Source organism: Pseudomonas corni, from assembly GCF_057128765.1.
Window position 1 is genome coordinate 1 of sequence record NZ_JBSKHW010000022.1, and the last position, 57671, is coordinate 57671.

Consider the following 57671-nt stretch of genomic DNA (forward strand, 5'->3'; position numbering starts at 1 on the left):
CTTGATTAACAAGAAGTTTTCCGTTTCGTCTGCGCCGGAAGTGGGGCGAATTATAGACAGATCCTGAGGGCCGTCAATAGTTAATTCGAACTTTCTTCGAAAGCTAGTGTAATGCGGCCGAATGCCTTCTTACCCGCCTGACACACATGGGTAGCGCCCAGCTTGAATGCGAACCCGCGATCAGCCACCTCACCATCTATACGCACACTGCCCGACGCCAACAGATCACGCGCAACGGCTGAGTTCTTGACCAAGCCAGCTTTATTAAGCACCGCTGCTATTGGCATATCTTCAGACGCAGTCAAAGTGATCTCAGGCAAATCGTCTGGCAGCTCGCCGTCCTTCATACGATTACCCGCGGCGCGGTGAGCAGAAGCTGCAGCCTCTTCACCATGGAAGCGGGCCACGATCTCTTCAGCCAGTTTGATTTTGATATCACGCGGATTCGCGCCAGCTTCGCAATCGGCCCTGAAACCGGCAATCTCTTCCATAGAGCGGAAACTGAGCAGTTCAAAATACCGCCACATCAAAGCATCAGGGATCGAGACAAGCTTGCCGTACATAATGCCGGGCGCCTCCTGAATCCCTACATAGTTGCCCAAGGACTTGGACATCTTCTTCACACCGTCCAAGCCTTCCAGCAGAGGCATGGTCAGTACGCACTGCGCTTCCTGACCGTACGCACGCTGAAGCTCACGCCCCATTAACAGATTGAATTTCTGATCCGTGCCGCCCAGCTCGACATCCGCCCTCAAAGCAACGGAGTCGTACCCCTGGACCAATGGGTAAAGGAATTCATGAATTGCGATGGATTGGTTCGACTTATAACGCTTGTCGAAGTCATCGCGCTCTAGCATGCGGGCTACTGTGTACTGAGAAGACAGACGGATGAAATCGGCTGGACTCAACTGATCCATCCAGGTGGAGTTAAACGCCACCTCGGTTTTGGCGGGGTCAAGGATTTTGAATACTTGAGCCTTGTACGTCTCGGCATAATCCAGAACCTGCTCGCGAGTCAGCGGGGGGCGCGTTGCGCTCTTGCCGCTTGGATCACCGATCATTCCGGTAAAATCACCAATCAGAAAGATGACCTGATGCCCGAGATCCTGGAATTGCCGTAGCTTATTAATAAGCACGGTATGGCCCAGATGAAGATCGGGCGCCGTTGGATCGAACCCAGCCTTGATGCGCAGTGGCTGACCACGCTTGAGCTTTGTGACCAACTCGGACTCGACGAGGAGTTCATCTGCGCCACGCTTGATCAGCGCTAGCTGTTCTTCAACCGACTTCATAAAAGCCCCGCAATGCCTTAATTCAAAGGGGAGCAACCATACAAGATCAGCACCCAATTACAAGATCTGCCCACAGAACGCCAGCGAATTGGAAACTGATGCATCCGCAGGGTTGCCTCGAGCAGGTTTTGGTTATATTTTATACAGTTATTTCATCTTCATCATGTCATTCATCTTTTCCATTTCATCTCTTCATCTATTTAAAGTCAAAAATAACCTATGAACGACACCCCGCCTAAAGCGCCCCCGCTTTATCCGAAGACCCACCTGCTGGCTGCGAGCGGCATTGCAGCGCTGTTGAGCCTGGCTCTTCTGGTATTTCCTTCCAGCGACGTGGAAGCGAAACGAACCAATATCAACCTGGACCTAGAAACTCCGGCCGATCAATTCACTTCAGAACAAGACGTTCAAGAACAGCCCCAAGCCACAGAGTCGCCAGAAGCTTCACCTTTCGCTCAGATCGAAGAAGGTACGAACGAGCCTGAGGCAACTGCAACAGTCGAGCCCGAAAAGCCGAAGAACGCGCCTGCCGTCGCTCAGAAAGCCGCTACCCACAAAGAGGTAGTCGTTTCGAAAGGCGATACCCTTTCCACGCTCTTCGCGAAAGTAGGATTGCCAGCTACTGCCGTTCACGAGGTCATGACCAGCGACAAGCAGGCCAAGCAATTCAGCCAACTGAAGAACGGCCAGATACTGCAGTTTGAGCTTTCCCCGGAAGGCAATCTCAAGCAACTGCATAGCAAGCTGAACGACATGGAAAGCATCAGCCTTTCCCGTACGGACAAGGGCTACATCTTTAGCCGTGACGTCAGCAAACCTAACGTGCGGACCGCCTACGTCCATGGCGTGATCAACAGCTCGTTATCTTTGTCAGCCCAACGCGCCGGCCTGTCCCACAGCATGACCATGGACATGGCGAAAATCTTCGGCTACGACGTCGACTTTGCGCAGGACATCCGCAAGGGCGATGAGTTTGACGTTATCTATGAACAGAAAGTAGTCAGCGGCAAAACCGTCAGCACTGGCAATATCCTGTCAGCGCGCTTCACCAACCGTGGCAAGACCTACTCCGCCGTCCGCTACACTAACAAGCAAGGCAACACCAATTACTACACTGCTGACGGCAACAGCATGCGTAAGGCGTTCATTCGCACCCCGGTAGATTTCGCGCGCATCAGTTCGATGTTTTCCATGGGCCGCAAGCACCCGATCCTCAACAAGATCCGCGCCCACAAAGGCGTCGACTACGCAGCTCCTCGCGGCACGCCGATCAAGGCCACCGGTGATGGCAAAGTCATACTCGCTGGCCGCCGCGGCGGCTACGGCAACACTGTAATCATTCAGCATGGCGACACTTATCGCACGCTGTATGGACATATGCAGGGCTTCGCCAAGGGCGTACAAACCGGAAGCAGCGTCAGACAAGGCCAAGTGATCGGCTATATTGGTACAACCGGTCTGTCGACAGGGCCCCATTTACATTACGAATTCCAGGTAAACGGCGTTCACGTTGACCCTCTGGGCCAAAAGCTGCCGATGGCAGATCCTATCGCCAAATCCGAAAAACAGCGGTTCATGCAAGAGAGCCAACCGTTAATGGCCCGCATGGACCAGGAAAAGGCCACCATGCTGGCCTCGAGTAAGCGCTGACCTATGACTCTATATGTAGGTGTAATGTCTGGAAGCAGCCTTGATGGGCTCGACTTCGCTCTTGTAGAGCAGGATGACCGACCGCGTTTGCTCGGCACCTACTACATTCCCATGCCCGATGATCTGCGCGCCGAGCTGCTTGGCCTGTGCGCCAGTGGCCCGGACGAACTGGCCCGAGCTGGCATCGCCGAGCAGAAGTGGGTGCATCTGGCCGCGCAAGGCGTACTGGCCTTGCTGGACCAACAGAATGTCTCCGCAGGCGAGATTCGAGCTATTGGCAGCCACGGCCAAACGATTCGTCATGAGCCCGCGCGCGGTTTTACGGTTCAGATCGGCAACCCTGCACTATTGGCAGAATTAACCGGCATTACTGTAGTCAGCGATTTCCGCAAGCGTGATATCGCGGCTGGCGGTCAAGGCGCGCCGCTGGTACCAGCCTTTCATGAAGCCTTGTTTGATGACAACAAGGACTATCGCGCAGTCCTTAACATCGGCGGCTTTAGTAATCTGAGCCTGATTGAAATCGACAAACCGGTATCTGGATTCGACTCCGGCCCAGGCAACGTTTTGCTCGATGCCTGGATTCAGGCTCAGCGAGGCCACAGTTACGATAAAGACGGCGGTTGGGCAGCCAGTGGGCAAGTTGATGCTGCTCTGCTGAAATCGTTACTCAGTGACCAGTTCTTCCAGACCCGAGGCCCAAAAAGCACCGGGCGCGAAGTGTTCAACCTGAACTGGGTTCGCCATCATCTGTTCCAGCTGCCAACGATTAAGCCAGAAGACGTTCAAGCCACACTGCTCGAAGTGACCGCTTTGAGCATTACTGAGTCCCTGCAATCGGCACAGGCCCAGACCAAGGAATTGCTGGTGTGTGGTGGCGGCGCTCACAACAAGGCATTGATGGATCGTCTGGCCGCCCTGCTACCAGAGACCAGAGTCACCAGCACCGCTGAGTTTGGCGTCGATCCTGACTGGGTTGAGGCAATGGCATTTGCCTGGCTGGCGCATTGCGCACTTGAGGGCGTGCCGGCTAACCGCCCAAGCGTGACAGGCGCCAAAGGCCTGCGAGTATTGGGCGCAATCTACCCGGCTTAAACCGGGTACAGCAAAACGCCGCGCAATTGCGCGGCGTTTTCGTTTGTAGCTGTTGGCGATCAGATCGAGAACGACGACCCACAACCACACGTGGTTGCCGCATTCGGGTTCTTGATAATGAAGCGCGAACCTTCCAGCCCTTCCTGATAATCCACCTCAGCACCCGCCAGGTACTGGAAGCTCATCGGATCAACAACCAGACTCACGCCTTCGCGCTCGACAATCGTGTCATCGTCGGCCACGTCTTCATCGAATGTGAAACCGTATTGGAAACCTGAACAACCACCGCCTGTCACGAACACACGTAACTTAAGGCGATCATTGCCCTCTTCATCGACCAGGGTTTTCACCTTGTGCGCGGCACCGTGGGTGAATTCCAGAGCGGTAGGCGTGAAAGATTCGACGCTCATGCTAAATTTCTCCCGGCGTTAAGCCGTCATAATGCGTAATGACGCGCATTATCCGCTTCTCCTAGAAAATTGGTCAACTATTCTGACAGCGGCCACAAGCTTCAAGCGATAAGCTGCAAGATGACTTCATACTCACCTGGCTCTTAACTTGCGGCTTGAAGCTAACCCCTTTGCGCCGCCGTTACGGCAACATCCCCGCATGGGACAGGCCCAGACGCTCGTTCAGCTCGAACATGATATTCATGTTCTGCACCGCCTGGCCTGACGCGCCCTTGACCAGATTGTCGATAACCGACAACACCACCACCAGATCACCATCCTGTGGGCGATGCACGGCAATGCGGCATACGTTCGCGCCGCGCACGCTGCGGGTTTCCGGATGGCTACCTGCTGGCATCACATCCACAAACGGCTCGTTGGCATAGCGTTTTTCGAACAGAGCCTGCAGATCGACGGACTTGTCGACAACAGTGGAATACAACGTAGCGTGAATACCACGAATCATCGGTACCAGATGCGGAACAAACGTGAGTCCTACATCGCCACCGGCGGCGCGACGCAGGCCTTGGCTGATTTCCGGGAGATGACGATGGCCTTTGACAGCGTAGGCCTTGAAGCTTTCGCTGGCTTCGGCAAACAACGAACCGACGTTCAAACCACGACCTGCGCCGCTCACACCAGACTTACAGTCAGCGATCAAGTGCGTCGGATCGGCCAGGCCCGCCTCAAGCAATGGCAGAAAGCCAAGTTGAGCTGCAGTCGGGTAGCAGCCAGGTACAGCAATCAGGCGTGCGCCTCGGATTTTTTCGCGATTGACTTCCGGTAGACCGTAGACCGCTTCGTTCAGCAATTCCGGTGCGCCATGGGGTTGGTTGTACCACTTGGCCCATTCGACCGGGTCCTGCAACCGGAAGTCGGCGGAGAGGTCGATGACCTTGGTGCCGGCCTCCAGCAGTTCGCCTGCCAGTGCGTGAGCCACACCGTGCGGAGTGGCGAAAAACACCACGTCGCAGGCGCCAAGGACCTTCACGTCTGGCACGCTGAACGACAGACCGTCGTAGTGACCTCGCAGGTTTGGATACATGTCAGCGACAGGCAAGCCTGCCTCGGAGCGCGAAGTGATTGCGACCACTTCTGCCTCTGGGTGCTGCGCGAGAAGACGCAGCAACTCGACGCCGGTGTAACCCGTGCCGCCGACGATACCGACCTTGACCATGACCTGCCCCTTAACGACCCAACTGGAAAGCCCTCGATAATATGGGCGTAGCGCCTTCGGAACAACCGCGAACGTGACGTATGGGCGCTCATGCCACTACTATTTGGCTAACCGTGAACCTGGATAACTAAGAAAATGCTCTATCTGTGGATTAAAGCGCTGCACATTGTCTCGATGGTCTGCTGGTTTGCAGCCCTCTTCTATCTCCCACGCCTGTTCGTGTACCACTCAATGAGCGAAGACGCCGTCAGCCGTGAACGGTTCTGCACGATGGAGCGCAAGTTGTATCGGGGCATCATGGGCCCAGCGATGATTGCGACACTCGTCTTCGGCATCTGGCTGGTAATTCTAGCCCCCGGTTTCATGTCCCAAGCGTGGCTGCACGCCAAACTGACCTTGGTGGTCTTGCTGATCGGCTATCACCATGTCTGCGGCGCCCAAGTCAAACGCTTCGCTCGCGGGGAAAACGGTCGCAGTCACGTGTTCTATCGCTGGTTCAACGAAGTACCTGTTCTGATATTGCTGGCTATCGTCATTCTGGTGGTCGTTAAGCCGTTCTGATGCCGAGCGTATACCCACGTCGATAATCCCAGACAAGGAAGCCGAGTATGGCGGAACACTTCAAGATCGTTTTCGAGGGCCAGTTGCGCGACGGGGTAGGCCTTCAGACCGCGAAGCTAAATCTGGCTCAGCTGTTCAAATCCGATGTCGCATCGATTGAGCGGCTTTTCAGTGGCAGGCCGGTGACCGTCAAGCGCGGTCTGACCCACGACGACGCCGAGCGGTATTTGAAAGCCCTGAACGACGCAGGGGTGGACGCGCGAATAGAGCCTGAAGCTGCCGTTGCCCTGAGCCTGGAGGAAGTGGAGGAGCCGCACGCTCAACGCCCGGCCTTCGATGCAGCGGCGACTTCCCCCTATGCTCCACCCCGATCTGCCGTTACTCAGACTTGGCCTGAGGTCGGTGAACTGAATGTCTTCACTGTTCAAGGACGTATCGGACGCTTGCGTTACCTGGCGTGGAGCATGGTGCTGATGTTCGTCGCGCTGATCATGTTCGCCGTGTGTATGACGCTCATGAGCATGTCACTGATCACCGGCGGACTGTTCGGCGCCGTGGCCACCGTCGTCTTCCTCGTCGTCAGTATTCAGATCGGAGCCCAACGCCTGCACGACGCAGGCTGGTCCGCATGGTTGCTGCTGCTCAATCTGGTGCCTTTCGTGGGGAGCGTGTTTCCGTTTCTGATGATGGCGGTGCCGGGCAATACGGGCCCCAACCAATATGGTGCGCCCCAGCCGCCGAACAGCAAAGGGGTGAAAATTCTTGCGGCACTGTGGGTGCCTGCGATGATCATTATTGTTGTCGGTGTGCTCATGGGTGGACTTCAGACGTTCAAAGATGAAGTCGAGATAACCACCAGCGAATATGAACAGACATTACCTTACGATGACGACACCGACGCCGCGCAATCGGAAGATCCTTCCAGCGCCGCTGACTCTTCCGACGAAGAGGATCAATGACACCTTGGCGGAAAGGAAGCCGCCTGAGTACGAGCAACACACTCTTTGGAGAAATGCATGACCCGTTACGCCCTGATAACAGGTGCTTCCAGCGGCATTGGCCTGGCAATGGCCGAAGCGCTGGCACGCCGGGGTCGCAGTCTGATTCTGGTGGCACGCCATCGAGACGTGCTCGAAACCATCGCACTTGAGCTCACTCAGCGCTTTGGCGTCGAGGTCCTGTTTCGTGCCTGCGACCTCGGCGAGCCATTGCGGCTCTCAGGTTTCCTGCTGGAACTGGAAGATGGCGAGCGCAAGATCGATCTGCTGGTCAACTGCGCCGGCATCGGTAACAGCGGACCTTTTCTTGCGCAGGAGTGGGCGCAGGAACAGGACCTGCTCGATCTCAACGTTCTGGCCCTCACGCGTCTTTGTCATACCGTCGGTAATTTGATGGCGGTTCAGGGCGGAGGCCAGATTCTGAATGTCGCTTCGATCATGGGATTCGTGCCCGGACCATGGATGAGCACTTACTCAGCCAGCAAAGCTTATGTGCTGCACTTCTCCGAAGGGCTGCGCGAAGAACTGAAAAAGACCGGTGTGAAGATTTCCGTGCTGTGCCCCGGACCGACCCGTACGGGGTTTTTCCGCACAGCGCAGCTTGAGACTGACAAATTCACCAGCGACAAGACAATGACCGCCGAAGAGGTCGCGCTGTATACGGTTCGCGCATTGGATAAAAACCGTGCGGTGATTATTCCCGGTTGGCGTAACAAGCTGATCACCAGCGCTCCAAAATTCGGCACGCGCTGGATGAGCCGCAAAATCTGGGGCTCAATGATCAAATCCAGAATCACACCCTGAGCCATCGAGAAACGACTGGGCGCATTCCCAAGCGCTCAGTACACTCGGGCCCAATCAGCAACTGAAAAGGGAGCAAAAAACTGTGGAGACGCTGTTCACCAAGATCATCAACCGGGAGATTCCAGCGAAGATCATCTACGAAGATGACCAAGTGCTGGCCTTTCACGACATCGCCCCGCAAGCGCCGGTACATTTTCTGGTCATCCCGAAAAAGCCAATCCGTACGCTCAACGATGTCACCGAAGAAGACAAACCCCTGCTCGGTCATATCCTCTTCACGGCTCAACGATTGGCCAAAGAGCTGGGCTGTGAAGACGGTTTTCGCGTCGCCATGAACACCAATGAGAAAGGTGGCCAGACCGTCTATCACATTCACATGCACGTGCTGGGCAAACGCCAGATGACCTGGCCGCCGGGCTGATTTGCGATTTCAACGACTTACAGCTGCCGAGGCCCTATCACCGGCCTCGCCTGGCTTCTACCGTTCAAGTCGCGCCCCCGCGATTGCGGTAGACTGGCCCCCAAGATTTATCCGGAGGTGCCCATGGCTACCGAACGTCACTACTCCCCTATCGACCGCTTTCTTCTGCAGGCCGACGCCGCGATGAAAACGCTGCTGCCGTCCAGCGCCCATGCTCATCGTCCTTCCCCGGCCATTGTCCAGCCAGATACCAAACTGAGTGATGTCGACAACAAACACGTCGCAGGCCTCATGCGGATCAATCACACCGGCGAAGTCTGCGCACAGGCGCTTTATCAGGGCCAGGCGCTGACCGCCAAGCTGCCACAGGTGCGCAAGGCGATGGAGCATGCGGCAGAAGAAGAGATTGACCATTTGGTCTGGTGCGAACAGCGCATTCACCAACTGGGCAGCCACACCAGCGTGTTGAATCCGCTTTTTTACGGCATGTCATTCGGGATTGGCGCCGTTGCTGGATTGATCAGCGATAAAGTCAGCCTCGGGTTCGTGGCGGCTACCGAACATCAGGTGTGCAAACACTTGAACGAGCATCTGGTGAAGCTGCCCGTCGAGGACAAAAAGTCCCGCGCGATTCTTGAACAAATGCATACCGACGAGGCGCAGCACGCAGAAAGCGCGCTTGAGGCGGGCGGCTTTCAGTTTCCCGCACCGGTAAGGTTCGGGATGAGTGTGCTGGCCAAGGTCATGACAAAGAGCACGTATCGAATCTGATCCTTGCTCGCAAAAGAAAGGCGCCTCCAGGGCGCCTTTTTTCTGCTTGGCTGATCAGCCCAGCTCTACTATTTCGTAGTCATGAGTGATTTCGACCCCGGCATTACCCAGCATGATCGATGCCGAGCAGTATTTTTCTGCTGACAACTCGATCGCACGCTTGACCTGCGGCTCTTTCAAACCACGGCCCTTGACCACGAAATGCAGGTGGATCTTGGTGAAGACCTTCGGGTCTTCGGTCGCGCGTTCCGCTTCCAGAAACGCTTCGCAGCTTTCAATCGGCTGACGGGCCTTCTTCAAAATGCTGACGACATCAAAATTGCTGCAGCCGCCCAGTCCGATCAACACCATCTCCATTGGCCGTGCGCCCAGATTACGACCGCCACTTTCCGGCGCTCCGTCCATCACCACCACATGACCGCTGCCAGATTCACCAAGAAACATGGCTTCACCCGCCCATTGGATGCGTGCCTTCATCGCCACCACTCCACTGTTTAAAAATGGCGGCCAGCTTAGCACAGGGACTTGCTGGCACTGGATGCGACTGAAATGTCGGTTAGCGACAAGAATGTAGGAAATATCCGAAAAAAACTTCAAATGCCGCACTAGAGCTGCGGTAAATCAGAAATACTGCCGATACCACTAAGAATGCCTCAGGGCGCAGTTTTTTACGGGATGCAGCCATGGTTGCCGTGAGCCTCACAGCGAAACCGAAATTAATCGACAAGCTTCTCCCTTACGCGCAAAAACGCCGGTGTGCAGCCAAAAGCACCATCATCGCTGCCGGTGAGCACTCCGAATCGCTTTACCTGATTATTAAGGGTTCAGTAACGATTTTGATTGAGGACAACGAAGGCCACGAGATGATTGTTGCCTACCTCAATACGGGTGATTTTTTCGGCGAGCTGGGACTTTTCCAGGCCCCTAGTACCGATCCCCAGCGCAGCGCCTGGGTCCGAGCCAAGGCCGAGTGCGAAATTGCCGAGATCAGCTACACCAAATTCCGCGAACTGAGCCTGCACGACCCTGAACTGATGTACGCCATTGGCGGGCAGATGGCGGAACGCTTGCGCAATACCACGCGCAAAGTAGGTGATCTGGCGTTCCTCGACGTAACCGGCCGAGTCGCCCGCAGCCTACTGGAGCTGTGCAAGCAACCTGACGCAATGACTCATCCTGACGGCATGCAGATCAAGATCACTCGCCAGGAAATCGGGCGCATCGTTGGTTGTTCTCGGGAGATGGTAGGACGCGTCCTGAAATCGCTGCAGGAGCAAAACCTGGTGCATGTCAGAGGCAAAACAATGGTGATTTTCGGTACGCGCTGACTAGGTGCGCTCAATACTCGGTTACGGCGCACCAAGTAAACGAGCGTAGCTATCGCTCAACCGAGTCAGGAACTCTGGTGCCTCGAAAACCTCATGCAGAGCAATGTGGCTGTGCGCACGGCAACGCTGTTCCAACTCGCACATCTCATTGAAGCGATTGACGGCGTTGACCATCTCCATACGCTCATCATCCAGCAGCATCGCGCCGTGAGCCAAGACCACAGGCCGTTTTCCGCCTTGGCTCTGGCGCCAGCGTTGCGCAGTGCCGACCATTTTGCGGCCATCAAGATTGACGTTGAAACGGCCGTCGCAGAACGCGCCTTCGACTTCACCGAGTGAGGCCCTACCCCCAAGCTCGGTCAGGGCATCAAGAATCGGCTGACACAAACGCAAATAGGCTTTTTCGATGCGGTCTTTGTCCAGATCGGACGAGGGCTGTACATACACCAGCGCGATGTTCACCGTGGACGGCGATTGCGGCACCGGCTCGCCACCGCTTTCGCGCAGCAGCACAGGCCAACCGAGTTCGGACAGTGTTTCACTGGCTTCAACAAAACCATCGAGACGACTGAGCCGTCGCGGCATCACCAACGCCCGATCATTCGGTCGCCAAAACAACATTCCCCACTCAGACTCACCTGCGCAGACCGAGGCCAGCAAATCCTGCTCGGCCTTGAGGCCTGCTTCGGTGCAGATGTCGATGATCTGAGCGGGCATGGTGATTTTCCTTATCAGAGTACGTCTGTAGGAGCCAACTTGTTAGCGAAGCGATTATAGGTACGTACCCGCCAAGACGCTTCGCGAACAAGTTCGCTCCTACAGAAGGTCGGGCGCCTTTAATCCAGCGACTGGGATTTGATCGGCACACCTTTCTCAGGGAAGAACAAACGCTGCAGCTCCACCCCAGGATTCTCGGCCCGCATGAACGTCTCGCCCACCAGGAACGCGTACACGTCGCTGATCTCCATCAACTCGACATCCGCACGGTTCAAAATGCCGCTCTCTGTAACCACCAAACGGTCACGAGGGATGCGCGGCAGCAGGTCAAGGGTGTTTTCCAGGCTGACTTCGAAGGTGTGCAAATTACGGTTGTTGACGCCGATCAAGGGCGTGTCCAAGGTTTTCAGCGCGCGCTCGAGTTCGTCGCCATCGTGGACTTCGACCAACACGTCCAGCCCGACGTCCTTGGCAACGGAAGCCAGCTCGGCCATTTTCACGTCATCCAGAGCGGAAACGATCAGCAGGATGCAGTCGGCACCCAGCGCGCGGGATTCGATGATCTGGTAAGGATCGATCATGAAATCTTTGCGGATCACCGGCAGCGAACAGGCCGAGCGCGCTTCCTTAAGGTAAGCGTCAGCGCCCTGAAAGAAATCGATGTCCGTCAGCACGGACAAACAGGTCGCCCCACCCGCCTCGTAGCTCTTGGCAATCTCTGCGGGCTGGAAATGCTCACGAATCACGCCTTTGCTCGGTGAAGCTTTTTTGATTTCGGCGATGACGGCCGGTTGCTTTCGCTTGGCCTGCTCGATCAAGGCTTTGGCAAAACCGCGAGGCGCGTCGGCCATGGCAATCAGGCTTTGCAGGTCGGAGACGCTGACACGGGCGCGGCGCTCGGCGATTTCTTCTGCCTTGCGCGCCAGGATTTTTTCCAGAACCGTTGGAACACTCATCCTTCATTCTCCTGCTTGAATACCGCGGTAAAGGCACCCAACTCTTCCAGTTTTTCCCGAGCAAGCCCGGTGTGCAAAGCATCGTGTGCCAATGCCACACCCTCTTTGAGCGTATACGCATGATCGGCGGCGTAAAGCGCAGCGCCTGCATTGAGCACGATCATTTCAGCGGCTTTCTGGCCGTTTTCGGTTTTGCGACGCCCCAACGCATCTCGAATCAACTCCAGCGACTGCGCCGGGCTTTCCACTACCAGGCCAAAAAGGCTTTGGCTCTTGATGCCCAAGTCTTCCGGCTGTACCCAGTACTCGGTCACTTCGCCGTTTTTAAGCTCGGCAACGAAGGTCGGCGCGGCGAGGCTGAATTCGTCCAGGCCATCCTGGGAATGCACGACCAACACGTGCTTGCTGCCCATGCGCAATAGCACTTCGGCCAGCGGCCGGCAAAGTGCCTGACTGAACACGCCGACCACCTGATGCTTGACGCCAGCGGGGTTGGTCAGCGGGCCAAGCATGTTGAACAGCGTGCGCAGGCCCAGCTCTTTGCGAGGCCCCGCAGCATGTTTCATTGCACCATGATGGGATTGCGCAAACATAAAGCCAATGCCGACGCTGTCGATGCAGCGTGCCACTTGCACAGGGGTCAAATTCAAATACACGCCAGCCGCTTCCAGCAAGTCAGCGCTGCCGCTCTTGCCTGAAACTGCCCGGTTGCCGTGCTTGGCAACGGTGCAACCGGCCGCTGCAATGACGAATGCTGAAGCCGTGGAGACGTTGAAAATATTGGCGCCGTCGCCGCCGGTGCCGACGATATCAACTACGCCGTCGAGGGTTTTCAGTTCAACCTTGTCAGCCAGCTCGCGCATGACCGAGACCGCGCCGACGATCTCGTCGATGCTTTCGCTCTTCATGCGCATCCCCATGAGGAACGCGCCGATCTGCGCCTGGGTGCATTGGCCGGTCATGATTTCGCGCATGACGTCGCTCATTTCTTCCGTACTCAAATCCAGTTGATTAACAACCCGGCCCAGCGCGGTTTTGATATCGATAGCCATCTGCGTGTCCTTAACCCTGACGGGTGCCGCCGGTTTGCTTGAGGAAGTTGGCGAACAGCTCATGGCCCTGCTCGGAAAGAATCGACTCGGGGTGAAACTGCACGCCCTCGACGTTTAGGGTCTTGTGACGCAGACCCATGATCTCATCGACCGAGCCGTCTTCGAGCTGAGTCCACGCGGTCATTTCCAGGCAGTCCGGCAAGGTTTCGCGCTTGACCACCAGTGAGTGGTAACGCGTGACGGTCAACGGATGCTTCAGGCCTTCGAACACGCCCTGGTCTTCGTGGACCAGATCGCTGGTCTTGCCGTGCATTACCTGACGAGCCCGGACTACATCACCGCCAAACGCCTGGCCGATTGATTGATGGCCGAGGCAGACGCCCAACACCGGGAGTTTGCCGGCGAAGTGCTTGATGACGTCCAGCGAAACGCCAGCTTCGTTTGGGGTGCAGGGGCCGGGGGATACGACAATGCGCTCAGGGTTGAGCGCTTCGATTTCGGCGAGGGTCAGTTCGTCATTGCGGATCACTTTAACGTCGGCGCCCAGTTCGCCCAGGTACTGCACGACGTTATAGGTAAAAGAGTCGTAGTTATCGATCATCAGCAGCATGTGTGCTCAACCTTTTGAATGTCTGACTTCAAACGTTGCCTTCCGCGTTTTGTACTCGCAGATGTGCCCGCCATTGTGGTCGCCGAAGTCTTTAGGGCGAGGCGGTCAAACCGGAGTTTTCAGAAGGCATATCAATACAGGTCCGGCATGGCCGGCAGGGAAATAGTCAGGCGCGCCAACGCCAGCGGGCGTGAGCCTTGATAACGCGCATCAAGAGTTTGCTGACAATAGACACAGGAGAGGTCTCATTCGTACGTTGCGGCACAGTAGCGTACCGACGCAGGCCATGCAATATCGCAGTGCCCGGATGGCTGACCCCACAGGGCATTTAGCTGATTTTCACCACAGATGCGTTGCAGTTCGGCGTCTTTTATACAGCGCAGAATCTTTGTCCGAACGGACAGGACGACTGGCGTCCCCGGAGGCGGCTGCTACCTTGTCGTACGGATTCAACATAAAAAGAAAGGAATTCACGATGCTCAAACCTCTGTCATTGCCGTTCGCGGCCTGTTTGCTCACGCTCGCCTGTTCCTCAGCAGTGGCAGCTTCCTCCCCCTACTCAACGATGGTGGTGTTCGGTGACAGCCTTGCAGACGCCGGGCAATTCCCCGATGCGGGCGGTCCGCAAGGGGCGACGCTTCGCTTCACCAATCGGACCGGTCCTACGTATCAAAACGGCAGTGGTGAAAGCTACGGACTGAATTCATCCACGTTGCTGGGCGGCATGCTGGGCGTTGCGCCTGGGGATTTGGCTGCCTCCACGTCGCCCGTTCGTCAGGCGCTTGGCTTATCCGATGGCAACAACTGGGCAGTAGGTGGCGATAGAACGGACCAAATTCTTGAGGCCATTACCACGCAGTCTCAGGTTGCCAATACCAGCAGCACCGGCGTTGAAACCGTGTTCCGTGAAAAGCCCGGCTATCTGGTGGTGAATAACTTCAAGGCCGACCCAAACGCGTTGTATTACCTGACTGGCGGGGGTAACGACTTTCTCCAGGGCCGGGTTCTCAGTCCGGGCCAGGCAGTCGCCGCAGCCAACAATCTGGCCAACGGGGCTCAGGTTTTACAGCAAGCTGGCGCGCGCTACATCATGGTCTGGATGCTGCCGGACATCGGCCAAACGCCAGCCGTATCTGGCACGCCGTTGCAGGTGCCATCGACGTTGCTCAGTGGCGTGTTCAATCAGCAGTTGATTGCACGGCTTAGCCGGATCGATGCCGAGATCATCCCGCTCAACGTTCCGGGCCTGATTCGCGATGTGCTGGCCGAGCCCGCGCGTTACGGGCTCGCGGCCAACCAAAACCTGGTGAGCACCTGCTTCAGCGGCAACAGCTGCACGCAGAACACCGCCTTTGGTATCGACAGCGCCACACCGGATCCCACCAAACTGCTGTTCAACGATGGCGTTCACCCGGCCGTCGCCGGGCAACGCCTGATCGCTGACTACGGCTACTCGATTCTGTCGGCGCCTTGGGAGATAACCCTTCTGCCGGAAATGGCTACCGCCACGTTGCGCGCGCAGCAGGATGAATTACGCAGCCAGTGGCTGGCGGACTGGGGTAATTGGCAGAACGTAGGTGAATGGCGCGCCATCGTCGCTGGCGGCGGTCAGAAAGTGGATTTCGATGCCCAGAGCAACTCCGCCGACGCCGACGGTCACGGCTACAACGTCACGGTCGGCGGCAGCTATCGATTTGCCGAAGACTGGCGCGCAGGGCTGGTGGCAGGTGCTTATCGGCAGACCTTGGAAGCCGGCCCCAAGGATTCGGACTACAAACTCAATAGCTACATAGCCACCGCTTTTGTGCAGTTTCAGGCCAACCATTGGTGGGCAGACCTAGCAGCGTCCGGCGGCAAACAGGACTACGACAATCTGAAGCGCAAATTTGCGCTAGGCGTCAGCGAAGGCGCGGAAAAAGGCGATACCGATGGCAATCTCTGGGCACTGAGTGGACGTCTCGGGTTTGATATCGCACAAATCAACAGCCGATGGCATCTGTCGCCGTTCATCAGCGCCGATTACGCGCACGTCCATGTGGACGGCTATTCGGAAAGAGGCACGCGTTCGACGGCGTTGTCATTCGATGATCAAACACGTCGGTCAAAACGGCTGGGGGCGGGCGTCCAAGGCAAGTTTGATATCACACCGAGCACTCAAGTGTTCGGCGAGTTTGCCCATGAGCGCGAGTTCGATAACGACCAGCAGGACGTGACGATTGCGCTGAACAGCGTGCCGGGGATTGATTTCAATCTGGAGGGGTATGAACCGCAGCGCAGTTTGAATCGCGCAAGCCTGGGGATAAGTCAGCGCCTGATGCAGGATTTGACCCTGCGGGCGGGATACAACTGGCGCAAGAATGATGATGTGACGCAGCAAGGGGTCAATCTGGCGGTGAGTCTGGATTTTTGATCCGAGTTACTTTGCTTGCCCGCGAATTGGGGGGTGTCAGTTCAGAGATCGCGTCGGCTCAATAGGCTGCCTTTGTAGGAGCGCGCTTGCCCGCGACTGCAGTTGATGTGCAACGAATTTGTCGTCTGACACCACACATTTCGCGGGCAAGCGCGCTCCGACAGTTGACCGGCTAAAGCTCCGGAGTTTGCTCCGCGAGCGCCACCGCGCGGAACATGGCGCGGCGTTTGTTCAGGGTTTCTTCCCACTCAAGCACAGGCACCGAGTCAGCAACAATGCCGCCACCGGCCTGAACGTGCAGCTCGCCGTCCTTGATCACCGCGGTACGAATCGCGATCGCGGTGTCCATGTTGCCGTTCCACGCCAGATAACCCACCGCCCCGCCGTAGACGCCGCGTTTGACGGGTTCCAGTTCGTCGATGATTTCCATCGCGCGAATCTTCGGCGCACCGGACAACGTACCCGCCGGCAGAATCGCTCGCAGCGCATCCATCGCCGTCAGCCCGCTTTTCAGCTGGCCAGTGACGTTGGACACGATGTGCATCACGTTGGAATAACGCTCGATGACCATCTTCTCGGTGAGCTTCACCGATCCGATTTCCGACACCCGCCCGGTGTCATTCCGGCCCAGGTCGATCAGCATCAGGTGCTCGGCGATTTCCTTGTCGTCCGACAGCAGATCCACTTCCAGCGCGTAGTCTTCTTCTTCGGTGGCTCCACGCGGGCGAGTGCCAGCAATCGGGCGCACCGTGATCAGATTGTCTTCAACGCGCACCAATACTTCTGGTGAACTGCCGACAACGTGGAAATCGCCGAAATTGAAGAAGTACATGTAGGGCGTCGGGTTAAAGCAGCGCAGGGCGCGGTACAGGTCAATCGGCGCGGCCTTGAAGTCGATGGACATGCGCTGCGACGGCACGACCTGCATGCAGTCACCGGCGAGGATGTATTCCTTGATCGTATCGACGGCTTTTTCGTAGTCGTTCTGGGTGAAGCTTGAACGGAACACCGGATCAGCCGCCTGCGGACGGGTAAGGTCCAGGCCACGACGGGGCGTGATTGGCTGACGCAGCTTCTCCATCAGCGCTTCCAGCCGCGCCAGGCCGCCTTCGTAAGCATCGGTTTGCGCCGGATCGACCAACACAATCGCGTGCATCTTGCCGGCGAGGTTATCGAACACCACCACGGCATCGGACACCATCAGCAGGATGTCCGGCACGCCCAGCGGGTCAGGGTTGGGGCAGGCGCCAAGGCGTTTTTCCACATAACGCACGCAGTCGTAACCGAAGTAACCGACCAGCCCGCCATTGAAACGCGGCAGACCGGGAATGGTCGGGACGTTGTAACGCGCCTTGAACTCCTCGACGAAGGCCAGCGGATCTTCGGATTCGAGGCTTTCGATTTCAATGCCGTCGTGGGTCACGCTGATGTGGTGCTCGTGCGCGCGCATCACCGTGCGGCATGGCAAACCGATCATCGAGTAACGGCCCCACTTTTCGCCGCCTTGCACCGACTCCAGCAGATAGGAATTTGGCTCGTCGGCGAGTTTCAGATAGATCGACAGCGGGGTGTCGAAGTCAGCCAGGGTTTCGTAGGCAAGCGGAATGCGGTTGTAGCCTTCAGCGGCCAAACGCAGGAATTCTTCGCGGATCATGATCAGCCTCGTGGTGTGAGGGTAAAACGGTCAGGTGTGCAAACGTGCCGGGCGTCCGGCCAGAATCAAGTCAGGCGCGCCAACGCCAGCGGGCCAAGGCCTTCATGACTTTCATCCAGAGCTTGCGAGTGACCACCACGATGGAATCTCTAAAGGAGGGGGATTGAACGTGGGGCAACGTTATCTCAGCGCCCGGTTCTAAGCAACCAGTGGACCAACCGGGAATCAGCTTGCGCAAATCGTCGATCACCAGCGCCGGCATTTCTTCGTCGATCGGGCGGCCGTGATTGTAGCCGTAGCTCAACGCCACACACGCTACACCGGCGGCTTTGGCCGCCAGGACGTCGTTGCGCGAGTCACCAACGAACAGTGATTGCGAGCCCGGCGCATTGGCCATTTTCATCACGAAGAACAAGGCAGCTGGATCAGGCTTTTGTTGTGGCAGCGTGTCGCCACCGACTATCCAGCGGAAAAACCGCCCCAATTTCATTTCGTCCAACAGCGGCGCGACAAAGCGCTCCGGCTTGTTGGTGATCAGGGCCATTTCTACGCCCCGCTTTTGCAGCCACTTCAAGGTTTCGCGCACGCCGGGGTAAACCTTGGTCAGCGCGTGGCTCTCGCTGTAAGCCTCCATGAAGATCGCCAGCGCCTCCTCCGTTTCAGCTTCATCAACGCCCGAGTGATCTATATCGTTGGCCAGCGCGCGGCGTACCAGCACACGCACGCCGTTGCCGATCCAGTCTCGTACCCGCTCAATGCCGGCGGGCGGACGACCGAGTTCGAGCAGGGTTTTATCCACAGCCGCCGCCAGGTCGGGCACCGAGTCAACCAATGTGCCATCCAGATCGAACATGATCAGTTTGGGCAGGCGGCCCGGAAACAGCTGCTCGAAGCCACTCATGCGCGGGATAACGCCAGTTCGGCTCGCATTTTATCGATGACCTCTTTGTAGTCGGGCGCATTGAAGATAGCTGAGCCCGCCACAAACGTATCGGCGCCAGCGGCAGCGATTTCACGGATATTGTTGACGTTCACGCCGCCGTCGATTTCCAGGCGGATGTCGTAACCGGAGCCATCAATCAACGCGCGGGCTTCGCGCAGCTTGTTGATTGTGCCGGGGATAAATTTCTGGCCGCCAAAGCCTGGGTTGACGCTCATGAGCAGGATCATGTCGACCTTGTCCATGACGTATTCGAGCAGGTTCAGCGGGGTCGCCGGGTTGAACACCAGCCCGGCCTTGCAACCGCCTTCGCGGATCAATTGCAGGGAGCGGTCGATGTGCTGGGTCGCTTCCGGGTGGAAGGTGATGTAGGTGGCACCGGCTTCGATGAAGTCGCCAATGACGCGATCTACCGGGCTGACCATCAAATGCACGTCGATGGGTGCTGTGATGCCGTATTTACGCAGCGCCGAACAGACCATCGGACCGATGGTCAGGTTGGGTACGTAGTGGTTGTCCATGACGTCGAAATGGACATTGTCTGCCCCTGCGGCAAGGACGTTGTCGACTTCCTGGCCCAGGCGGGCGAAGTCAGCGGAAAGAATCGACGGAGCAATAACGAAGGGCTGCATGACGCACCTTTTTTGAGCGAAATCACGGTGGCGCGCATTGTACTCCAAGGGATTGGAATGGGGTTGGGTGGCGGATGAATGCTGTTTTTGATCCTGAACCCTCTGGACAATCAAAGACCCTTTCGCCGGCAAGCGCGCTCCTGCAGCAGAACGCGCTCATCTGTAGGAGCGAATTTATTCGCGAGACGTAAAACCGGACACACCCCGTCAGACGCCTCGCCAACAAGTTGGCTCCTACAGATCAATCGACCAACGCCTCTTCCTCTACCCGCTTGGCCTTGACCACAGGCTTGGCGTCGGCCGCCTTCAAGTCCTTGCTGAACGTTCCGTCGTTCTCGCCTTTGAAAAAGTTCTTGCCGTAGATCAACAGGCACAGCACCACACCAATGGCGAAGGCCCAGCTCGCGCCCTTGATCGCCAGCACCGCACCGATCACCCCTGCGATGCCAAGGTCCCGCTGGCTGCGTGCTTCGAGAATTCCGAGCCGCACGCTGACATAACCCTGAATCAGCAACGTCAGCGACAGTGCCACCCCCAGAATCGGTTGCACCAGTGTCACCACCGGCAGCAACAACAAACCGGTGTTGGTCCCCCAACGAAATGAACCGACCCCGCCGATGATCGACTTCATGGCCTTCGGTCCACCCTTGAAACGCTCGATAACCACCACCAGCATCGCCGCCCATTTCGGACCGCACATGGCGACGTCCGGACCAAAGATGCTCATGAACGCATTGCGCGCGCCGAAGATCAGGTGCGCGCGGTCCGGGTTGTAATCGACCACTTCATCGGTACGGACTTTTTCCGCTTCATCGAGCAGCGATTTCGCACTCAACACGTCGCCAAAGACGATGATGTAGACCGCCAGCATGGTCGGCAGCGCCGAGATGAACATCGACAACGGCGGCATGCCAAGACCGAACACCGTGTAGTTGCTCCACAGCCCGGCGAAATCCGGCTTGCTGATCCCCCACTGGATGGTCGGCCATGGGGCCTCGCCAAACAGCGGCGCAATGACCACTGCGAGCAGGATGATCGGCAATATCCCCAGTTTCGCGAAATTCCACCAGAAGCGGTTGCGCTGTTTCAGCTCGTTGAAGTGCTGGGAGAAGATCAAATAGAACGCCAGACCGACCGCGATCGAGATGGTCCAGGGCAGCACGTTAAACTTGCCGCCGACCTGAAACACTGCAATCACAGCACTCAACCCAGCGCCAACGATGATCCCCGACTTGATCGCGGGCGGCACGTATTCGACCACCTTCTTCGCCATGCCGGTCGCCCCCAGCGCAATCGAAAACACCCCGAGCATCAGCTGAAACGCAATCAAGGCGTGGACACGCTCCGGCCCCATCGGAAACTGCGCGCAGTAGGCCATCAATAGAGGAACAGCCGGCGTGATCCAGCCCGGCACGGTCGGGTCGCCTAGCAGATGGTGCGTGAGATACAACAGACCGTTGAGCATCACCACTGCCAATGCGACTTCAAACGGCATGCCCAGCAGTTCAGTCATCAACGGGATGGCTGCCAGATCCACGGCACACATCAACAGGCCCTGAAGGTAGTCCGGCATCTCGAATTTGTAATGAATGAACGGCAGTCGCACCTTGAACGGGCCGACAGGGATGTACGGGCTTTCGCGCCCCGCTTGTGGGAGGTCGGACATTGAATGCACCTGTTTTATTTGTTTTGTAATGGCAAACGCCCGGCCTCGTAGGCCGAGCGGTGTGGCATGTGGGGTGATTAATCAATAAGCGGCGCGGTAGATTTTCTCGATGTCGGCGGCAGTCAACTTACGCGGGTTGTTGCGCATCAGGCGGTCGATCTTGCTCGCCTCCTCCGCCATGGCCGGGATCGCATCTTCCGGGACATCGAAGCTGCGCATACCGGAGGGGATGTCCACTGCAACGCACAGGTCCGTCATCGCCTGCACCGCCTGATCGGCAGCGTCCTTGTCGCTCAAATGCGCCGTACGCACGCCCATCGCTTCGGCGATATCGCGGAAGCGTTCGACGCAGGCCATCTTGTTCCAGGCCATGACATACGGCAGCAACAAGGCATTGCTGACGCCGTGAGCAATATTGAAACGCCCGCCCAACGGGTACGCCAGCGCATGCACCGCGCCTACGCCTGCGTTACCGAATGCCATGCCGGCCATCAAACTGGCCGTGGCCATGTCTTCGCGGGCTTGCAGGTTCGACGGGTTGGCGTAGGCCTTGGGCAGCGCCTTGGCGATGAGCTTGATGGCGCCTAGTGCGATGGCGTCGGTGATCGGCGAGGCATTGACCGACAAGTAGGACTCGATGGCATGCACCAGCGCATCGACACCACTGGCGGCGGTCACGCTGCGCGGGCAGGTCAGGGTCATGAGCGGGCTGACCAGCGCGACGTCCGGCAGCAGGTAATCGCTGACGATGCCCTTCTTCAATTGCGCTTGTTTGTCCGAGAAGATCGCTACGTTGGTCACTTCCGAACCGGTGCCTGCGGTGGTTGGAATCGCGATCAGCGCAGGGCCTTTGCGCTTGACCAGATCAACACCGAACAGCTCTGTCAGCGGGCCTTCGTGATTGGCAAATGCTGCAACACCTTTGGCGATGTCGATGGCGCTGCCGCCGCCCAGGCCAATCAGGCCGTCGTGGCCACCTTCGCGATAAGCGCGGGTGCAGTCCTCGACGATGGAGATTTCGGGCTCGGGTTTGACTTGGTCGAAGATTCCGTAGCGACGGCCACCCAGTTGCGCGAGCGCAAGGTCGACAGTGCCGGACTTCACCAGAATGGCGTCGGTGACGATCAAGGGGTTCTGGACGTTGAGGCGGGTCAGTTCAGCGGCCAGTTGTTCAATAGCGCCGGCACCGGTAATCAACTTGTTGGCGATTTTGAAGGCACTGATGTTGGAGGCAGAGATACTCATCGGGCTCGTCCTGTATGCGTTGTTTTTAAGGAAGACGTGCCCAATGTGATAGCGAAAGCTGTGCCAAAACGCGCAAAGCCCCGGCTGGCGGGGCTTTGGCGTAAATCCGGGAGCTGGAACGCTGAGTCCTGATTAGCTTTTTGATCGGCTCAAGCCTTACTGATTGAAATCCTAATCAGTGCGCTCCCAGCGTTTCATCTTCTGCACCACCGTTGCCTGACTGACGCCCAGTGCTTTGGCCGCCAAGCGCGTGGTCTTGTGCAGTTGCAACGCGGCGCGAATGGCCGAGCGCTCGGCGTTCTCCAGCACCTTGCGCAGCGGCAGGCGGCTATCGTCGGTGTTCTGCGCATTGAGATTGAGGATTTCTTCGGGCATGTCGAGCGCTTCGATGGTGCCGGTCTGGTTAGTCACCACCAGCCGCTCGACGATATTGATTAGCTCGCGAATGTTGCCGGGCCAGGCGTATTCGCATAACAGGTCCAGCGCTTCGAGGCTCCATTGCACCTGGCGCTCGTAACGAGTGTTGAAGCTGTCGAGGTAGTAATGCAGCAGCGGCGGGATTTCTTCGCTGCGTTCGCGCAAGGCCGGAATGTTGATCGGCACGACGTTGAGGCGATAGAACAGATCGGCGCGAAAGTGCCCTTCCGCCATCCGCTGTTTGAGGTCGTGGTGGGTGGCGCTGATGATGCGCACGTCGACTTCCTTCAGCTCCAGCCCACCGACCGGGATGAAGCGGTTTTCTTCGATGACCTTGAGCAGCTTGACCTGCACCGCCAGCGGCAGATCGCCAATCTCGTCGAGAAACAACGTGCCGTGGTGCGCTAGTTCAAGCAGGCCGCGTTTGCCCTTTGGTCCCGCGCCGGTGAAAGCGCCGGGGGCGTAACCGAACAGTTCGGCTTCGATCAGGTTCTCGGGCAGCGCGCCACAGTTGAGCGCCAGAAACGGCTCTTTGGCGCGAGGGCTGGCGTTATGGATGAATTGCGCGACCAGGGTTTTACCGACACCGGTTTCGCCCTGCAGCAGGACTTTCACCGAGCTGGCGGCGACCTGACGCGCGAGGGCAAACACCCGACCGGAGACTTCCTGATCGGCCATCAACGGTGAATGCAGCAGGTTGTCGCGCTGGCCGGCATGGAGCTTGGCGGTGCTGTTGCGCAGTTGTTTGAGCTGTTGAAGTTCGTCACGTTCGTGCTTCATGCGCAGCAATTCGGTCATGTCGCGCACGGTGCTGACGACGTAACGAATACGGCGCTGCTCATCGAGAATAGGCGTCGCGCTGACCAACAGCTTTTTGCCTTGGCTCAGGCTCTGCATCACCGAAACCGGCTGCCCTTCCTGCAAGACGCGCAGTGAGGCGGACTGAGAGATGACGCCTTCCTTGACCAGTTCCTGCATCGGCCGACCGAGCAGGTCATTGCCGCTCAACCCGGTCAGCCGCTCGTAGGCGTGATTGACCTTGAGTGTCTTGCCGTCGCCATCGGTGATGTAAACGCCATCGTGCAGGGCGTTGAGCAGCTCTTCGAAACTGGCATCGTTGACGTTCACCGCAGGCTCCATGCGTGGGAAGGGTCGCTAAGGAGTGGAGTCTAAACGGTGTAGCCGGCGTTGGACCTGAGAACGATACAAAAGCTGTGGGAGGGAGCTTGCTCGCGATTGCAGTGGGTCAGACTAAACATTCGGCACAGACAGACCATCATCGCGAGCAAGCTCCCTCCCACAAAGACAGGCGATGATCACTCCACTGCCGTGCGCAATTTCTCACTGCGCCCACGCAGCCATTCCAGAGTCAGCAGCAAGACCACCGAAAACAGGATCAATAGCGTCGCGGCGGCAGCAATCGTCGGGCTCAGGTTTTCGCGGATACCGCTGAACATCTGGCGCGGCAACGTCGCTTGCTCGGGACCTGCAAGGAACAGCGTCACCACCACTTCATCGAAGGAGGTCGCAAACGCAAACAGCGCACCGGAGATCACCCCCGGCGCAATCAAAGGCAGTGTCACCCGGCGGAAGGCGGTTACCGGAGAGGCGCCCAGACTCGCTGCCGCGCGCACCAGGTTGTAATTGAAGCCCTGCAGCGTCGCCGACACGGTAATGATCACGAACGGCACGCCCAATACCGCGTGCACCAAAATCAGAGAAATGTAGCTGTTACCCAAACCCAGCGGCGCAAAGAACAGGTAACTGGAAACACCCACGATCACCACCGGGACCACCATCGGTGAAATCACCAGCGCCATTACCAACGACTTGCCTGGGAAGTTGCTGCGCGTCAGACCAATCGCCGCCAGCGTTCCGAAACCCATCGCCAGCACGGTAGCGGCTGGCGCGACGATCAGGCTGTTTTTCAGTGCACGCATCCACTCCGCCGAACCGAAGAAATCCTGATACCAATGCAGCGAGAACCCTTGCAGCGGATAGACCAGGAAACTCCCGGAGTTGAACGACAGCGGAATGATCACCAAAACCGGCAGCACCAGAAACAACAGCACCAGGCCACAGAGAATGCGCAGCGCGTAATACCAGACCCTTTCGATGGGCGAGGTGTAAGGACTCAACATGATGACGCTCCTCAGCTCAATCGCAGGCGGCTGGCGCCGACCAACCAGCTATAAATCAGATACAGCACGACGGTGGCCAGCAGCAGCAAACCGCCCAGTGCCGTGGCCATGCCCCAGTTGATGCTGGTGTTGGTGTAGAACGCCACGAAGTAGCTGACCATTTGATCGTTCGGGCTGCCGAGCAAGGCCGGGGTGATGTAGTAGCCGATCGACAGAATGAACACCAACAGACAACCCGCGCCTATACCGGCGTAGGTTTGCGGGAAGTACACGCGCCAGAAGCTGGCGAACGGATGACAGCCCAGGGAAATGGCGGCCCGCATGTAGGTGGGCGAGATGCCCTTCATGACGCTGTAGATCGGCAGGATCATGAACGGCAGCATGATGTGCACCATCGAGATGTAGACGCCGACCCGGTTGAATACCAGTTCCAGCGGTTTATCGATGATGCCCATGGCCATCAAGGCCCCGTTGATCAGACCACTCGATTGCAGCAGCACGATCCAGGCCGCGACGCGCACCAGAATCGATGTCCAGAACGGCAGCAACACCAGAATCATCAGCAGATTGCTTTGGCGCGATGGGAGGTTCGCCAGCAGGTAAGCCAGTGGGTACGCCAGCAATAGGCAGATCACAGTGATCACCAGGCCCATCCAGAAGGTGCGGGCGAAGATGTCGACGTAGATCGCTTGATCGGGCGTCGCGGGTGCCAGTTCGCCCAGATCATCAATGCGATGATCGACGGCGGCCAGCAGGTAATAGGGGGTGTAGCTCGACGTATTGCGACGGATCGCCTGCCAGTACGCGGGATCACCCCAGCGTTCATCGAGGGATTCCAGCGCTTCTTTATAAGAAGACGGTTCTTCTTTGAATGGCAACGCGCGGGCCGTTTTCGACAACAGACTGCGGTAGCCGGCCAGCTCCATGTTCAAACGCTTGGACAAATCGCCCAGCGTCGAATTCTTGCGGGTTTCAGCCAGGTCCAGGCTCAACGCCTTGTACACCGATTCGCTCGGCAAGCCCTTGCCATCCCACTTCGCCACTTCCACCACGGTCAGCGGCATACCGCCCACCACTTCCGGGTTATTCACGCTCTTGTAGAGCAGCGCGGCGATGGGCACCAGAAACACCAGCAAGAGGAAAATCGCCAACGGCGCGATTAACGCCTGGGCCTTCCAGCGATTGACGCGCTCGGCACGGGCCAGGCGTTGCTTCAAGGTAGGGCTGGCGCCTTCAGTCAGGGGCACGGCGATGGCCATAGCGAACTCCGAAATCTTTAACGAAGGGCGCATTCCCTACAGTAGGGAACGCGCCCGGATCTAACTCAGCTTGACGCGCTTATTTGGCAGCCCAGGAGTTGAAGCGCTGTTCCAGGGTTTCGCCAAAGTCGGCCCAGAACTTCACGTCGATCTGCACCTGATCCTTGATGTTGTCAGGAGTGGTCGGCATGTTTTTCAGGGTGTCCGCGCTTAGCAACGCAACAGCCTGGGTGTTGGCCGGGCCATAAGCGATGTTCTCGGAGTAGGTCTTTTGTTGCTCAGGCGCCAGCGAGAAAGCGATGAACTTCTTGGCTTCTGCCGCGTTTTTCGCGCCCTTCGGAATGGCCCATGCGTCGAAGTCATACACGCCGCCGGTCCACACTACTTTCAGATTGCTTTCTTTCTGCACGGCGGCGATCCGGCCGTTGTAAGCCGAACTCATGACCACGTCGCCAGACTGCAGGTACTGCGGCGGCTGAGCGCCAGCTTCCCACCACTGAATGCTTGGCTTGAGCTTGTCGAGCATCTTGAAAGCGCGGTCCTGGCCTTCTTTGGTGCCCAGCACTTTATAGACGTCTTTGGGCGCAACGCCGTCAGCCATCAGTGCGAATTCCAGGGTGTACTTGGCGCCTTTACGCAGGCCGCGTTTGCCCGGGAATTTCTCGGTGTTCCAGAAATCAGCCCAACCGGTTGGCGCGGATTTCAGCTTGTCGGCGTTGTAGGCCAACACTGTGGACCAGACGAAAAAGCCTACGCCGCAGGTCTGGATGGCGCCCGGGACATAGTTCGCCTTGTCGCCCAGCATGGCCGGATCGAGCTCTTCAAACATGTCTTCGTCGCAGCCGCGCGACAGTTCTGGCGACTCAACTTCCACCAAGTCCCAAGTCACGCTTTTGGTATCGACCATGGCTTTGACTTTGGCCATTTCGCCGTTGTATTCGCCAGCGATGATCTTGCCGCTGCCAGCTTTTTCCCAAGGTGCGTAGAACGCCTTTTCCTGGGCGGTCTTGTTGGCGCCACCGAAGGAAATGACGGTCAGGTCAGCCGCCATGGCCTGCGCTGCGCACATCATGCCCAGCGTGAGGGCGGTGAGTTTCAATGTCTTCAACATGTGTTGTTCTCTCCACGAGCGGTGTTGGTCAAGCGTTAGGGGGCGATGATTTCGCCTCTGTGTGCTTCTTCTTTCTTGCGGGCTGCAACAGGTAAATCAGTGCGCGTCGTGCAACGGGTCAAGCGCCCGAGCGTGCTCGACCTGCCATCCGAGTGGCACCACATCGCCAACGCTCAGCGCCGGGTCGAGTTCCGCGATTGGTTGCTTGACGAAGAAATCAGTCTTGCCTGCCACCTCAAGGCGCACACGCACGTGGTCGCCCAGATAAATGAATTCAGCCACGCGACCGGAGAAACGATTCACACAGCTTTCGCTGCGCCCGTTCAGGTTCACACGTTCAGGACGGATCGACAGCGTGACCGCATCACCGGTCTGACCGACGTTGACCGCCAGCGCCTCGACTTTCTCGCCACGTGCCAGACTGACCACGCAACGGTCGCCATCGTGGCTGAGCAGGGTGCCGTTGATGCGGTTGTTTTCGCCGATGAAGTTGGCGACGAAGGTATTTTTTGGCTCTTCATAGAGCGTGCGCGGGGGAGCGATCTGCTGGATTTCGCCCTGATGAAACACTGCCACGCGATCGGACATGGTCAGCGCTTCGCCCTGATCGTGGGTCACGTAGACCACGGTCACGCCGAGGCGCTGATGGATATGTTTGATCTCCATCTGCATGTGTTCGCGCAGCTGCTTATCGAGGGCGCCGAGGGGTTCGTCCATCAACACCAGTTGCGGCTCGAACACCAACGCGCGGGCCAACGCCACACGTTGTTGCTGGCCGCCGGAGAGTTGAGCGGGATAACGATGGGCGAAGGTGCCGAGCTGAACCATGTCCAGCGCACGCTTGACCTTCTCGGTGACGTCGGTTTTGCTCATGCCGCGTACCGACAGCGGGAACGCCAGGTTCTCGGCAACGGTCATGTGCGGGAACAACGCGTAGTTCTGAAACACCATGCCGATGTCGCGCTTGTGCGGCGGCACGTTGTTGATCGAACGGCCCGCCAGCAGGATGTCGCCAGCCGTCGGGGTTTCGAAGCCTGCGAGCATCATCAGGCTGGTGGTCTTGCCGGAGCCGGATGGCCCGAGCAGGGTGAGAAATTCGCCTTTGCGAATGTCCAGGTTGAGGTCTTTGACGATCAGGGATTCGCCGTCGTAGCTCTTTTGCACACCACGAAAGCTGACCAGAACATCGTTCGCCCCAGCGCTTGCATCGACATTGCTCATTTCCCACACCTTTGCTTAATCAACCGTGGGTTAGAGCCTAGATTAGCCTGCACCCCACGCAAATCGGGGCGCAGGAGAGATTCGCCTAAGGGCGGTGGAAGGTTGGGGGTAGGGATTGCCCTACAGGGATGGCGGGGATGGGTATGGTTTTTATAGAAGATTTCGCGTGACTGGGCGAAAGCTATCGCGGGCAAGCGCGCTCCTACAGGGGCGCACGTTTTTCTGTAGGAGCGCGCTTGCCCGCGATGACGTCAGTACGGACATCCCGGAAGGTCGTTTTCAGGCACGCCCCGCTATCAAACCAACTTATGCTCCATCGCATATTTCACCAGCTCGGCCAGCGAAGTGACTTTCAACTTCTGCATCAACCGCGCCTTGTGCGTGCTGATGGTTTTGCCGCTCAGCGCCAATTGCTGGGCGATGTCGTTGACGTTAGCGCCTTGAGCCAAACGCTCGAACACCGAAAACTCACGCTCTGACAACAACGAGTGCAGCGGGCGGTTATCGGTCAAGCCCACTTCGAACACCATGCGATCAGCAAGGTCCGGATCGATGTAACGCCCGCCGGCAGCCACCCGTCGGATCGCCGTCAGCAGCAGCGCAGGATCACTGTCCTTGGTCGCGTAGCCCGCGGCGCCTACTTTCAAGGCACGGGCGGCCATTTGCGCCTCGTCGTGCATCGACAGCACCAGAATCGCCGGCGGATTGTTCAACGCACGAATCCTCGGTATCGCTTCGAGCCCATTGACGCCGGGCATCGAAATATCCAGCAGCACCACTTCACATTCCACATGGCGCAGGGTTTCGAGCAACTGCTCGCCGTTGCTGGCTTCACCGACCACCAACAGATCCTTGGCCAGACCGATCAGCTGCTTGATACCCTCGCGGACGATGGTGTGGTCTTCAGCGACCAATACACGAATCACTTCACTTGCTCCTGCTCAACCTGATCCAGCGGAATGTAGATGCGCAAGGTTGTGCCCTCCCCCAGCGTGCTGTCCAGTTGCAATCGTCCGCCCATGATCAGCACCCGTTCGCGCATGCCCACCAGACCGAATGACACTGGCCGCTCTGTGCTCTGCTCAAATCCTTGCCCATCGTCGGCAATGGTCATGCACAACACACCGTCATCGAGTCGCAGCGCCAGTTCGACGGTGTGCGCCTGGGCGTGGCGCATCACATTGGTCAGCGCCTCCTGAAGAATCCGGAACAGCCCGATGGCGGTGGCATCGGGCAACGCGGGCAGGTTGTCCGGCACCTCGACCAGGCACGGGATTTGTGTGCGCGCCTCAAAGCGCCGCGCTTGCCACTCAATGGCCGACGCAATGCCCGCATCAAGGATCGGCGGACGCAGCGCCGTCGCGACGTCCCGCACCAACTGAAACAACTGAGCGATCAATCGCTTCATGCTGTTGAGGCGGTCACGCAGCCCAGGGTCCAGGTCAGCGTAGGCCAGTTCGCACATGGAGGTTTCCAGCTTGAGCACGGTCAGCATCTGACCCAGCTCGTCGTGAACTTCCCTGGCGATTCGGGCCTTTTCTTCCTCTCGAACGGTTTCCAGGTGCGCGGAGAGTTCGCGCAGCTGCTCGGCAAGGTTTTGCAGTCGCGACTCACTGTCTTGCAGCGCGGCCAGAGAGCGGCGTCGCTCAGTGACATCGGTGATGAATACCACCAGATACTCCGCCTCGCGAAAGCGCAGAAAACTTAGAGAAACATCAGCTGGCAGAAGACTGCCGTCGGCGCGCACGCAGTTGCTTTCGAAGGTCTGCGGCGCCTCGTCGGTGGACCGCGCGCGCTTCCACAGGTTGAGCCAACGGTCCATGTGCAGGCCCGGTTCGAAGTCGATCAGCGGCCGATCAACCACGCCACCGCGGGCATAACCGAGCATGGTTTCGGCGGCCTGATTGGCGTAGCGCACATGGCTGTCCCAGTTGACCCACAAGATGCCGACAGTGCTTTGATCAATAGAAAACTGCGCCAGTCGCAGCCCTTCTTCGCCCGCCTGGCGCGCAGTCATGTCTTCGCGAGCGGCGAGCAATTCTCTCTCCAGCGTGTGCTGCTGACGACGCTGCCCCACGACGATAGCAATGCAGGCTAACGCCACCAGCATCAGCAGCAGCGTAAGGTTTTTCCAAAGGCTGGGAGACTCACTCAGTTGCGGGTATTTGGGTTGCAGCCATTGCGCATGCACCTGCTCCAGGTCCTTGGGCGCAATGGCGCTCAGGGCAACGCTGATAATTTCGGCAAGTTGCGGCAGGTCGCGACGGGAAGCGATGCGCAATAACTGCGGGAAGCCCACATCTCCCACCACCGCCAACCCGGCGAACTCACCCTCGCGGGACAAGCGACTGAGCTGAGCTTCGTCAATTACCGCGTAACGCGCTTGTTGGCTGAGCAATAGCTGTAAGGCCTGTCGCTCAAGTGGCACACCTTGCAAATTGAGGTGCGTGTAATTGGCGCGCAAGTAATCGGCGGCCAGGCTCGGCATCCGTACGGCAACGCGAATACGCGGGTCGAGCTTCTCCAGGTCCACAGCGCCGGAGCCGTCTTTTTCGCCTACCACCAGTTGCGGCACGCGCATGTACGGGTCGGAAAACAGCCATAACCGAAGGCTTGCGGGCGTTTGAGTCAAGCCGGGTGCGAAATCGATTTCTCCCTTGACCAGCGCTTCTTCCAGCGCCGATTGATCGGGGAAGCTGCGCCACAGCAAATCAGTCTGAAAGGTCTTCTCCAACAGGTTTACGACATCGACGTTGGCGCCGGAGAGCTGCTGGGCGCGGCGGTCCAGTTGCGCGTAAGGCGCTTGCAGGACAATACCGACGCGCAAAGACTCACGCTGGTTAAGCCAGTCGCGCTGGGCGCTGGACAACGGGTCCGGGCCGGGGCCCGCGCTGTCTGCCATGACCGACAACGGCGCCCCCATCAGCACCAGGACTGTAAAGAGCCAGCCCGAACAGCCGATAACCCAGAGGCGCACAGAACAGCTGATCAACGTGGTATTTCCATTGCGCGAATCCTTCTGCCGTTCATTCGGCTTACTGCTTTTTTTGGATCAGTTGCAGCGGTGAGCGGCGGCCCCGTGCAAACCTGACAAACGTTGATCAACCTATTAGGCTGCCGGGATTGTTTCCGGCCTTTGGAATATCCGATGTCCTACACCATTCGCGCAATGTTTCCCGCGATCTGCCTGACACTGATACTACCGGTTGCGCCGACTCTTCTGGCAGCAGACGCTGCGCCAAGCAAAGATGCCACAGCCGTCGAGGCTCCGGTGGAGCGTGCGGTATTCCCCTCCCGCAGCCAGGAAGACGCGCTGGCGCTTGAGCGAAAAATTCCCCAGGCCCAGCAGCAACAACTTCAAGCAGGGGACGAAAGCTTTTTGGCGCTATGGAAACCTGCGAATACCGAGGAGCCCAAAGGTGCGGTGATCGTGATTCCCGGTGCTGGCGAAACGGCAGACTGGCCTAATGCGGTAGGGCCCCTGCGACGCAAACTGCCGGATGTGGGCTGGGCCACCTTAAGCCTGACTATGCCGGACGTCCTCGAAGATGGCGTTATTGCACGCGCCGACGAGGCTGCACCGGTTGCTGAAGATGCCGCCGCCGACAAAGAAAAACCCAAAGACACGGCAATTGATCCGGCAGCCGCCGCCGAAGCTGAGGCCGCTGCAACGGCTGCGCGCGCCACTGCCGATGCGGAACAGGCCAAGGCCAACGCCGAGCGAGTTTTTGCGCGCATCGATAGCGCGATTGCCTTCGCTCAACAAAACAAGGCGCGCAACATCGTGCTGCTCGGCCACGGCAGCGGTGCCTACTGGGCAGCCCGTTTCATGAGCGAAAAGGCGTCGCCTGCGGTGCAGAAGCTGGTGATGGTCCAGGCGCAGGAAACGGGGCGAGATACGCCTTCGCTGGCCGAGATTCTCCCGACATTAAAGGTGGCGACAGCGGATTTCGTCGACAAGGATCGACCTGTTTTACTCAAACAGGCGCAGGCACGCCTGGATGCGAGCAAACGCGTCAAGGGCAGCAAATTTACCCAGATCACGCTTAACGCAATGCCGGGTAATTCTGAGGCAGAGCAGGAACAACTGGCTCGGCGGGTGCGCGGGTTTCTGGAAAGCCAGTAACACGGTTGCTGTTGTAGGAGCGCGCTTGCCCGCGAAGCTTCTCAGGCATGCCACATTGACGAACCAGACACATCGCAATCGCGGGCAAGCGCGCTCCTACACATCATCATTGCGCTGCGACAACCCTCACCGAAACCCACGCCGGTCACGAATCAACGTGTAGGCGTTGTGCAATTCACGGGTTCGCTCGGTCGCATCCCGCACCTGGCCCTGACTTGCGCCCGTGCCGGCGATCTTGTCGGGGTGGTGGCGACTCAAAAGGCGCCGATACGCGCGCTTGATCTGAGCGGGCTCCGAATCTGCCCTTACTCCCAGCAATTGCAATGCGTCCTGATAGTCCCCGCCTCCGCTGCGGGTCAACGGTCGCCGCGATTGCTGATCGTCCTCGGCGGCTGACAGCGCTTCGACCTTTTGCGCCGGCCAACCCAGCCACTTGCCCCATCGCACTATCAGCTCGCGCTCGTTGCGCGAGACTTTGCCGTCAGCCCAAGCCATGCGCCAACACGCACGCAACAGCCCCTCGGCGGCATGAGGCTGGGTCTTCAGACGACTCAAAAACCCGCGCAGACGATCACGCCCATCCTTGCCACGATTGAACGCCTGAATCGCGCGACGTTGCGCGGGTTCGCTCAAATCCAGCCGACGCATTTCAACCCGAGCCTGTTGAATATGCCCGTCTACCACCCGGCCATCACTTTTGGCCAGACGCCCCAGCAGGATAAAAATCAGCTCGTCATCGCGGGGCACAGCGCGCCCACCCAAACGCTCACGCAGGTGAGCCCAACTGTGCAGCTCCAGACGCCTGTCCAAAGCCTGACCCAGCAACGCACCCAGTAAGGCGCCCGGAATACTGGCAATGGCATAACCCAATCCGCCACCAATCAGTGTGCATGGCCACAGCATCTAACGGGCCACCGTAAGCAATTGCTCAACTTCAGCGAGCCGCTCATGGGTCCCAACATCCACCCAGCGACCGGTGAAGTGCTCGCCAGTCACTTGGCCCTTACCCATCGCTTCACGCAGCAACGGCGCCAACTTGAACGCGCCGTTGGCGCAACCGACAAACAGTTGAGGATGCAGCACCGCAATGCCGCTGTAAGTCAGTCGCGGCAAGGATGCGTCGTCCTGCAATTGCCCGCCAACCAATGCGAAATCGCCACCTGGGTGGTGTTCGGGGTTATCGACCAGGATCAGATGCGCCAGTCCCGTAATCGGCGCGCGAAGGGCCGTAAAATCGCAATCAGTCCAGATGTCGCCATTGACCACCAGGAACGGCTCGTCGCCCAACAGCGGCAACGCACGGAAAATGCCGCCGCCGGTCTCCAGCGGCTCACCTTCGGGCGAGTAGCGAATATTCAAGCCCAGCTGTTTGCCGTCCCCCAGATATTCCTCGATCTGCTGACCGAGCCACGCGTGGTTGATCACCACGTCCTCGAACCCTGCGCTGCGCAACGCCCGCAGGTGGTATTCAATCAACGGAACGCCGCCCGCGCGAATCAGCGGTTTAGGGGTGTGCAGGGTAAGTGGGCGCAAGCGCTCGCCTTTGCCTGCCGCGAGAATCATCGCTTTCATGCAGCCCTCTTCAAAACAATCCAGCTGTTGTTCAATTCGACGACCTCGTTGTGCCACTTGTTATTTTGTCTGGCCCAGACTGGCCAGCAGACTGCTGAGCTCACTCAGCTCAGGGCGGCGTGCCAATACAGCCTCTATATAGGAGAAGAAGCGCGGCACATCGGCCAGATAGCGCGGCTTGCCATCACGGTGGCAGATGCGCGCGAAAATCCCGATCACTTTCAAATGACGTTGCACTCCCATCAGATCGCTAGCGCGCAGAAACTCATCGACGCTGGCCTGTACCGGAATACCCAGCTTGCCTGCCCTTTCCCAATAACCTCTGAGCCATGTGTCCACGCGCTCTTCGGGCCAGCTCAAAAACGCATCCTTGAACAGACAGGTGATGTCGTAAGTGACCGGGCCGTACACCGCATCCTGAAAATCCAGCACACCGGGATTCGGCTCGCTGAGCATCAGATTGCGCGGCATGAAGTCGCGATGCACCAAAACCTTGGGCTGCGCCAAGGCACTTTCGATCAACAGATCGCTTGCCTGCTGCCAGCTTGCTTGCTGTGCCTGATCAAACTCGATGCCCAGATGACGCTTCACGTACCACTCAGGAAAGAGCTCAAGCTCACGCCGTAGCAAAGCCACGTCATAGCTGGGCAGCGGAGCATCCATCTGCAACTGCTGATAAGCCAGCAGCGCATCAATGGCATCAGCGAATAATTGATCGGCGTTTTGCCCATCGATCACGTCCAGGTACGTTTTCTGCCCCAGGTCATTTAGCAAAAGAAAGCCTTGAGTCAGGTCTTCGGCATAAATTTTCGGAACATTAATTCCTGATTCGCCGAGCAAATGAGCGATATCAACGAAGGGTTTGCAGTTTTCCTGCGGCGGTGGCGCATCCATGACAATAAAAGTTCGGCCCTCTCCCTCCCAGCGAAAGTAACGGCGGAAACTTGCGTCGCTGCTGGCCGCAGTCAACGTGGCCGGGGGTATCGAGCCCCAATTCTGAGCGGCAAAGAGGATTGGAAGTTGCTCATCGAGCCAAACTTTCAGGTGTTGCAGGCGTACATCTTCATCTGGCATTGCAAGGGTCTCCGACGGCGCTAGCCGTCAAGCGGGTCATGCTTTATTATCCGACATCTTTTTCAGCCCATCGAGAGGCGTGCGGCCCCCCCGCGGGCAGATGGCGCGCAGGAAGCCCGGATTAATAAGATGGCATTGAAATCCCCCGCGTTTCGTAAAAAATTTCCGTTGCTTGTAACCGGCAGTCTGCTGGCCATGCAACCTCTAGCCATCCAGTATGCGGTGGCGGCAGAACAGTTTGACTGCTCGGTATCCGCCGCAGGCTCCTGGGATTGCGCACCAAAAGCAACTGCTGTGCAGTTGCCTCCACGGCCGGTACACAGTACGACCAGTGTCAGCTCCAATGGCACTGTGACTGAATCCGAGACCACCACCGGTGGTGAAGTCGTACCTAAAACGACGCTGGTCACCGAGGCCAAGGGCCGTGGCCTGCGGTCGCGAAGTGCTGACTACAGCCACCTCGACTGGGTTCCACGCGAACGCCTGACCGCTGCGCAACTGGCTGAAACCGGCCCGTATTGCTCAGGCGCGTACGTCGAGCCTATTCGCCCTGGTATGGACGACAAGACGCCGAAGAACGAGGCCCCGACTTTCATCGGTGCCAAGGCTTCGCGCTATGAGCAGGAAGAACAGACTGCAACCCTGGCTGGCGACGTTGTCCTGCGTCAGGGCAGCATGCAGCTTCAGGCTCAGGAAGCTTCCCTGCATCAGGCCGAGAACCGTGGCGAGCTCAACGGCGATGTCCGTCTGCGCGACAACGGCGCCCTGATCGTCGGCGATCACGCCGAGGTGCAACTCGACACGGGTGAAGCCCAGGTCGACAACGCCGAATACGTGCTGCATAAATCCAACGTGCGTGGTAACGCGCTGTACGCAAAACGTGCAGAAAACGCGATCATCCGCTTGAAGGACGGGACGTACACCACGTGCGAACCCAACAGCAACGCCTGGACCATCAAGGGCAACAACATAACGCTGAACCCGGCCACCGGTTTCGGTACGGCGACCAACGCTACGCTTCGGGTCAAAGACATCCCGATTCTGTACACGCCTTATATCTATTTCCCGATCGACGACCGTCGCCAGTCCGGCTTCCTGCCACCGACAATCGGTGCCAGCAGCGACACGGGCGTTTCGTTGCTCACGCCTTACTACTTCAACCTGGCGCCTAACTACGACGCCACGTTGTACCCCACTTACATGGCCAAACGCGGCCTGTTGATGGAAGGCGAGTTCCGCTATCTGACGAAGACCAGCGAAGGTCAGTTCGGCGGCGGTTACCTGAACGACGACGACGACGATCGCAAGCTGCAATCCGATTACAAAGACACCCGCTGGATGATCAACTGGCAGCACAAAGGTGGTCTGGATTCGCGTTGGGCAACTCATGTCGACTACACCGACATCAGCGATCCGTACTACTTCCAGGATCTGAAAACCGGCCAGGAAGGCATCGGCACCCACGATTACATCAATCAGCAAGCTGACTTGACGTACCGGGGTGACAGTTACGTTGCGCGCTTGAACGCACAGCGCTACGAACTGGCTAACGTAACGGACATCACGCCGTACGGCCGTCTGCCTCAGTTGACCCTGAACGGCACGCTTCCTTACAGTCCAGGCGGCCTCAAGTTCGACTACGAGACTGAAGCAGTCCGCTTCGATCGCGATCTTAGAACCGGTCGCTATATTGACCAAGATGGCGGACCGATCCGTGCTGATGGAACAATCGGAGCTGATCGTCTCGACACGAACGTTGCAGGCCTCGCCCGTGCAAACGGCGATCGTCTGAATCTGGCACCGTCCATGAGTCTGCCGCTGACCGCATCTTACGGATTCGTGACGCCCAAGCTGAAATACGTCTACACCAAGTACGATCTGGATCTTGACAGCCAAGGCAAACAAACCTTGCTGGCGGATGAAAACTACAACCGCTCTCAAGACCGCAGCATTCCGATCTTCAGCGTGGACAGCGGTCTGTACTTCGACCGTAACACTCAGTGGTTCGGCAAAAACTATCGCCAGACCCTGGAACCGCGTCTGTACTACCTGTATGTGCCTGAGAAAGATCAGACCGATATCCCGGTATTCGATTCGGGCGAGACCACGTTCAACTACGCTTCGCTGTTCCGCGACAACCGTTTCGTTGGCTCCGACCGTATCGGCGACGAAAACAAGTTGTCTCTGGGCATCACCAACCGCTGGATCGAGGACGACGGTTTCGAACGTCAACGCCTCAGCGTCGGTCAGGCGTTGTACTTCAAAGACCGCAAGGTTCAGTTGCCGGGTATCAGCTTCGAAGATCGTCAGGACGCTCAGGCGAACGTTTCTCCTTACGCGCTGGAATACGAATACCGCTACAACCGCGACTGGCGTGCCACTTCGGACTTCAACTGGGATCCGGACAGCCACAGCACCCGTTCCGGCAGCGCGATGGTTCACTACCAGCCTGCAGACAACCCGGGCAAGATCATCAACGCCGGCTATCGCTATCGTAATGACCAGGTCCGTTACGATCAGACCACCGGTAAGTGGAGTGTGGGTGGCGGTGACTACGGCACCCCAGGTACACCGGGCTACGTGAAGGACTACTACAAGATCCAGCAGCATGACTTCTCGGTCATCTGGCCAATCGTTCCTCAATGGAGTGCGATCAGCCGCTGGCAGTACGACTACAACCGTAACCGTACGCTCGAAGCCTTTGGTGGTTTTGAATACGACAACTGCTGCTGGAAGCTGCGTCTGATCAACCGTTACTGGGTTGACTACGACGAGTACACCCAGGAAGCGCCTCAGAACGAAAAAGGCGACCGCGGCATTTTCCTACAAATTGTGTTGAAGGGACTTGGTGGCGTTGTTGGCCAGAAAGTAGAGAGCTTCCTCGACCAAGGCATCCAAGGTTATCGTGAACGTGAAGACCAAGCTTTCTGATTGTCTGCGCCCCCTGATGTTGGGCGCTTTACTCATCGGTTCCGTAGCGCACGCTGAAGTGCGCTCCATCGACAAAGTGGCGGCCATCGTCGACAACGACGTGGTCATGCAAAGCCAGCTCGACCAGCGTATCCGTGAAGTACAGCAAACCATCGCCAAACGTGGCCAGGGCGTGCCGCCGCCCAGCGCCTTGCAATCGCAGGTGCTGGACCGGCTTATCCTTGAAAACCTTCAACTGCAGATTGGCGAACGCTCCGGCATTCGCATTACAGACGAAGAGTTGAACCAGGCCATTGGCACCATTGCTCAGCGTAACCAGATGAGTGTCGAGCAATTCAAGGCCGCTCTGACCCACGACGGATTGTCGTACCAGAGCGCCCGTGAGCAGGTTCGTCGGGAGATGATCATCAGCCGGGTGCGTCAGCGCCGAGTGGCTGAGCGCATTCAGGTGTCCGAGCAGGAAGTAAAAAACTTCTTGGCCTCCGACATGGCAAAGGCGCAGTTTTCCGAAGAGTTTCACCTGGCGAATATCCTGATTCCTACGCCTGACAGCGCCACCTCCGCCCAGATTCAGGCGGCCGCGACCAAGGCGAAAGATGTCTACGGCAAGCTCCAGCAAGGCGCTGACTTCGGTCAGCTCGCGATTGCCGCATCTGCCAGCGAAAGCGCACTTGAAGGCGGCGACATGGGTTGGCGTAAAGCCGCACAACTGCCACCTCCGTTTGGTGACATGTTGAGCTCGATGCGGCCTGGTGAGGTCACCCCTCCAGCGCGGACTCCGGGTGGTTTCATCATCCTCAAGCTGTTGGAGAAACGCGGTGGCGAAGGCCAGACTCAAATGCGCGATGAAGTGCATGTGCGTCATATCCTGATCAAACCAAGCGAAATCCGCACTGAAGCTGAAACCAAACTGCTGGCTCAAAAAATCTACGATCGCATCCAGAATGGCGAAGACTTCGGCGATCTGGCGAAAAGCTTCTCGGAAGATCCGGGTTCGGCGCTCAATGGCGGCGATATGAACTGGGTCGACCCGAACACGTTGGTGCCTGAGTTCCGCGAAGTCATGGCTGAGACGCCACAGGGCACGGTGTCCAAGCCGTTCCAGACGCAATACGGCTGGCACGTCCTGGAAGTACTGGGTCGCCGCGCTACCGACAGCACCAATCAGGCACGTGAACAGCAAGCCCTGACAGTGTTGCGTAACCGCAAATACGATGAAGAGCTGCAAACCTGGCTGCGTCAAATCCGCGACGAAGCCTACGTAGAAATCAAAGTCCCTGGCGCTGACCAGGCTGCGCAGTGAAACCCAAGCGTTTCGCATTGACACCCGGCGAGCCGGCCGGCATTGGTCCTGACCTTTGCCTGCTGCTCGCCGCGCAGCCCCAGCCGCACCCCCTTATTGCCATTACCAACCGCGACTTGCTGAGCGAGCGAGCCGCGTTGTTGGGTGTTGCCGTCAACTTGATAGCCGTTACCCCTGACAATTGGCCCGACGTGCCCGCTCCTGCTGACAGCCTGTATGTCTGGGATACGCCGCTTGAGGCACCGGTGGTGGCGGGCCAGTTGAATAAGGCCAATGGCGCATTCGTTCTGCAAACCCTGACCCGTGCGGGCCAAGGCTGCATTGACGGCGACTTCGCCGGCATGATCACTGCCCCCGTACATAAGGGCGTGATCAACGAAAGCGGCAGCGCTTTTTCCGGCCATACCGAATTCCTCGCTGAGCTGACTCAGACCGAGCAGGTAGTGATGATGCTGGCAACCGGCGATCTGCGCGTGGCGCTGGTCACAACTCACTTGCCGCTGCGCGACGTCGCCGATGCCATCACCGCTGAACGCCTGGAGCGTGTGACGCGCATCCTGCACGCTGATCTAGTGAACAAGTTTGGTATCGCCCATCCGCGCATCCTGGTTTGCGGCTTGAATCCGCATGCCGGGGAAAGCGGGCATCTGGGGCGCGAAGAAATCGACATTATCGAACCCACATTGGAGCGCCTGCGCAGTGAGGGCCTGGATCTACGCGGGCCGCTGCCTGCTGACACTCTGTTTACCCCTAAATATCTGGAGCACTGCGATGCGGTGCTGGCGATGTACCACGACCAGGGTCTTCCCGTACTCAAGTACAAAGGCTTCGGCGCAGCGGTCAACGTGACCCTCGGTTTGCCGATCATCCGCACCTCAGTCGATCATGGCACCGCGCTGGATCTGGCAGGTAGCGGCAAGATCGACACCGGCAGCCTGAAAGTCGCCCTGGAAACCGCCTACCAGATGGCCGAGACGCATTAATGAGCGAGCAATTTCAACACAAGGCGCGTAAGCGTTTTGGGCAAAACTTTCTGCACGACGCGGGCGTGATCGACAAGATCCTGCGCGCGATCCGCGCCAAGCCTGAAGACCGTCTGCTGGAAATCGGGCCAGGTCAGGGAGCACTGACCGAAGGTCTGCTAAACAGCACGGCGCAATTGGATGTGGTGGAGCTGGACAAGGACTTGATCCCCATCCTCATGCATCAGTTCGGCAGCCTGCCCAACTTTAATCTGCATCAGGGCGATGCTCTGAAGTTCGATTTCACCAGCCTTGGCGCCGCACCCGGCAGCCTGCGCGTGGTCGGCAACCTGCCGTACAACATTTCGACACCGCTGATTTTTCATCTATTGCAGAACGCAGGCCTGATTCGCGACATGCACTTCATGCTGCAAAAAGAAGTGGTTCAGCGTTTGGCAGCAACCCCTGGCGGCGGAGACTATGGCCGTCTGTCGATTATGGTTCAGTACCATTGCCGCGTGGAGCACCTGTTCAACGTGGGTCCAGGTGCGTTCAACCCGCCACCGAAAGTGGACTCGGCCATCGTTCGCCTGGTCCCCCACGAAACCCTGCCCCACCCTGCCAAAGACCACCGGGTGCTGGAGCGGGTGGTGCGCGAAGCCTTCAATCAGCGCCGCAAAACGCTGCGCAATACCCTCAAAGCCCTACTGACCAGCGAAGAGATCACCGAAGCCGGAGTCGATGGCGGATTGCGTCCAGAGCAACTGGACCTCGCTGCCTTTGTGCGTCTGGCAGACAAACTTAGCGAGAAGCCCGCTGTCGAGTAATGGGTCGGGACATGTCTGGCGCCAGAGACTCTTTGGTTTTTTAGCCACGACATGTCCTAGACTGATTTTTCACCGGGCTTTTTCCGGCTTTTTCCGCTCTCGCTTTTAAGGCCTCTTGCATGTCCGATCCCCGTTATCAGGTCGACGTCAGCGTCGTCACCCGTTTCCTCGCAGAACAGTCGCAGCCTGAGCAGAACCGCTTTGCCTTCGCCTACACCGTCACCGTCCACAACGCAGGTGACCTGCCTGCCAAGCTGCTGTCCCGACACTGGGTCATCACCGACGGCGATGGCAACGTCGAAGAAGTCCGAGGCGACGGCGTTGTTGGTCAGCAACCATTGATCCAGTCGGGCCAAAGCCACACCTACAGCAGCGGCACTGTCATGACCACCAAGGTGGGCAACATGCAGGGCACCTATCAAATGCTGGCTGACGATGGCAAACGTTTCGATGCGGTCATTGCGCCCTTCCGGCTGGCGGTGCCGGGGGCTCTGCACTGATGGCGGTGTACGCAGTCGGCGATCTGCAAGGTTGCCTTGAACCGCTTAAATGCCTGCTCGACCACGTTGGGTTCGAACCTGGCAAAGACAAACTGTGGCTGGTCGGCGATTTGGTCAATCGCGGTCCGCAGTCGCTGGAAACCCTGCGTTTCATTTACGCAATGCGCGACTCCGTAGTGTGCGTGCTGGGCAACCATGACCTGCATTTGCTCGCCGCAGGACACAACATCGAACGCCTGAAAAAAGGCGACACGCTGCGCGAAATACTGGACGCCCCTGACGCCGACCAGCTGCTGCAGTGGTTACGCCAGCAAAAGCTCATGCATTACGATGCAGATCGCGACATCGCATTGGTGCACGCTGGCATCCCACCGCAATGGACACTGAAGAAGGCGCTACGCTGCGCTGAAGAGGTCGAACAAGCGTTGCGAGATGACAACAGACTGGAGCCCTTTCTCGACGGCATGTACGGCAATGAACCGACGAAGTGGGACAAGGATCTGCACGGCGTGACACGTCTGCGGGTCATTACCAACTACTTCACGCGGATGCGCTTTTGCACCAGCGACGGCAAGCTCGACTTCAAGGCAAAAGAAGGTGTGGATGCTGCCCCTCCCGGATATGCACCGTGGTTTCGTCATAAAAATCGCAAGACCAAAAGCCTCAGCATTATTTTCGGTCATTGGGCGGCGCTCGAAGGTCGATGCGACGAACCCGGGATTTATGCGTTAGACACCGGCTGTGTCTGGGGCGCAGCCCTGTCGATGCTTAACGTCGACACTCGTCAGATGCACCGCTGTGAATGCGACGACAAGGGCAATGCCGAGCCTGGCAAAGTGCGCTTGCTGAGCGCAGATGAACAAAACGCGATCAGGCATTAGAATCGATTTTTTTACCGGTCCCGACTGCTCGGGATCTGCGCGGCCGAGGAGCCCCAGCCATGACCGACTTCAAACGCATACCGCCGCAGCAGGCCCAAGCCCTGCGTGAACAAGGCGCCGTGTTGGTTGATGTGCGCGATCAACAAACGTTCGCCAGCAACCACATCCCCGACTCCCATCACCTGGACAACCACTCCATCGCGGACTTCATCCGCAACGCGGATCTGGATAAACCACTGGTCGTCGTCTGCTACCACGGAAACTCCAGTCAAAGCGCTGCGGCCTATCTTGTTGGCCAGGGTTTCTCGGAGGTCTACAGCATGGACGGCGGTTTTGAACTCTGGAAAAACACGTTTCCAGCAGAAACTGCGCAAGGCTGATCAGAAAAAATATTTTTATCCCGCGATCCCGCGTCCTACGCGGGCTCGCGCATCCATCTGACGAACGGTTGCCGTTCGATTGCAAGCATTCCTTCTTTCTCCTTCCGATTCCGAACTATCCTAAGACGCAGGCCATCCGAATCAGGGGAGAGCCGGTACACCGGCGCGTGGGTCATCGGTAGCTACTTTTATGGTGTTCTGGGGGGTAAATAGCTGCTGAGTGATCAGTCGCTAACCAGCATCAACTGACGATCCGCCGCCGGCTCCACGTATCGAGCGAGGTGACGTCATGAGTATTTTTAGCCACTTCCAACAACGCTTTGAATCGACACGCCAGGAAGAGCTCTCGCTACAGGAGTACTTGGAGCTCTGCAAACAGGACCGCAGCGCTTACGCATCGGCCGCAGAACGTCTTCTGCTGGCGATCGGTGAGCCTGAGTTGTTCGACACCTCGACCAACTCGCGGCTATCGCGAATCTTCTCCAACAAGGTCATTCGGCGCTATCCCGCGTTCGAAGAATTCCACGGCATGGAAGATTGCATCGAGCAAATCGTCTCGTACTTCCGCCATGCCGCCCAAGGCCTCGAAGAGAAGAAACAGATCCTTTACCTGCTCGGCCCGGTAGGCGGTGGTAAATCGTCTCTGGCTGAAAAACTCAAATCGCTGGTCGAAAAAATACCTTTCTACGCCATCAAGGGTTCACCGGTTTTCGAATCGCCCTTGGGCCTTTTCAAACCCACCGAAGACGGGACGATCCTCGAAGAGGACTACGGCATCCCGCGCCGGTACCTGAACACCATCATGTCGCCTTGGGCGACGAAACGTCTGGCCGAATTCGGGGGCGACATCAGCCAGTTCAAGGTGGTGAAGCTGTACCCATCGATCCTTAATCAGATCGCCGTAGCCAAAACCGAGCCAGGCGATGAGAACAACCAGGATATTTCGGCGCTGGTCGGCAAAGTCGATATCCGTAAGCTCGAAGAATATCCACAGAACGATGCTGACGCTTACAGCTACTCGGGCGCGCTGTGCCGGGCCAACCAGGGCCTGATGGAATTCGTCGAAATGTTCAAAGCGCCTATCAAGGTGCTGCACCCACTGCTCACCGCCACCCAGGAAGGTAACTACAACAGTACCGAAGGCCTGGGCGCGATTCCGTTCACCGGTATTCTGCTGGCCCACTCCAACGAATCGGAATGGCATAGCTTCCGCAACAACAAGAACAACGAGGCCTTCATCGATCGGATCTATATCGTGAAGGTGCCGTACTGCTTGCGGGTCAGTGACGAGATCAAGATCTACGACAAACTGCTGTTTAACAGCTCGCTGGCCAAGGCTCATTGCGCGCCCGATACCCTGAAAATGCTTGCGCAGTTCACGGTACTGTCTCGCTTGAAGGAGCCTGAAAACTCCAACATCTATTCCAAGATGAGGGTCTACGACGGCGAGAACCTGAAAGACACCGACCCCAAAGCCAAGTCGATTCAGGAGTACCGCGACAGCGCAGGTGTCGACGAAGGCATGAACGGTCTTTCCACACGCTTTGCGTTCAAGATCCTGTCGAAGGTCTTCAACTTCGACCCACACGAAATTGCCGCCAACCCGGTACATCTTCTCTACGTACTTGAACAGCAAATCGAACAGGAGCAATTCCAGGCTGAAACCCGCGAGCGGTATCTGCGCTTCATCAAGGAATACCTGGCGCCGCGCTACATCGAGTTCATCGGCAAGGAAATCCAGACGGCCTATCTGGAGTCCTACAGCGAGTACGGTCAGAACATTTTCGACCGCTACGTGCTCTATGCAGATTTCTGGATTCAGGATCAGGAGTATCGCGACCCTGAAACCGGCGAAATCCTCAATCGAGTGGCCCTCAACGAGGAACTGGAAAAGATCGAGAAACCAGCTGGCATCAGCAATCCGAAGGACTTCCGAAACGAGATCGTCAACTTCGTGTTGCGCGCCCGCGCCAACAACAACGGCAAGAATCCGACCTGGCTCAGCTACGAGAAGCTGCGGGTGGTGATCGAGAAGAAAATGTTCTCCAACACCGAGGATCTGCTGCCGGTTATCAGCTTCAACGCCAAAGCCAGCAAAGACGATCAGCAAAAGCACAACGACTTCGTCACCCGGATGGTCGAGCGGGGTTACACAGACAAACAGGTACGGCTGCTCTCCGAGTGGTACCTGCGTGTCCGGAAGTCGCAGTAACGCAGCTGTAAGCTACAGGCTTCAAGCGGGCAAGCTGGACCGGTCAGCTTTTCGAGTCCGACCGGTTTGCACTTGAGGCTTGCAGCTGTTTTCTACTTGCAGCTGCCCGGAGGGCTTCAGATGGGCTATGTGATCGACCGACGCCTAAATGGCAAAAACAAAAGCACGGTAAATCGGCAGCGCTTTCTGCGTCGTTACCGTGACCACATTAAAAAAGCAGTGGAAGAAGCCGTCAGCCGCCGCTCCATCACTGACATGGAACACGGCGAACAAATCAGCATCCCCGGGCGTGATATCGACGAGCCGGTGCTTCATCACGGGCGGGGCGGCAAGCAAACGGTCGTGCATCCAGGCAACAAGGAATTCACTTCCGGGGAACACATCGCGCGCCCACAAGGCGGTGGCGGTGGCAAGGGACCTGGCAAGGCGAGCAACTCCGGCGAAGGCATGGACGAGTTCTCTTTCCAGATCACTCAGGAAGAGTTTCTTGAGTTTATGTTCGAGGACCTTGAACTGCCGAACCTGGTGAAACGCAACCTGAGCGGCACCGACACCTTCAAAACCGTGCGCGCCGGTATCAGCAATGAAGGCAACCCTTCGCGCATTAACATCATCCGTACGCTGCGGTCGGCACACGCAAGACGTATCGCATTGTCCGGTAGCAGCCGAGCCAAGCTTCGGGAGGTGACTGCCGAACTTGAGCGCATGAAACGCGAAGAACCGGACAATTTCGGCGACATTCAAGAGTTGGAGGTTGAGTCTGATCGCCTCAAGGCAAGGATTCGCCGCGTCCCGTTTTTGGACACCTTCGACCTCAAATACAACCTGCTGGTCAAACAGCCAAACCCCAGCTCCAAGGCGGTGATGTTCTGTTTGATGGACGTTTCGGGCTCCATGACGCAAGCGACCAAGGACATCGCCAAGCGCTTTTTCATCTTGCTGTACCTGTTTCTCAAGCGCAATTACGACAAGATCGAAGTTGTGTTCATCCGCCACCACACCAGTGCGCGCGAGGTGGACGAAGAAGAGTTCTTCTATTCCCGGGAAACCGGCGGCACCATCGTTTCCAGTGCGTTGAAGCTGATGCAGGAAATCATGGCCGAGCGATATCCGACTAACGAATGGAATATCTACGCAGCTCAAGCCTCCGACGGCGACAACTGGAATGACGACTCACCCATCTGCCGCGACATTTTGATCAAACAGATCATGCCGTTCGTGCAGTACTACACTTACGTCGAAATCACCCCGCGTGAACATCAAGCGCTGTGGTTCGAATACGAGCGCATCGGCGAAGCGTTTGCCGACACGTTTGCCCAGCAGCAGCTGGTCTCTGCCGGTGATATCTATCCGGTATTCCGTGAACTCTTCCAGCGCAGGTTAGTGACATGACCGCTAGAGAGCAGAAACGCCAACCCCTCTCCACGGGTTCCGAGTGGACATTCGAACTGATCCAGGCGTACGACCGGGAAATCAGCCGCATCGCTGAGCGTTATGCCCTGGATACGTATCCCAACCAGATTGAAGTGATTACTGCCGAGCAGATGATGGACGCTTACGCGTCTGTCGGCATGCCGTTGGGGTATCACCATTGGTCCTACGGTAAACACTTCCTCAGCACCGAAAAGTCCTACTCTCGAGGCCAGATGGGTCTGGCTTACGAAATCGTCATCAACTCTGACCCTTGTATCGCTTATCTGATGGAAGAAAACACCATCTGCATGCAGGCGCTTGTGGTTGCCCATGCGTGCTATGGCCATAACAGCTTCTTCAAGGGCAACTACCTGTTCCGCACCTGGACCGACGCCAGCTCGATCATCGATTACCTGGTGTTCGCCAAGCAGTACATCATGCAATGCGAAGAGCGCCACGGCATCGATGCAGTGGAAGACTTGCTCGACTCTTGCCATGCCCTGATGAATTATGGCGTCGACCGTTACAAGCGCCCTTATCCCATCTCTGCAGAAGAAGAGCGCCGCCGACAAAAGGATCGCGAAGAGCACCTGCAAAAGCAGATCAATGACTTGTGGCGCACGATTCCCAAGAGCGCTGACAAAAACAGCAAGGAAGACAACGCCCGATTCCCGGCCGAGCCGCAAGAGAACATTCTCTATTTCATCGAGAAACACGCGCCATTGCTGGAGCCATGGCAGCGTGAGGTCGTCAGAATTGTCCGCAAAATCGCGCAGTATTTTTACCCTCAGCGTCAGACGCAGGTCATGAACGAGGGCTGGGCGACGTTTTGGCACTACACCCTGATGAACGACCTTTACGATGAGGGCCTGGTCACTGACGGCTTCATGATGGAGTTCCTGCAGTCACATACCAGCGTGGTGTTCCAACCGGGATTTGATAGTCCTTACTACAGCGGTATCAACCCTTATACCCTGGGTTTTGCGATGTATCAGGACATCCGGCGGATGTGCGAAAAGCCTACCGATGAAGACCGCCAATGGTTTCCCGACATTGCCGGGACCGATTGGCTGACCGCCGTGAAGTTCGCCATGAGCAGCTTTAAGGACGAGAGCTTCATCCTGCAGTACCTGTCGCCAAAAGTGATTCGGGATCTGAAATTGTTCAGCATCATGGACGACGATCAGAAAGAGGATCTGCTCGTTCCTGCGATTCATGACGAGCCTGGCTACAAAATCATCAGGGAAACCCTCGCTGCTCAGTACAACCTGGGCAACCGTGAACCCAACGTGCAGATCTATAGCATCGATCGTCGGGGCGATCGTTCGCTGACATTGCGTCACCAACAGCACGATCGCAAACCGCTCGGAGACTCTACCGATGAAGTGCTAAAACACCTGCATCGCCTATGGGGCTTCGACATTCACTTGGAATCCTTACAGGGAGATCAAATCATGAAGACCCTTCATGTGCCTCCCCGAAGCGAGCACGCCGAAAGTGAATACCCCCGGCTCGATCTGGCGGTCGTACATCTTTAACCAGTAACACCGCTGTTTTAACCTCCGCGCGTGTGACGTTAGGTTTATCCTGTCGCGCTCACGGAGGTTTTTTCATGCAATTTTATAAAGTCGGCGGCGCTGTTCGCGACCGCCTGCTGGGCAAACCGGTCGTTGACATCGACTGGGTGGTTGTCGGCGCAACCACTGACGAAATGCTCATCAAGGGTTATCGTCCGGTCGGCACTGACTTCCCGGTATTTCTGCATCCATTGACGGGAGAGGAATACGCACTGGCTCGCACTGAGCGCAAGAGCGGTCATGGTTATGGCGGGTTTGTTTTTCACGCAGATCCTGACGTGACGCTAGAAGAAGATTTGATACGCCGCGACCTTACGATCAACGCGATTGCTGAGGACAAAGACGGCCATTTGACCGACCCATATCATGGCCAACGTGACCTGCAAGCGCGTGTTTTGCGTCATATTTCGCCTGCTTTCGCCGAAGATCCCCTCCGAGTGCTCCGCGTTGCCCGATTTGCGGCTCGCTATGCGCCCGACGGATTCACCATCGCGCCAGAGACCCTGGAGTTGATGCGTGAATTGAGCCATTCCGGCGAACTTCAAGCATTGACTCCCGAACGCAGCTGGAAGGAAATTTCCCGCGCGCTGATGGAAGCTCAGCCTCAGGTGTTCATTGGTGTGCTGCGCGATTGCGACGCTTTGGCTGTGTTGCTCCCAGAGGTCGACGCGCTTTTTGGCGTTCCACAACCTGAAGCTCATCACCCGGAAGTCGATACCGGGCTGCACGTACTAAGCGTGCTTGAGCAGTCTGCGATTCATCACCAGCCGCTAAGCGTTCGCTGGGCCTGCCTGCTTCATGACCTGGGCAAAGGCCTGACGCCGCCAGCCGATTGGCCCCGGCACATTGCTCACGAGCACACAGGTCTTAAACTGATCAAAGCAGTTAACCAGCGCTTCAAAGTGCCGAGAGACTGCCAGGAATTGGCGCTCCTGGTAGGCCAATATCACACCCACGGACACCGGGCGCTGGAGCTCAAGCCTTCAACGTTGCTGGATTTATTGCAGAGCTTCGACGTTTATCGCCGGCCGCAGCGTTTTGAAGAATTCGTTGTCGCTTGCGAGATGGATGCGCGCGGCCGCAAAGGACTTGAAGACCGCACCTATCCACAAGCTGAATACCTCAGAGGCGCAGCCGCAACGGCCCGTGAGGTGCAGGTTCAGCCTTTGCTGGAGCAGGGTTTTCAGGGGCAGGAATTGGGCGAGGCGCTCAAACGCGAGCGGCTTGATGCGCTGAAGGTTTACAAGGCGACGTATAACAACTGAGAGTCTGCGCAGGTCCTGTAGAAGCCAACTTGTTGGCGAGAGTACACATGCGCTGAGTCAGCAGCAGCGCCTCGCGAACAAGTTCGCTCCTACAGAGCCGTTCCAATCAGTTCTGACGGCGTCAACTGCTCGCCCCGCCATTCGAACCCGACAGGCCATAACTTCTGATCGATCTGCGCGCTTGCCCACAGCTCACTGAAGCTGATTCCTACGCCAGGATGCTCGCGCTCCGGCGCAATCAGCGACAGGGGCCACAACACAAAAGCATTTTTCAAGATTTCGGCACGGGGCAGGATCAAGCCATCGAAATTTCCCACCTGCTCGCCAAACAGCAATACATCGATATCCAGCGGCAGACCCTTGCGATCCGGCGCATAGCGACCGTTATCCGCTTCAATGAATTTCAGGCGTCGATCCAGCTCCATCAACGGCAGATCGGTATACCCCGACACCACCAGATTGATAAATTGCCCACTTTTGATGCCAACCGGGTGGCTTTCGAAAACCGGTGAACAGGTCAGTTCGGTCAAAAATCCGCTCAACGCTTCGAGCCCGGCGCACAGGTGCTTTTCGCGCTCAATGTTGCTGCCCAGACCTAAGTAAACCCGTGTCAGCGACATCCGCGCTCGATCTCCACGCCCACGCCTTTGGCCGCGGCAACGGCTCCGGGCTTGGACAATTTGAGGTGCAGCCAGGGGATATTGAATTCGCTCATCAATACCTCAGCCAAACGCTCAGCGAAGGTCTCGACCAATTGAAATTGAGAGACCTCAGCAAAGGCCTGAATACGTGCCGAGACGCTGGCGTAGTCAAGTGCCTTGCTCAGGTCATCGCCCGCAGCGGCAGGTCGGTTATCCCAGGCAAAGCTGAGGTCCAGACGCAAGCATTGGCGAATGCCACGCTCCCAGTCATAGGCGCCGATCACCGTATCGACCTCAAGACCCTCAATGAACACTCTGTCCAAGCCTTACTCTCCGCTGCACGACAAGGGCGCGTTGCGCCGTTAGAATCAGGGCTTCCTCGCCCGGAATGGTTACCATGTTTTGGTTACTGGCGATCCTCGCCTACCTGCTCGGCTCGCTGTCCTTTGCCATCCTGCTCAGCCGCCTCACTGGCAGCCCGGACCCGCGTGACAGCGGCTCAGGCAATGCCGGAGCCACTAACATGCTGCGCCTGGCAGGCAAAAAACTGGCCGTGCTCACTCTCATCGGCGACCTGTGCAAAGGACTGATTCCCGTACTGATCGCAGGGTGGATCGGCCTCAGCCCGCAACGGCAAGCCTGGATTGGGCTGTGCGCAGTGATCGGGCATTTGTTTCCGCTGTACTTCCGTTTCCGTGGTGGCAAAGGCGTCGCAACCGCTGCTGGCGTCTTGCTGGGCCTGTACCTGCCTGCTGCCTTACTCGCTATCGCGGCGTGGCTGCTGACATTTTACCTGACTCGAACCAGCTCGCTTGCGGCGTTGATTGCAACACCGCTGACATTGCCGCTACTGGCCTGGCAAGAGCCGCGAGCGCTGGTGCCGATGACCTTGCTGACGCTGCTGATCGTCTGGCGCCATCGAGGCAATCTACGCGACCTGTTTGCCGGGCGCGAACGGCATTTCTGAATCCGGGCAGCGAGCGCAATTGATCTCGACGTTCAGAGACTGTGCAGCTGCTCCATCGGCCAGCGGGCCTGAACGCTGATGCTCAAGTCCTCTCGCTGACCAGCCTGTAAACGTTGGCAGCCCGCGAAGGCGATCATTGCACCGTTGTCGGTGCAAAACTCAGGTCGGGCATAGTAAACATTGCCATTCATTGCGCCGAGCATTTGCTCCAGCGAGGTGCGTAACGCCTTGTTCGCGCTCACGCCGCCGGCGATCACCAGTCGCTTCAAACCGGTCTGCTTCAACGCGCGTTTGCACTTGATGGTCAAAGTGTCCACCACGGCCTGCTGGAAGGCCAGCGAGATGTCGCAACGGGTTTGCTCGCCGTCGTCTCCAGCGCTCTGACATTGCTGCCACGTCATGAGGGCAGAAGTTTTCAAGCCGCTAAAACTGAAATCCAGCCCGGGCCGATCGGTCATCGGCCGCGGGAACAGGAATCGCCCAGCTATCCCCTTCATCGCCATGCGAGAAATTTCCGGGCCGCCCGGATAGTGCATACCCATCATCTTGGCGGTCTTGTCGAAAGCCTCGCCTGCTGCATCATCCAGCGTCTCGCCCAATAGCTCGTACTGACCGATGCCATCGACGCGAACGAGCTGCGTATGACCGCCTGAAACCAACAAAGCGACGAACGGAAATTCTGGGGGATGTTCTTCCAGCATTGGAGCCAGCAAATGGCCCTCCATGTGGTGCACACCCAGCGCCGGAATATCCCAGGCAAACGCGAGCGCTTGAGCGCAGGACGCGCCCACCAGCAAGGCTCCGACAAGCCCTGGCCCTGCCGTGAAGGCAATACCATCGATCTCGGTAACCGCGCAGTCGGCCTCGGCCAATACCTGCCGAATCAGCGGCAGCATGCGCTTGACGTGATCGCGTGACGCCAACTCTGGCACCACGCCGCCAAACACCCGGTGTTGATCAATCTGACTGAACAATGCATCGGCGAGAAGCCCGCGCTCGCTGTCGTACAGCGCTACGCCGGTCTCATCACAGGAAGTTTCCAATCCCAGTACTAACATGGAGTACGCCTTGTTGGGGCTTGATTCGAAGGCGCGCATAATAGTCGCCGCTCATGCCCCCGACCAGCGGTTTTCGATCAGAGGCTTTGCATTCCTCGCGATGAGGGGTTAACATCCGCAACCCTTAAAAACCGACGTACTTAGTGCAGTGTTTGCACCGAGCGTTGACCCCGGTAATGAATGAAGGTAGCTCTGGATGCCAGCCGTCAAAGTTAAAGAGAACGAACCCTTCGACGTAGCTCTGCGTCGTTTCAAGCGCTCCTGCGAAAAAGCCGGTGTTCTGGCTGAAGTTCGTAGCCGCGAATTTTACGAGAAGCCGACTTCGGAGCGTAAGCGTAAAGCAGCAGCTGCTGTTAAGCGTCACGCGAAGAAAGTTCAGCGCGAACAGCGCCGCGCCGTTCGTCTGTACTAATACAGACGTCTGTCGCAAGCTTCTGCCTTGCCCGGCCTCAAAGCCGGGCTGTCGGCAGTTGCAGATTTAGCCTCACGCATCACTGACAGGGGCTGTTAAGGCCGCAGATGCGACTTCGACAACACTCGTCAAACCCGTCTAGCCTGATTCAGGCCGCGCTGACCACGTCTACACTGCCCAAGCAACCGTAGTTACGCTTTGGATTCGCCAGGATTTCTTTGGCGAGGCGCCTGATGATGAGAACGCCATGGCCGGACTGATCCCTCAAGGTTTTATTGACGACTTACTGAATCGCACCGACATCGTCGATGTTGTCAGTTCCCGCGTTCAATTGAAGAAAACCGGCAAGAACTTCAGCGCCTGCTGTCCGTTCCACAAAGAAAAAACTCCATCTTTCAGCGTCAGCCCCGACAAGCAGTTCTACTATTGCTTCGGATGTGGCGCAGGCGGTAACGCGCTTGGCTTCATCATGGACCACGACAACCTGGATTTCCCCCAGGCAGTCGAGGACCTGGCCAAAGCTGCCGGGATGGAGGTACCACGCGAACAGAGCGTCAAAGGTCAAAAACCACGACAACCAACTGATTCGCCGCTGTATCCGTTGCTCACAGCGGCGGCTGATTATTATCGCGCGGCGCTCAAAAGCCACCCGACGCGCAAGTCGGCTGTGGATTACTTAAAGGGCCGCGGCCTTTCAGGTGAGATAGCGCGAGATTTCGGCCTCGGATTTGCCCCGCCTGGCTGGGACAATCTGCACAAACACCTAAGCAGCGACACGCTTCAGCAGAAAGCAATGATTGACGCTGGCTTGCTGATTGAAAACGCCGAAACCGGCAAGCGCTACGACAGGTTTCGTGACCGCGTGATGTTTCCTATCCGCGACAGCCGTGGCCGTGTCATCGCGTTCGGTGGTCGGGTTTTAGGTGACGATAAGCCAAAATACCTGAACTCTCCGGAGACTCCGGTGTTCCATAAGGGGCAGGAGCTATACGGCCTGTTCGAAGCTAGAAAATTTAACCGCAGTCTCGATGAGATAATTGTCGTCGAAGGCTATATGGATGTCATTGCACTGGCCCAACAAGGCTTGCGCAATGCGGTTGCAACGCTGGGTACCGCTACCAGCGAAGATCATTTGAAAAAGCTGTTCCGGGTCGTACCCAATGTGCTGTTTTGCTTCGATGGCGATCAAGCTGGCCGTAATGCCGCATGGCGCGCGCTGGAAGCAGCACTTTCGAGCCTGCAGGATGGCCGTAGAGCACGCTTCCTGTTTCTCCCCGAAGGCGAAGATCCGGATACGCTGGTGCGATCAGAAGGCACTGATGCGTTCAAAGCGAGGATCGCCCAGCATGCTCAACCGCTGGCCGACTACTTCTTCGAGCAACTGACTAAAGAAGCCGACCCCCGCTCGCTTGAGGGTAAGGCCCACATGGCGACATTGGCAGCTCCACTGATTGAAAAGGTCCCCGGGGCCAACCTGCGCGCATTAATGCGCCAGCGACTGAGCGAAATCACTGGGCTTAACCCGGCAGCAATGAGCCAACTGGTTCAGAACGCGCCGCAGGAAGCCCAACCCGGCTACGATCCGGGAATAGATTACGACGCAGTCCCTGATTACAGCGACTTTCAGCCGCATGATGCGTACGAAGCTCAGACCGAATGGACACCGACCAAAGCCGGTGGCCAGCAGAAGAAATGGGAAAAAAAACCGTGGGACGGCAAAAAGTGGGACAAAAACGGCAAACGGCCTGACTTTGAACCACGCGCCCCGCGTACACCGGCATCGGTTGAACCGCCTACGCTGACAGCGCTCAGGACCTTGCTGCATCATCCTGAGCTGTCGGGGAAGGTCGAGAACGCCAGCCACTTTGCCGCCGAAGACAACGTTTATTCGCAGTTATTGGTGGCATTGCTTGAAGCGCTCCAGAAAAACCCGAAGCTGCGATCATTGCAACTGATCGCAAGGTGGCACGGGACCGATCAAGGACGATTGTTACGACAACTGGCGGAAAAGGAATGGCTTATATCGGCCGACAACCTTGAACAACAGTTTTTCGACACTATAACTAGCTTGTCCGCCCGCCAACGCGAGCGAAGCCTGGATCAATTGATCAGGAAGGAACGGCAGACCGGGTTGTCCGCTGAGGAAAAAGTTCAGCTACTCAATCTGTTAAATCGCAAAGTTCCTGCACAAACCCCGACCTCAACTGGCGCGTGAGGTCCTAGCTCGGGTATAATCCCCGGCTTGTTTTTTGCCCGCCAAGACCTTCAGTGGATAGGGTGTTATGTCCGGAAAAGCGCAACAGCAGTCTCGCCTCAAAGAGTTGATCAGCCGTGGTCGTGAGCAGGGTTACCTGACTTACGCGGAGGTCAACGACCACCTGCCGGAGGATATTTCAGATCCGGAACAGGTGGAAGACATCATCCGCATGATTAACGACATGGGGATCAACGTATTCGAGAGTGCCCCGGATGCGGACGCCCTTTTGTTGGCCGAAGCTGATACCGATGAGGCCGCTGCGGAAGAAGCAGCTGCAGCATTGGCAGCAGTCGAGACCGACATTGGTCGCACAACTGACCCGGTGCGCATGTATATGCGTGAAATGGGTACGGTTGAGCTTTTGACACGGGAAGGCGAAATTGAAATCGCCAAACGTATCGAAGAAGGCATCCGTGAAGTAATGGGCGCAATTGCTCACTTCCCCGGCACCGTCGATCACATTCTCTCCGAGTACACTCGCGTTACCACCGAAGGTGGGCGCCTGTCCGACGTTTTGAGCGGCTATATCGACCCGGACGATGGCATTGCGCCGCCGGCCGAAGTGCCTCCGCCAGTCGACCCCAAGGCCGAAAAGGTCGAAGGGGCTGATGACGAGGAAGAAGAGTCGGACACCGACGACGAGGAAGAGACCGAAAGCGGTCCCGATCCGGTCATCGCTGCCCAGCGCTTCGGCGCCGTTGCCGATCAGATGGCAATTGCAGTCAAGGCCCTGAAAAAACACGGTCGCGGTAGCAAACAAGCTACTGCCGAACTCTTGGCTCTCGCCGAGTTGTTCATGCCGATCAAACTGGTTCCTAAACAGTTTGAAGGCCTGGTTGAACGTGTTCGCGGTGCTCTGGAACGTCTGCGTGCTCAAGAGCGCGCGATCATGCAGCTGTGCGTTCGTGACGCTCGCATGCCTCGTGCTGACTTCCTGCGCCAGTTCCCGGGCAACGAAGTTGACCAGAGCTGGACTGACGCACTGGCCAAAGGCAAAAGCAAATACGCTGAAGCCATTGGTCGTTTGCAGGTAGATATCCAGCGCTGCCAGCAAAAGCTGACCACGCTACAGGAAGAAACCGGTCTGACGATCGCAGAGATCAAAGACATCAACCGTCGCATGTCGATCGGCGAGGCAAAGGCCCGCCGCGCGAAGAAAGAGATGGTTGAAGCGAACCTGCGTCTGGTTATTTCCATCGCCAAGAAGTACACGAACCGTGGCCTGCAATTCCTTGATCTGATCCAGGAAGGCAACATCGGTTTGATGAAAGCGGTGGACAAGTTCGAGTATCGTCGTGGTTACAAGTTCTCGACTTATGCCACTTGGTGGATCCGTCAGGCGATCACTCGCTCGATTGCCGACCAGGCTCGTACCATTCGTATTCCGGTACACATGATCGAGACGATCAACAAGCTCAACCGCATTTCTCGCCAGATGCTGCAGGAAATGGGTCGTGAACCGACACCGGAAGAGCTGGGTGAACGCATGGAGATGCCTGAGGACAAAATCCGCAAGGTGTTGAAGATCGCTAAAGAGCCGATCTCCATGGAAACCCCGATCGGTGACGACGAAGATTCGCACTTGGGAGACTTCATTGAAGACTCCACCATGCAGTCGCCGATTGATGTCGCCACGGTCGAAAGCTTGAAAGAAGCAACGCGTGAAGTCCTCTCGGGCCTCACCGCTCGGGAAGCCAAGGTTCTGCGTATGCGCTTCGGTATTGATATGAATACCGATCACACGCTGGAAGAGGTAGGCAAACAGTTTGACGTAACGCGTGAGCGTATTCGTCAAATCGAAGCCAAGGCTCTGCGCAAGCTTCGTCACCCGACGAGAAGCGAGCATTTGCGTTCGTTCCTCGACGAGTAAGCGACACGCTGAAAACAAAACCCCCGGCCCTGCTGGGGGTTTTGCGTTTTAAAGAATAAATCTTCGGCACAGTGCCACTGTTCTACAGCCCGACTACACTCGAAGCATTCTTAGCACTGAACGTTGGGGCTGCCATGTTTCGGATACCGGCAGTAGTTTTCCTTTGCTTGATGGGGTCGACAGCCGTCGACGCTCGGATTCTTTCCGAAACGGAAATCGCCGAGCCAGGTGTTCATGAAGAACATGCGTATCGCTTGGATGCTGCCCTGCCCGTTATTGAGCAGAGAAACGTCCTGCGACAAGACCTGTTAGCGGTGTCTGATGGCGCGCCAGAAACAACCCGAACCTCTGAGCTGACGGACACGACTGATCAAGAGCGGTGGCAATCGGCTAAGACTCTGGATAGCCTTAACTTTTGGCGAGATTTTTTGCTCTACGGTTTGCCTGGCCTTTTGCTGCTCTGCACGATATTGATCGTCGTCGTACGTATCAATCGCCGGTTAAGCTCTGAAATTTCTCGCCGTGTGGCGCTCGAACAGCAACTGCGCAGTAGCGAATACCACTATCGCGGCATGATCGAAAGCCTCTCGGCCATCGCGTGGGAGGCCAACATCAATGATTACTCCTACAACTACGTCTCTCCCCACGCGGAAAACCTGCTCGGCTATCCACTTGAGCAATGGCTTCGCGCCGGCTTCTGGCACAGCATCGTTCACCCGCAGGACATCGAGAGAGCCCAAGCCTTTTGCGATCAGGAGTCTGCCCTCGGCCACGATCACAGCCTCGATTACCGCGTCATCCGTGCTGATGGCAGAACGTTATGGGTGCGGGACATTGTTAGCCTGATCGGCTATGGACGCGAACCT

Annotated in this window: 52 protein-coding genes (1 of these 52 running past the window's edge); 26 read left to right on the plus strand and 26 right to left on the minus strand. The window is 57.4% G+C overall.

Annotated elements, in window-relative coordinates; translation table 11 throughout:
- Positions 1-80: 80 nt before the first annotated feature.
- A complete protein-coding gene (gene tyrS, locus ACWKV9_RS25795; protein ID WP_483838937.1) occupies positions 81-1292 on the minus strand; it encodes a tyrosine--tRNA ligase in 1212 nt (403 codons plus the stop codon).
- A 219-nt stretch (positions 1293-1511) separates the two neighbouring features.
- On the opposite strand from tyrS, the gene ACWKV9_RS25800 reads away from it, so the two are divergent.
- Entirely contained in the window at positions 1512-2942 is a 1431-nt protein-coding gene (locus tag ACWKV9_RS25800; RefSeq protein WP_483838938.1) for a peptidoglycan DD-metalloendopeptidase family protein, read from the plus strand.
- A gap of 3 nt (positions 2943-2945) precedes the next feature.
- On the plus strand, positions 2946-4037 hold the full coding sequence (locus ACWKV9_RS25805) for an anhydro-N-acetylmuramic acid kinase (RefSeq protein WP_483838939.1): 1092 nt from the start codon (positions 2946-2948) through the stop codon (positions 4035-4037).
- A gap of 59 nt (positions 4038-4096) precedes the next feature.
- On the opposite strand, the gene erpA is transcribed toward ACWKV9_RS25805, so the two are convergent.
- Positions 4097-4447: an iron-sulfur cluster insertion protein ErpA gene (gene erpA, locus ACWKV9_RS25810; RefSeq protein WP_483838940.1), complete on the minus strand. Its 351-nt coding sequence runs from the start codon at positions 4445-4447 to the stop codon at positions 4097-4099.
- Between the two features lie 181 nt (positions 4448-4628).
- Positions 4629-5663 (minus strand): N-acetyl-gamma-glutamyl-phosphate reductase, encoded by a 1035-nt coding sequence (gene argC, locus ACWKV9_RS25815; RefSeq protein ID WP_483838941.1) that lies wholly within the window; start codon positions 5661-5663, stop codon positions 4629-4631.
- A gap of 135 nt (positions 5664-5798) precedes the next feature.
- Here argC and hemJ point away from each other — a divergent pair, with 135 nt between their 5' ends.
- From hemJ to coq7, 5 genes are all read left to right on the plus strand, one after another.
- On the plus strand, positions 5799-6224 hold the full coding sequence (gene hemJ / locus ACWKV9_RS25820) for a protoporphyrinogen oxidase HemJ (protein ID WP_483838942.1): 426 nt from the start codon (positions 5799-5801) through the stop codon (positions 6222-6224).
- 47 nt (positions 6225-6271) lie between these two features.
- Positions 6272-7183, plus strand: a complete 912-nt coding sequence (locus ACWKV9_RS25825; protein WP_483838943.1) for a DUF805 domain-containing protein — start codon at positions 6272-6274, stop codon at positions 7181-7183.
- Positions 7184-7240: 57 nt separating this feature from the next.
- Entirely contained in the window at positions 7241-8026 is a 786-nt protein-coding gene (locus tag ACWKV9_RS25830; protein ID WP_483838944.1) for an SDR family NAD(P)-dependent oxidoreductase, read from the plus strand.
- Positions 8027-8108: 82 nt separating this feature from the next.
- Positions 8109-8447: a histidine triad nucleotide-binding protein gene (locus ACWKV9_RS25835; protein ID WP_483838945.1), complete on the plus strand. Its 339-nt coding sequence runs from the start codon at positions 8109-8111 to the stop codon at positions 8445-8447.
- Positions 8448-8570: 123 nt separating this feature from the next.
- Entirely contained in the window at positions 8571-9218 is a 648-nt protein-coding gene (gene coq7 / locus ACWKV9_RS25840) for a 2-polyprenyl-3-methyl-6-methoxy-1,4-benzoquinone monooxygenase (RefSeq protein WP_483838946.1), read from the plus strand.
- A gap of 54 nt (positions 9219-9272) precedes the next feature.
- Here coq7 and ACWKV9_RS25845 read toward each other — a convergent pair whose 3' ends face one another.
- Positions 9273-9695 (minus strand): OsmC family protein, encoded by a 423-nt coding sequence (locus ACWKV9_RS25845; RefSeq protein WP_483838947.1) that lies wholly within the window; start codon positions 9693-9695, stop codon positions 9273-9275.
- A 206-nt stretch (positions 9696-9901) separates the two neighbouring features.
- Here ACWKV9_RS25845 and crp point away from each other — a divergent pair, with 206 nt between their 5' ends.
- Positions 9902-10546 carry a cAMP-activated global transcriptional regulator CRP gene (gene crp, locus ACWKV9_RS25850; RefSeq protein WP_483838948.1) on the plus strand — a complete coding sequence of 215 codons (645 nt, stop codon included), beginning with the start codon at positions 9902-9904 and terminating at the stop codon, positions 10544-10546.
- 21 nt (positions 10547-10567) lie between these two features.
- On the opposite strand, the gene ACWKV9_RS25855 is transcribed toward crp, so the two are convergent.
- The 4 genes from ACWKV9_RS25855 to ACWKV9_RS25870 all read right to left on the minus strand — a co-directional run bounded on the left by ACWKV9_RS25855 (position 10568) and on the right by ACWKV9_RS25870 (position 13881).
- On the minus strand, positions 10568-11263 hold the full coding sequence (locus ACWKV9_RS25855; protein ID WP_483838949.1) for a lipoate--protein ligase family protein: 696 nt from the start codon (positions 11261-11263) through the stop codon (positions 10568-10570).
- Between the two features lie 119 nt (positions 11264-11382).
- Positions 11383-12219, minus strand: a complete 837-nt coding sequence (trpC, locus tag ACWKV9_RS25860; RefSeq protein ID WP_483838950.1) for an indole-3-glycerol phosphate synthase TrpC — start codon at positions 12217-12219, stop codon at positions 11383-11385.
- Positions 12216-13265, minus strand: coding sequence for an anthranilate phosphoribosyltransferase (gene trpD / locus ACWKV9_RS25865; protein ID WP_483839038.1), 1050 nt, complete (start codon positions 13263-13265; stop codon positions 12216-12218). Before trpD ends, trpC begins: the two co-directional genes overlap by 4 nt.
- Before the next feature lie 16 nt (positions 13266-13281).
- Complete coding sequence (locus ACWKV9_RS25870) at positions 13282-13881, minus strand: aminodeoxychorismate/anthranilate synthase component II (protein ID WP_483838951.1); 600 nt, start codon at positions 13879-13881, stop codon at positions 13282-13284.
- Between the two features lie 475 nt (positions 13882-14356).
- Between ACWKV9_RS25870 and estP the strand changes: the two genes are divergently transcribed.
- On the plus strand, positions 14357-16291 hold the full coding sequence (gene estP / locus ACWKV9_RS25875) for an esterase EstP (RefSeq protein ID WP_483838952.1): 1935 nt from the start codon (positions 14357-14359) through the stop codon (positions 16289-16291).
- Between the two features lie 172 nt (positions 16292-16463).
- Here estP and trpE read toward each other — a convergent pair whose 3' ends face one another.
- From trpE to ACWKV9_RS25935, 12 genes are all read right to left on the minus strand, one after another.
- Positions 16464-17945, minus strand: coding sequence for an anthranilate synthase component I (gene trpE, locus ACWKV9_RS25880; RefSeq protein ID WP_483838953.1), 1482 nt, complete (start codon positions 17943-17945; stop codon positions 16464-16466).
- Between the two features lie 70 nt (positions 17946-18015).
- Positions 18016-18846 (minus strand): phosphoglycolate phosphatase, encoded by an 831-nt coding sequence (locus ACWKV9_RS25885; RefSeq protein ID WP_483838954.1) that lies wholly within the window; start codon positions 18844-18846, stop codon positions 18016-18018.
- Positions 18843-19517: a ribulose-phosphate 3-epimerase gene (rpe, locus tag ACWKV9_RS25890; protein WP_483838955.1), complete on the minus strand. Its 675-nt coding sequence runs from the start codon at positions 19515-19517 to the stop codon at positions 18843-18845. The genes ACWKV9_RS25885 and rpe overlap by 4 nt, the downstream gene beginning before the upstream one ends.
- A gap of 241 nt (positions 19518-19758) precedes the next feature.
- Positions 19759-21183 (minus strand): hypothetical protein, encoded by a 1425-nt coding sequence (locus ACWKV9_RS25895; RefSeq protein WP_483838956.1) that lies wholly within the window; start codon positions 21181-21183, stop codon positions 19759-19761.
- A gap of 81 nt (positions 21184-21264) precedes the next feature.
- Positions 21265-22428, minus strand: coding sequence for an iron-containing alcohol dehydrogenase (locus tag ACWKV9_RS25900; protein WP_483838957.1), 1164 nt, complete (start codon positions 22426-22428; stop codon positions 21265-21267).
- Positions 22429-22599: 171 nt separating this feature from the next.
- The gene (locus ACWKV9_RS25905; protein WP_483838958.1) at positions 22600-23973 is read right to left on the minus strand and encodes a sigma-54 interaction domain-containing protein; all 1374 of its coding nucleotides are present in this window, start codon (positions 23971-23973) and stop codon (positions 22600-22602) included.
- Between the two features lie 188 nt (positions 23974-24161).
- Positions 24162-24986 carry an ABC transporter permease gene (locus ACWKV9_RS25910; protein ID WP_483838959.1) on the minus strand — a complete coding sequence of 275 codons (825 nt, stop codon included), beginning with the start codon at positions 24984-24986 and terminating at the stop codon, positions 24162-24164.
- An 11-nt stretch (positions 24987-24997) separates the two neighbouring features.
- A complete protein-coding gene (locus ACWKV9_RS25915; RefSeq protein ID WP_483838960.1) occupies positions 24998-26245 on the minus strand; it encodes an ABC transporter permease in 1248 nt (415 codons plus the stop codon).
- Positions 26246-26324: 79 nt separating this feature from the next.
- On the minus strand, positions 26325-27356 hold the full coding sequence (locus ACWKV9_RS25920; protein ID WP_483838961.1) for an ABC transporter substrate-binding protein: 1032 nt from the start codon (positions 27354-27356) through the stop codon (positions 26325-26327).
- A gap of 96 nt (positions 27357-27452) precedes the next feature.
- Positions 27453-28577, minus strand: a complete 1125-nt coding sequence (locus ACWKV9_RS25925; protein WP_483838962.1) for an ABC transporter ATP-binding protein — start codon at positions 28575-28577, stop codon at positions 27453-27455.
- A gap of 296 nt (positions 28578-28873) precedes the next feature.
- Positions 28874-29503 carry a response regulator gene (locus tag ACWKV9_RS25930; protein WP_483838963.1) on the minus strand — a complete coding sequence of 210 codons (630 nt, stop codon included), beginning with the start codon at positions 29501-29503 and terminating at the stop codon, positions 28874-28876.
- Positions 29500-31500, minus strand: coding sequence for a PAS domain-containing sensor histidine kinase (locus ACWKV9_RS25935; RefSeq protein WP_483839039.1), 2001 nt, complete (start codon positions 31498-31500; stop codon positions 29500-29502). Before ACWKV9_RS25935 ends, ACWKV9_RS25930 begins: the two co-directional genes overlap by 4 nt.
- 225 nt (positions 31501-31725) lie before the next feature.
- Here ACWKV9_RS25935 and ACWKV9_RS25940 point away from each other — a divergent pair, with 225 nt between their 5' ends.
- A complete protein-coding gene (locus ACWKV9_RS25940; protein ID WP_483838964.1) occupies positions 31726-32703 on the plus strand; it encodes an alpha/beta hydrolase family protein in 978 nt (325 codons plus the stop codon).
- Between the two features lie 126 nt (positions 32704-32829).
- On the opposite strand, the gene ACWKV9_RS25945 is transcribed toward ACWKV9_RS25940, so the two are convergent.
- The 3 genes from ACWKV9_RS25945 to ACWKV9_RS25955 are packed head-to-tail and all read right to left on the minus strand — an operon-like array spanning position 32830 to position 35349.
- The gene (locus tag ACWKV9_RS25945) at positions 32830-33606 is read right to left on the minus strand and encodes a TerB family tellurite resistance protein (protein WP_483838965.1); all 777 of its coding nucleotides are present in this window, start codon (positions 33604-33606) and stop codon (positions 32830-32832) included.
- On the minus strand, positions 33607-34275 hold the full coding sequence (gene murU, locus ACWKV9_RS25950; protein ID WP_483838966.1) for an N-acetylmuramate alpha-1-phosphate uridylyltransferase MurU: 669 nt from the start codon (positions 34273-34275) through the stop codon (positions 33607-33609).
- A gap of 60 nt (positions 34276-34335) precedes the next feature.
- Positions 34336-35349: an aminoglycoside phosphotransferase family protein gene (locus ACWKV9_RS25955; RefSeq protein WP_483838967.1), complete on the minus strand. Its 1014-nt coding sequence runs from the start codon at positions 35347-35349 to the stop codon at positions 34336-34338.
- A gap of 129 nt (positions 35350-35478) precedes the next feature.
- Here ACWKV9_RS25955 and ACWKV9_RS25960 point away from each other — a divergent pair, with 129 nt between their 5' ends.
- The 11 genes from ACWKV9_RS25960 to ACWKV9_RS26010 all read left to right on the plus strand — a co-directional run bounded on the left by ACWKV9_RS25960 (position 35479) and on the right by ACWKV9_RS26010 (position 49600).
- Entirely contained in the window at positions 35479-38280 is a 2802-nt protein-coding gene (locus ACWKV9_RS25960) for an LPS-assembly protein LptD (protein WP_483838968.1), read from the plus strand.
- Positions 38261-39583, plus strand: coding sequence for a peptidylprolyl isomerase SurA (surA, locus tag ACWKV9_RS25965; protein WP_483838969.1), 1323 nt, complete (start codon positions 38261-38263; stop codon positions 39581-39583). Before ACWKV9_RS25960 ends, surA begins: the two co-directional genes overlap by 20 nt.
- Positions 39580-40566: a 4-hydroxythreonine-4-phosphate dehydrogenase PdxA gene (pdxA, locus tag ACWKV9_RS25970; protein ID WP_483838970.1), complete on the plus strand. Its 987-nt coding sequence runs from the start codon at positions 39580-39582 to the stop codon at positions 40564-40566. Before surA ends, pdxA begins: the two co-directional genes overlap by 4 nt.
- Positions 40566-41372, plus strand: a complete 807-nt coding sequence (rsmA, locus tag ACWKV9_RS25975) for a 16S rRNA (adenine(1518)-N(6)/adenine(1519)-N(6))-dimethyltransferase RsmA (protein ID WP_483838971.1) — start codon at positions 40566-40568, stop codon at positions 41370-41372. Before pdxA ends, rsmA begins: the two co-directional genes overlap by 1 nt.
- 119 nt (positions 41373-41491) lie before the next feature.
- Complete coding sequence (apaG, locus tag ACWKV9_RS25980; protein ID WP_483838972.1) at positions 41492-41872, plus strand: Co2+/Mg2+ efflux protein ApaG; 381 nt, start codon at positions 41492-41494, stop codon at positions 41870-41872.
- Positions 41872-42753, plus strand: coding sequence for a symmetrical bis(5'-nucleosyl)-tetraphosphatase (locus ACWKV9_RS25985; RefSeq protein ID WP_483838973.1), 882 nt, complete (start codon positions 41872-41874; stop codon positions 42751-42753). The genes apaG and ACWKV9_RS25985 overlap by 1 nt, the downstream gene beginning before the upstream one ends.
- A 59-nt stretch (positions 42754-42812) precedes the next feature.
- Positions 42813-43133, plus strand: a complete 321-nt coding sequence (gene glpE, locus ACWKV9_RS25990) for a thiosulfate sulfurtransferase GlpE (protein ID WP_483838974.1) — start codon at positions 42813-42815, stop codon at positions 43131-43133.
- Between the two features lie 289 nt (positions 43134-43422).
- Positions 43423-45345, plus strand: a complete 1923-nt coding sequence (locus ACWKV9_RS25995; protein ID WP_483838975.1) for a PrkA family serine protein kinase — start codon at positions 43423-43425, stop codon at positions 45343-45345.
- A gap of 120 nt (positions 45346-45465) precedes the next feature.
- Positions 45466-46737 (plus strand): YeaH/YhbH family protein, encoded by a 1272-nt coding sequence (locus ACWKV9_RS26000; protein ID WP_483838976.1) that lies wholly within the window; start codon positions 45466-45468, stop codon positions 46735-46737.
- Positions 46734-48296 (plus strand): SpoVR family protein, encoded by a 1563-nt coding sequence (locus tag ACWKV9_RS26005; RefSeq protein WP_483838977.1) that lies wholly within the window; start codon positions 46734-46736, stop codon positions 48294-48296. Before ACWKV9_RS26000 ends, ACWKV9_RS26005 begins: the two co-directional genes overlap by 4 nt.
- A 74-nt stretch (positions 48297-48370) precedes the next feature.
- Positions 48371-49600: a multifunctional CCA addition/repair protein gene (locus tag ACWKV9_RS26010; RefSeq protein ID WP_483838978.1), complete on the plus strand. Its 1230-nt coding sequence runs from the start codon at positions 48371-48373 to the stop codon at positions 49598-49600.
- 89 nt (positions 49601-49689) lie between these two features.
- On the opposite strand, the gene folK is transcribed toward ACWKV9_RS26010, so the two are convergent.
- On the minus strand, positions 49690-50220 hold the full coding sequence (gene folK, locus ACWKV9_RS26015) for a 2-amino-4-hydroxy-6-hydroxymethyldihydropteridine diphosphokinase (RefSeq protein ID WP_483838979.1): 531 nt from the start codon (positions 50218-50220) through the stop codon (positions 49690-49692).
- Complete coding sequence (gene folB / locus ACWKV9_RS26020) at positions 50211-50564, minus strand: dihydroneopterin aldolase (RefSeq protein ID WP_483838980.1); 354 nt, start codon at positions 50562-50564, stop codon at positions 50211-50213. Before folB ends, folK begins: the two co-directional genes overlap by 10 nt.
- 74 nt (positions 50565-50638) lie before the next feature.
- Here folB and plsY point away from each other — a divergent pair, with 74 nt between their 5' ends.
- Entirely contained in the window at positions 50639-51208 is a 570-nt protein-coding gene (plsY, locus tag ACWKV9_RS26025) for a glycerol-3-phosphate 1-O-acyltransferase PlsY (RefSeq protein ID WP_483838981.1), read from the plus strand.
- A gap of 32 nt (positions 51209-51240) precedes the next feature.
- On the opposite strand, the gene tsaD is transcribed toward plsY, so the two are convergent.
- On the minus strand, positions 51241-52266 hold the full coding sequence (gene tsaD / locus ACWKV9_RS26030; protein ID WP_483838982.1) for a tRNA (adenosine(37)-N6)-threonylcarbamoyltransferase complex transferase subunit TsaD: 1026 nt from the start codon (positions 52264-52266) through the stop codon (positions 51241-51243).
- A gap of 196 nt (positions 52267-52462) precedes the next feature.
- Here tsaD and rpsU point away from each other — a divergent pair, with 196 nt between their 5' ends.
- The 4 genes from rpsU to ACWKV9_RS26050 all read left to right on the plus strand — a co-directional run.
- Entirely contained in the window at positions 52463-52678 is a 216-nt protein-coding gene (gene rpsU, locus ACWKV9_RS26035) for a 30S ribosomal protein S21 (protein WP_002551877.1), read from the plus strand.
- 247 nt (positions 52679-52925) lie between these two features.
- Positions 52926-54893 (plus strand): DNA primase, encoded by a 1968-nt coding sequence (gene dnaG / locus ACWKV9_RS26040; RefSeq protein WP_483838983.1) that lies wholly within the window; start codon positions 52926-52928, stop codon positions 54891-54893.
- 67 nt (positions 54894-54960) lie between these two features.
- Entirely contained in the window at positions 54961-56805 is a 1845-nt protein-coding gene (gene rpoD, locus ACWKV9_RS26045) for an RNA polymerase sigma factor RpoD (protein ID WP_483838984.1), read from the plus strand.
- Positions 56806-56939: 134 nt separating this feature from the next.
- Positions 56940-57671, plus strand: partial view of a sensor domain-containing protein gene (locus ACWKV9_RS26050; protein ID WP_483838985.1) — the beginning only. 2505 nt of this gene lie beyond the right edge of the window; 732 of the gene's 3237 nt are visible here — the first part of the coding sequence; it begins with the start codon at positions 56940-56942; its stop codon lies off the right edge, out of view.

Coding starts and splice junctions, on each gene's coding strand:
- tyrS (WP_483838937.1), bottom strand. CDS start 1,292: ATGAAGTCGGTTGAAGAACAGCTAGCGCTGATCAAGCGTGGCGCAGAT.
- ACWKV9_RS25800 (WP_483838938.1), top strand. CDS start 1,512: ATGAACGACACCCCGCCTAAAGCGCCCCCGCTTTATCCGAAGACCCAC.
- ACWKV9_RS25805 (WP_483838939.1), top strand. CDS start 2,946: ATGACTCTATATGTAGGTGTAATGTCTGGAAGCAGCCTTGATGGGCTC.
- erpA (WP_483838940.1), bottom strand. CDS start 4,447: ATGAGCGTCGAATCTTTCACGCCTACCGCTCTGGAATTCACCCACGGT.
- argC (WP_483838941.1), bottom strand. CDS start 5,663: ATGGTCAAGGTCGGTATCGTCGGCGGCACGGGTTACACCGGCGTCGAG.
- hemJ (WP_483838942.1), top strand. CDS start 5,799: ATGCTCTATCTGTGGATTAAAGCGCTGCACATTGTCTCGATGGTCTGC.
- ACWKV9_RS25825 (WP_483838943.1), top strand. CDS start 6,272: ATGGCGGAACACTTCAAGATCGTTTTCGAGGGCCAGTTGCGCGACGGG.
- ACWKV9_RS25830 (WP_483838944.1), top strand. CDS start 7,241: ATGACCCGTTACGCCCTGATAACAGGTGCTTCCAGCGGCATTGGCCTG.
- coq7 (WP_483838946.1), top strand. CDS start 8,571: ATGGCTACCGAACGTCACTACTCCCCTATCGACCGCTTTCTTCTGCAG.
- ACWKV9_RS25845 (WP_483838947.1), bottom strand. CDS start 9,695: ATGAAGGCACGCATCCAATGGGCGGGTGAAGCCATGTTTCTTGGTGAA.
- crp (WP_483838948.1), top strand. CDS start 9,902: ATGGTTGCCGTGAGCCTCACAGCGAAACCGAAATTAATCGACAAGCTT.
- ACWKV9_RS25855 (WP_483838949.1), bottom strand. CDS start 11,263: ATGCCCGCTCAGATCATCGACATCTGCACCGAAGCAGGCCTCAAGGCC.
- trpC (WP_483838950.1), bottom strand. CDS start 12,219: ATGAGTGTTCCAACGGTTCTGGAAAAAATCCTGGCGCGCAAGGCAGAA.
- ACWKV9_RS25870 (WP_483838951.1), bottom strand. CDS start 13,881: ATGCTGCTGATGATCGATAACTACGACTCTTTTACCTATAACGTCGTG.
- estP (WP_483838952.1), top strand. CDS start 14,357: ATGCTCAAACCTCTGTCATTGCCGTTCGCGGCCTGTTTGCTCACGCTC.
- trpE (WP_483838953.1), bottom strand. CDS start 17,945: ATGATCCGCGAAGAATTCCTGCGTTTGGCCGCTGAAGGCTACAACCGC.
- ACWKV9_RS25885 (WP_483838954.1), bottom strand. CDS start 18,846: ATGAGTGGCTTCGAGCAGCTGTTTCCGGGCCGCCTGCCCAAACTGATC.
- rpe (WP_483838955.1), bottom strand. CDS start 19,517: ATGCAGCCCTTCGTTATTGCTCCGTCGATTCTTTCCGCTGACTTCGCC.
- ACWKV9_RS25895 (WP_483838956.1), bottom strand. CDS start 21,183: ATGTCCGACCTCCCACAAGCGGGGCGCGAAAGCCCGTACATCCCTGTC.
- ACWKV9_RS25900 (WP_483838957.1), bottom strand. CDS start 22,428: ATGAGTATCTCTGCCTCCAACATCAGTGCCTTCAAAATCGCCAACAAG.
- ACWKV9_RS25910 (WP_483838959.1), bottom strand. CDS start 24,986: ATGTTGAGTCCTTACACCTCGCCCATCGAAAGGGTCTGGTATTACGCG.
- ACWKV9_RS25915 (WP_483838960.1), bottom strand. CDS start 26,245: ATGGCCATCGCCGTGCCCCTGACTGAAGGCGCCAGCCCTACCTTGAAG.
- ACWKV9_RS25920 (WP_483838961.1), bottom strand. CDS start 27,356: ATGTTGAAGACATTGAAACTCACCGCCCTCACGCTGGGCATGATGTGC.
- ACWKV9_RS25925 (WP_483838962.1), bottom strand. CDS start 28,577: ATGAGCAATGTCGATGCAAGCGCTGGGGCGAACGATGTTCTGGTCAGC.
- ACWKV9_RS25935 (WP_483839039.1), bottom strand. CDS start 31,500: ATGGGGGCGCCGTTGTCGGTCATGGCAGACAGCGCGGGCCCCGGCCCG.
- ACWKV9_RS25940 (WP_483838964.1), top strand. CDS start 31,726: ATGTCCTACACCATTCGCGCAATGTTTCCCGCGATCTGCCTGACACTG.
- ACWKV9_RS25945 (WP_483838965.1), bottom strand. CDS start 33,606: ATGCTGTGGCCATGCACACTGATTGGTGGCGGATTGGGTTATGCCATT.
- murU (WP_483838966.1), bottom strand. CDS start 34,275: ATGAAAGCGATGATTCTCGCGGCAGGCAAAGGCGAGCGCTTGCGCCCA.
- ACWKV9_RS25955 (WP_483838967.1), bottom strand. CDS start 35,349: ATGCCAGATGAAGATGTACGCCTGCAACACCTGAAAGTTTGGCTCGAT.
- ACWKV9_RS25960 (WP_483838968.1), top strand. CDS start 35,479: ATGGCATTGAAATCCCCCGCGTTTCGTAAAAAATTTCCGTTGCTTGTA.
- rsmA (WP_483838971.1), top strand. CDS start 40,566: ATGAGCGAGCAATTTCAACACAAGGCGCGTAAGCGTTTTGGGCAAAAC.
- apaG (WP_483838972.1), top strand. CDS start 41,492: ATGTCCGATCCCCGTTATCAGGTCGACGTCAGCGTCGTCACCCGTTTC.
- ACWKV9_RS25985 (WP_483838973.1), top strand. CDS start 41,872: ATGGCGGTGTACGCAGTCGGCGATCTGCAAGGTTGCCTTGAACCGCTT.
- glpE (WP_483838974.1), top strand. CDS start 42,813: ATGACCGACTTCAAACGCATACCGCCGCAGCAGGCCCAAGCCCTGCGT.
- ACWKV9_RS25995 (WP_483838975.1), top strand. CDS start 43,423: ATGAGTATTTTTAGCCACTTCCAACAACGCTTTGAATCGACACGCCAG.
- ACWKV9_RS26000 (WP_483838976.1), top strand. CDS start 45,466: ATGGGCTATGTGATCGACCGACGCCTAAATGGCAAAAACAAAAGCACG.
- ACWKV9_RS26005 (WP_483838977.1), top strand. CDS start 46,734: ATGACCGCTAGAGAGCAGAAACGCCAACCCCTCTCCACGGGTTCCGAG.
- ACWKV9_RS26010 (WP_483838978.1), top strand. CDS start 48,371: ATGCAATTTTATAAAGTCGGCGGCGCTGTTCGCGACCGCCTGCTGGGC.
- folK (WP_483838979.1), bottom strand. CDS start 50,220: ATGTCGCTGACACGGGTTTACTTAGGTCTGGGCAGCAACATTGAGCGC.
- plsY (WP_483838981.1), top strand. CDS start 50,639: ATGTTTTGGTTACTGGCGATCCTCGCCTACCTGCTCGGCTCGCTGTCC.
- tsaD (WP_483838982.1), bottom strand. CDS start 52,266: ATGTTAGTACTGGGATTGGAAACTTCCTGTGATGAGACCGGCGTAGCG.
- rpsU (WP_002551877.1), top strand. CDS start 52,463: ATGCCAGCCGTCAAAGTTAAAGAGAACGAACCCTTCGACGTAGCTCTG.
- dnaG (WP_483838983.1), top strand. CDS start 52,926: ATGGCCGGACTGATCCCTCAAGGTTTTATTGACGACTTACTGAATCGC.
- rpoD (WP_483838984.1), top strand. CDS start 54,961: ATGTCCGGAAAAGCGCAACAGCAGTCTCGCCTCAAAGAGTTGATCAGC.